The following is a 56,586-nucleotide window of genomic DNA, read 5'->3' as shown; positions in this document are numbered from 1 at the left end:
GCTGATTGCCCAGAGCCGGCCCGCCGCTTCGTCATCCCGTGCCGTCGCCGAGGGGGTGAGTTCGGCGCGCTGGTGGAAATAGCGTCCGCTCGATCGCCCCGGCTCTTGCGCGCTTGCCAGCCAGACCAGCGTGTCGGCGGCCTGCTCTGGCGTCAGCGCGCGATCGGCGATCGATTCCATATAGGCGCGCATCGGCGCGTCGCAGTGGGTCGCGAAATTGCTCGCCACGACCCCGGGATGCATGGCGTGGGCGACGATGCCGCTGCCGCGCGTGCGGCGCGCCAGTTCGCGCGTGAAGAGGATGTTGGCCAGCTTTGCATGGCAATAGGCGGCGCCGCCGACAAAGCCCTCCGCGAAGGTCAGGTCATCCCAATGGATGCCGTCGCAATGTTCATGCCCGGTGGAGGATGTCGCGACCACCCGCACCGTGCCTGGCGCCGACCGTGCCGCCGCCGCCTCCAGTTGCGGCATCAGCTTGCGCGTCAGCAGGAAGGGCGCGAGATGATTGGACGCGAAGGTCGCCTCATGCCCTTCGGGCGTGATGACGCGTTCGGCATGGACGCCCCCGGCATTGTTGAGCAGCGCGTCGATGTGCGGTGTCAGCGCCGCGACGTCCGCCGCCGCCCGCGCCGTTTCCGCCAGCAGCGCCATGTCGGCCTGAACCATGGTGAAATCGGCGTCGGGCAGGGCGGACAATTCCGCTGCCGCCGCAGCGCAGCGCTCCGGATCGCGGCCGACGCCGATCACCCGCCATCCCTGTTGCAGCAGCGCGCGCGCCGCTGCCTTGCCGATGCCCGCGCTTGCGCCCGAGACCACGGCTACTTTCTTTGTCCCGCTCATGCGCGCACGACCTCCAAGTTGCGGGGACCACGCCCCAATGCCAGAAACAGGCTTGCGCCGACGATGGTGATGCAGGCGCTCAGCGCCAGGAACGGGGCGTAACTGTCCCACAGGCTGAGCGTCAGGCTGAGCGTCAGCGATCCCAATGCCGCGCCGCCTGCGATCGACGCGCCGACAAAGCCCATGATCAGGCTGAACACGCCCAGGCCGAAGCGGCGCGATACGAGATAGGCGGCGATGTCGCCCTCGGCGCCCTGCGCCATTCCCATCATCGCGACAGACAGAGCCAGGACGAAGGGGGCATCGATCGACGACGCCAGCAGCGCCATGCCGATCGCCGGCATCGACAAAGCCAGCGCGGCGACATGATGCGGCGGCATCCGGTCGAGCGACAGGCCGCAGGCGAACCGGCCGATCAGCACGCCGACCGCGTAGATGGAGATCAGCCACGTCGCGGTCTGCGAAGGCGCGCCGCTGTCCATCAGCACCAGCTTCATCTGCGCGGACGCGAGGCCCTGCGGGAAATTGACCAATATCATCGCCGCGATCAGCAGCCAGAAGGCCGGGTTGCGGACGATGGCGCCATAGCCGGGCCGGGCTCGGGGCGAGCCTTCGATTTCGTGGACGCCGACATGCGCCGGCGTCATCATTACCGCGATCAGCCCGAATATCAGGGTCACGCAACCCAGCAGCATATAGCCAGCGCGCCAGCCCTCGCTTTCGATGAATCCGCCCAGCATCGGCGCAATCAGCGCGCCTACCAGCGGCGGGCCGGTCATGACGATGGAAAAGGCCAGGCCGCGGGCCCGCTCGAACCGTTCCGCGACGACGCGCGTATAGACCGGCGAGGTGGTCAGTGTCCCGAGGATGATCTGCACCACGGCAATGGCGAAGAAGGAACGGATGTCGCCTGGCTGCATGGCGAAGCCGATATAGGCGACCGGCCCCGCCAGCACGCCGACCGCGGACACGGCGCGGACGCCGAAGCGGTCGGTCAAACGGCCGGTGATCGGCTGCATCACCAGCATCAGCATCCCGAAACTGCCCAGCAGCGCGAATTGCGATCTTTCCCAGCCGAACTCGCCGATCAACTGGGGCGCGAACAGGCTCATCGTATAGGCGGACAGGCCTATGCCAAAGCCAAGTCCCATCGTCGCGGCGAGCAGCGGACGCCAATGCGTCCGCAACTCGCCCCAATAGGCCGATCCCATCCTCGTCTCCTGTCTGTCATCTTCTTGTGACGCCATTGAGGAACAGGCGGACCGCCGCCCGGACCCATTCATCGATCTCTGCCGGACTCATTGCCTGGGGCGATGCGATCAGCCGCACCGGCCCGCCCAGGACCATGGTCATGAAAAGACTGGCTGCCATGTCCGGCCGCTCCACGCAAATCGCCCCGGCGCTATCGTGGCGGCGCAGAAGGTCGGCCAGAAAATCCGCCAGCGGACGCGCACCCTGGTCGTATGACAGCATCAGTATTTCCGGGAACCGGTAGGATTCGGTGGTGATGATCCGCCGCAATCGCACGCCATCGACGGTCGAAAGATCGGCGATGCGCAGTCGGGCCACCGCGATCAACGTGGCTTCCAGATCCGCGCTCTCGACCGCGTGCAGTTCGGCCGTCGTCGTCGCCGTGCGTTCGATCGCGCGCGTGACCGCGGCCAGGAAGAGAGCCGATTTCTCGGCGTAGCGGGCATAGATGGTCCGCTTGGTCATGCCGACGGCAGCGGCGATGCCTTCCATCGTCGTCAGTTCGAACCCACGATCGAGAAACATGTCGAGCGCCGTGTCCAGCAGTTCGGCCTGGCGCGCCTGCGCCTGTTCGCGGGTGGGGCGTCCGGCGCGTCCGGCGCGCTGCGATGAGAGAGTGTCCATGACCAGCATCATTATGGCCCTTGCCGGATTTTGCGAATCATGCATAATGAAACGTATCAGGTGCTATTAATGCACCAGGATCGCAAAGGCAAGGAGCAGGATATGGGTGTGCAGGCCGACCGCCTGACCGGACTCGTCAGTTCGGACTACAGGTTCAACATTCCGTATGAGGAACTGCGCGCGGCGCAGATCGCGGCGCTCGACGAGCGATTCCAGGAAAAGAAGGATGCCATCAGGCTGCTGGGTCACCGCGCGCGAGAGGCAGGCATCGACGCGGTGCGTTCGCTCGACGACGCGGTGAAGCTGCTCTTCCCGCACACCGCCTATAAAAGCTATCCCGAAGCCTGGCTGATGCAGGAGCGCTGGGACAAACTGACCCAGTGGCTGAACACTGTCTCCGCCCATCCGGTGACGGGCGTCGACCTCGACGGTGTGAACGATGTCGACGAGTGGATCGACCGGCTCCAGGCGGCCGGTCATTTCGTCTCCTGCTCCAGCGGCACGACCGGCAAGTCGGCGATGCTGATCGCGTCGCGGGCGGACATGGACTGGTCGAAGATCGATACGATCAATGTCTTCGCCTGGGGATCGGGGGTGCAGCCGAACCGCGACCGCCGCATCATGGGGCTGGCTCCGGTCGCCAAGGTGCCCAAGAACGAGGTCATCGGGGACGCGCAGCGCGAAGCATTCGGCGATCCCGACAAGGACATGTTCCAATATCCCGTACCGCCGATCACGGTCGGATCGCTGACTCGGATGGTCGTCCTGCGCAAGGCGATCGTGGATGGAACGGCGCGGCCCGGCGACATTGCCGAACTGGAGGACACGTCGCGCGTGCGGCAGGCGGCGATGGACCGCGCCGTCCATCTCGCGGCCGATGCGATGATCGAGCATCGCGCCGACAAGCTCTACATCGCGGGCATGTGGAATGCGCTCTACCATGTCGCCAAAGAGGTGCGCGAGCGCGGCTACAGCGCCAAGGACTTCAATCCGGACAACTGCATCTACATCGGCGGAGGCCTCAAGCGCGCGCAACTGCCCGATGATTATCAGCAATTCGTCCATGACACCTTCAACATTCCCGCAGGACGGCACTTCCAGAATTACTCGATGCAGGAATTGAACAGCGGGATGCCCAAATGCCGGGAGGGCGGACGCTATCATGTGCCGCCATGGATCGTGCCGATGATCCTCGACAGGGATGGCGACGCGCTGGTCGCGCGCGATGGGCAGGGCGAGGTCGAAGGACGCGCCGCCTTCTTCGACCTGTCGCTCGACGGACGCTGGGGCGGGGTCATCACCGGCGACAGGATTTCCCTTGATTACCGGCCCTGTGCCTGCGGCAATGCCGGGCCATCCATCCGCGACACCATCGCCCGCTTCGCGGACCTTGAAGGCGACGACAAGATCGGCTGTGCGGGCACGGTCGATGCATATGTGCGAGGTGTGGCATGACTGTAGTCGAAAAAAATGCGGCCATCGCGCAAGCGCCGGTCGAACCCATCCAGGTCCGGCATTTCGTGCGGGGCAGGCTGGTGGAGGGCGACGCGGTTCGCCACCGCTCGCGCGATCTGGGCGTCGATTTCGTGACCCCGGAAATCGACCTCAATGCGCTGGTAGCGCAGCGCTCCGAACTGCCACCGCTCTATGATGTGCCGACGACAGAGATCGTCGACTTCCTGGTCGAGGCGGGACGGCGGATGGATTTCGAGACCAATCCCTATCTGCGCGAGGCGCTCGAACATACGGTCAAGGTGAATCCTTTGCCGCGCCGGGTGGTGGAAAATCTCTTCCGCCGCGCCAGGCATTTCCTGACCCGCGACGGGCTGATGAGCAGCATCGAGACGAGCTTCCTAAACCCGGCCGCGCTCGACGGCTGGGTGGCGCGCATCGACGCCCATGGCAATCGCGGCGCGCTGCGGGCATTCCCGACCCGGATGGTGCATATGCTGGCGGGCAATTCGCCGACGGGATGCATTTCCTCGATCGCGCAGGGTGCGCTGGTGAAGGCGGTCAATCTCTTCAAGATGCCGTCGAGCGATCCCTTTACCTGCGTCGCGATGCTGCGCACCATGGCCGATGTCGACCCGAACCATCCGGTGGTCAAATCCATGTCGGCGGTCTATTGGCGCGGTGGCGATACGCGGATCGAAGGCGCGCTCTATCGCCCGCAATATTTCGACAAGATCGTCGCCTGGGGCGGGGGTGACGCGATCCGCAATGTCATCCAGTATATCGGCCCTGGCCTGCAGATGGTATCCTTCGATCCCAAGACGTCGATCTCGATGATCGGCGCCGAAGCCTTTGTCTCGCCCGACGTCATCGAACAGGTGGCGCAGGCGGCCGCGATCGACGTCGCGACGATGAATCAGGAAGCCTGCCTTGCCAGCCGCTTCCTCTTCGTCGAGGGCGAACGCGCTGGGATCGAAACCTTTTGCGCACGCCTGCAGGAACAGCTCGGCATCGATCGGGAGACAGCCTCGGCGATCGGGCAGCCGCCCCCGCGCGAGGTGCGCGAGGAGATCGAGATGCGTCAGATGATGGGCGACGACTGCAAGGTCTGGGGCAAGCCGGACGGGCGCGGCCTGGTCATCCTGACCGACGAACCGGTCGATTTCCATCCCAGCAACAAGACCGCCAACGTGGTCCACGTCGCTTCGCTCGACGATGCCATCGCTCATGTGAATGTCGCGACCCAGACGATCGGCGTCTACCCGCCCGAACGCAAGGCGGCGCTGCGCGACCGCCTCGCCAGCGCGGGCGCACAGCGGGTGGTGCGGCTCGGCGGCGCGGCCAAGCATGTCGCGGGCGGGACCCATGACGGCATGTTCCCGATGCAGCATCTGGTACGCTGGATGAGCGAGGAGGACGCCTGAGCGATATCTGCCCGTCATCCTTGCGCGACGTCCCGCCTCCGGGCGATCATCGCTCCACAAGAAGGGTGATGGAGTGGACAGGATGGGCAGTCTTGCAGGCAAGGTAGCGCTCGTGACAGGCGCATCATCGGGCATCGGTGAGGCGGCGGCGAGCGCCCTTGCGGGGGCCGGCGCTGCCGTCGCCCTGTCCGCGCGACGCGTCGATCGCCTTGGCCGGCTGGTCGACCGCATCCGTGCGGCCGGCGGGGAGGCGATCGCCCTGCCCGGCAATGTCGCGGTCGAGGTGGAGGCGATGCGCGCCGTCACCGACACGGTCGATCGCTTCGGTCGCATCGACATCCTCGTCAATTCCGCCGGCGTCATCCAGTCGGGCGGGGTCGAAAGCCTGTCGCTCGACGAATGGCGCCGGGTCATCGACATCAACCTGCTCGGCACGCTCTACACCTGCAAGGCCGCGATCGGGTCGATGAAGGCGCAGGGGGGTGGCGACATCATCAACATCTCGTCGACCGCGGGGCGGCGCGCGGCTGGACTGTTCGGGCCCTATTCCACCAGCAAGTTCGGGCTGACCGGTCTTACCGAAAGCCTGCGGCAGGAAGTCGGCGGGGCGGGCATCCGCGTCGCCATCGTCGAACCGGGCGCGACGGCCACGGAGGTCGCCGGCGGAATCAGCGATCCCACCATGCGTGCGGCGATGACCGATCATGTCGGCAAGGACAGCGCGATGCAGCCGGAGGACATCGCGCAAGCGATCCTTTTCATCACCGCATTGCCTGCGCGCGCGAACGTGTCGCAAATCCTCATACGCCCGACCGCCGACACGGCGGCGATGTAGGCGAGCCCCCCAGGTGAGGATCATCCATGGCCGATTGTGACCCGCGCGCGCCTGCCAGCGCCGACCAGTTGCCGGGAATGGCCTATCGCTCCTGGTTCCTGTTCGTGATGGTGCTGGTGTCGGCATCGGTGCAGGGCGAACGCTATCTGATGGTGGTGATGGTCGAACCGATCCGCCGCGAACTGGGTCTCTCCGACGCGGCGATCGGCATGGCCAAGGACATGATCATCGCCATCGTCTACATCCTGGCGATCATTCCGCTGGCGCGCCTGGCAGACCGATGGTCGAAGCGCAAGATCGTGGCCATCGCCGCCACCGTCTGGAGCGCGGCCGTGATCGTTTGTGGGGCAGCCAAAAGTTTCTGGATTTTGCTGATCGGACGCGCCGGAATCGGCCTTGGTGAAGGCGGCTTCACGCCGCCGTCCCAGGCCTGGGTCGCCGATCTGTTCCCGATCCGGCAGCGCGCCACCGCGCTTTCCGTCTTCCTGCTGGGCGCCTCGCTCGGCACGTTCATCGGCCCTGCCGTGGGCGGCTGGGCGGTGCAGGAATATGGCTGGCGCAATACGCTGATCTTCGCCAGCATTCCGGGGTTCCTCCTCGCGCCGATCGTCTGGTTCACGCTGCGCGACACCCGGCCAGGCCTGGCCGACGGCGCGCCGGCCCGAATGGAGCCGCCCGCCTCCTTCCTCCAGACCGCGCGCGAACTCATGGCGATCCGAACCCTGCCGCCGCTGATCCTCGCTGCCTCGCTCAACGCCCTGCTGACCATGGGCTTCATCAGCTGGGCGCCCGCCTTTGTCGAACGCACACACGGGATGCCGGCCAGCCAGGCGGGTTTGCAGATGGGCGGCGCGCTCTTCTTCGGATCGGCCATCGGTCACAGCATCGGCGGTCCGCTGGCCGATTTTCTCGGCCGTCGCGACCTGCGCTGGTATGTCTGGATGCTGATGATCAGCGGCGCGCTGGCCACCGGCATCGGCTGGATGATCCTTACCGGCCCCAGCGAAGTGGTATTCCCGCTATACGGTCTCAACATGCTGATCGGCGGCCTGTCGGCGGCGCCCCTGATGGCAGTGGTGGCGGGTCTGGTCCCGTCACGCTCACGCGCTACGGCCATCGCGCTGTTGATGGTGTCGATCCAGGTTCTGGGTCTGGGGGGCGGGCCTGTGCTGGTCGGCTGGCTCAGCGACCTGCTGCGCCCCTCCTATGGCGAAGAGTCGCTGGGCATGGCGATGCGCTGGGCGCTGCTCGTCGGCGTTCCCAGCACGTTTCTGGCCTGGATCGCCAGCCGCCACTGCCGCGAAGACTTCAAGGTGGCGGGCGGCTGGGACGGTCCCGCGCCCAAATTGGCGATGCACTGATACCGCGAGCGGAATGCCCAAGGAGATTTCATGATGACGCAGATCACCCCCCGCATCCTTCCCTTGCCGCGCCCGGAATGGACCGATGATGCACGCGAGGTCTTTGCCTATTGGGGCGAGCCCAATGCCTGGGAAGAAGGGTCCAAGACCAACGTCCTGATGGTCATGGCCAACCATCCCGATCTGGGGAAGGTCTATAATATCTGGGGCCGGCATCTGCTGATGTCCAATACGCTGTCCACGCGCCATCTGGAACTGCTGATCCTGCGTGTCGCCTGGCGTGTGAAGTCCGCCTATGAATGGCACAACCATGTCGGCTATGCGCTCAACGCCGGTCTGACGCTGGAGGACATCGCCGCGATCCGCGACTATCCCGAGGGCGGCAACTGGAACGAGGCGGACGATGCCATCCTGCGGTCGGTGGACGAACTGATGCGCGATGGCACCGTGTCCGATCCGACCTGGGCGGTGCTGGATCGCCATTTCGACACGCGGCAGAAAATGGATCTGGTCTTTTCCATCGGCCATTATGTCATGACCAGCTGGGCGCTGTCCGCCTTTGGCGTCGGCATAGAGGGTGGCGCGGACCCGATCGGCTTCGATCTGCGCACCGCGTCGGGCAAGCTGCCGGGCAAGACCTACAAGCCGGGCGAAACCGAGGATTGGACTGACAGCCGCGGCTACTGAAGCGGACAATCGTGGCGACGATATCGGGTTCGCGGCCGCCGCCGCGCATTGCCCGGCGGCCCTCGCCACGGGCATGAAGAAGGCCGACGACATTCATTTCTGAGAGGGACCAACCGTGGCGACCGAGATATTGCTGCCCAAGATCGGCTTTTCGATGACCGAGGCCCAGATTGCCGAATGGCTGGTGGAGGACGGTGCGCAGGTGGCCGAGGGCCAGCCGCTCTTCCTGCTGGAAGCCGACAAGTCCGCCAATGAGGTGGAGGCGCCCGCCAGTGGCACGCTGCGCATCATCGCCGCGCCGGGCGAGACCTACGAAGTCGGAACCGTCCTGGGCACCATCGAATAGCGATGCCGCTGCGCGTCGGCATCGTCAGCGCCGCTTGGGGCGCCTTTGCCCATCTGCCGGCCTGGCGCGCCATAGCCGGGGTCGAGGTGACGGCCATCTGCACTTCGCGGGAGGAGACGGCGCGCGCCGCTGCCGACCGTCTGGGCCTGCCTCGCGCCTTCTGGAATGCCGAGCAGATGTGCGCGGATCCGGACATCGACATCGTCGATCTGGGCACGCGGCCCAGCGTCCGCCTGCCGATGGTGCTGGCCGCGCTCGCCCATGGCAAGCATGTCTACAACGCCAGTCCCCATGCGCCCGACTGGACTGGGGCGAAGGCAATCGACGCGGCCTGGCGCGGCAGCGGCGCGGTGGGAGTCGTCGACGCCTTCGCCCAATGGCTGCCCGCCCATCGACAGATGAAGGCGATGCTGGACGCGGGCCATGTCGGTACCCCGCTTGGCGGTACCTGCCATTTCAACCTGTCGCTGTTCAATACGCCGAACCGCCAGTTTCCCTATAACTGGTTCGCGCAGGCGGGTCAGGGCGTGTCGGCGGTGCGCAACAATGGCAGCCACGCGCTCTACATGCTGCGGCACCTGTTCGGCCCGATCGCCGAACTGGTCGCAGACGATCGCCGCATCCTGGAACAATGGCGCTTCCCCGACGGGGACAGCATCACGCCGCAAACCAATGATCTCGCCAACGTCATCCTGCGGTTCGAAAGCGGGCTGGTGCTCCAGATGCAGATCAGCTGGAGCATGGCGCTGCACGATGGCTGGGTGATCGACGTCTTCGGGGAGAAGGGGCGGTTGATCGCCTCCTCCCCGACCTTCCCGACCGCACGCGACTGCCTGTTGCGCGCGGGGCAGATTGGCGGCGCGCTGGAAGATGTGGCCATTCCCGACTCTTTCCGGACGGCGCCGGACATCATGCTCGACTGGCAGAGCGAACCCCAGCCCAGCTTCCCGATGGCGCTGTCGATGCGCGCCATGGTCGAGGCTATTCGTAGCCGCGGCCAGGGCGCGCCCGACTTCGCGGAGGCGCTGGAAATAGAACGGCTCCAGGAAGCGATCCGGCTGTCGAGCGGCGAGCGCCGCTGGGTAAAACTCGCTGATGTCTTATGAGGCGGCCTAGCGCCCGGTAAAGCGCGGCCGCCTCTTCTCCTTCAGCGCTGTTATCCCCTCGCGATGGTCGGCACTGCGCACGCTCAGCGATTCATAGGCGATACCGGCCTCCATCACCGCGCAGGCGATCCGCTTCAGTTCCATGTTGGTCAATATCTTGGTCCAGCGGATCGCCTGCGGCGCGCCCGCCAGCAACTTTGCGCAAAAGCTGTCCACTTCGCTGTCCAGGTCGGCCGGTGCGACGCAATGGTTGATGAGGCCGATCTCCGCCGCCCGGCGCGCATCCAGCAGCTCGCCCGTCAGCAGATATTCCTTCGCGCGGGCCAGGCCGACGCGCTGCGCCCAGATAATGGCGCCGCCATCACCCGCGACCAGCCCTATGCCGACATGGGGGTCGCCGATCCGGGCGCCGTCAGCGGCGAAGATGACATCGCACAGCAGCGCGATCGAGGCGCCAAGGCCGACCGCATGGCCGTTCATCCGGCACACCACGGGCTTTTCGATGTCGAGCAGCGCGGCAATGATCCGCTTGGCCTGCCGCGCTTCATGATCGAACAGGTGGGGATGGGCCGCATTATGCTCCATATGGGCAATGTCGCCCCCGGCGGAGAAGGCGCGCCCGGCGCCGGTCAGCAGGATCACGTCGGAATCGGGGTCGGTCCCCGCAAACCCCAGGGCTTCGGGCAGTTCGTCGTGCAGCACGCGGTCCACGGCATTGAGCGCATCCGGCCGATTGAGCGTCACCACCAGCAGCCGCTCACGCCGTTCGAGCAGGATGGTCTCGAAATGGGGCAATGTCGTGGTCATGACGGCTTCTCTCCTCGGCGCTTCCCTTATCATGTCGCGCCGTTCCGCCAACGTCGCCGGGGCGATAAGCGCGGCCCCTTCCCGTCGCGCGGGATGCCATCGCGCGCCATCGCGCTATAGCTCGGGCAACAAAGGATGGAGAGCGCAGCATGGCCGGCTTTGACGAGATGTTCGACTGGGTGGTCGTGGGCAGCGGCGCCGGGGCGATGAGTTCGGCACTGGTCATGCGCGATGCGGGCAAATCCGTCGTCATCCTCGAAAAGACGCCTTGGGCGGGCGGAACCACCGCCAAGTCCGGCGGCGTCATGTGGATACCGGGCAACCGGTTCATGCTGGCGGACGGCGAACAGGATGACGCGGATGCGGCGATGGCCTATCTCGACGCATTGCAGGAACTGGACGGCAATCCCGCGCCAGGCGCCGCGCGTGAAAAGCGGCTTGCCTATGTCACGCAGGCGCCGCGCGCGATCGACTTTCTGGTCGGCAAGGGTGTGGAACTGCAACGCGGCGCGACCTTCTGGCCGGATTATTATGATGAGCTGCCCGGCGGCTGCAAGACATCCCGCACGGTCGTGGCCAAGCCGTTCGACCGGAAGGAACTGGGGCCATGGCAGGACAAGCTGCGACAGGGCTTCGCTGAGTTCAATGTGACGCTGGTCGAGGGCATGGAGGCGCAGGGCCATCGGCGAACCAACAAGGCGTCGGGCAGGTTGCTCGCGCGGATCGTGCTGCGTACCATCCGCGATCGGCTGCTCGGCCGGAAATATACGACCGCGGGCGCCGCTTTGCAGGGGCGGATGCTCAAGGCGGTGCTCGCGGCCGGCATCGACCTGCGACTGGAAACGCCGGTCAGCGAACTCATCATCGAAGGCGACGCCGCGACCGGCGTCGTCACCATGAAGGACGGCCATCCCTGGCGGATAGGCGCGCGGCTCGGCATCTTGGTCAATGCGGGCGGCTTCGCTCGCAATCAGGAAATGCGCGACCGCTATATTCCCGGTTCCAACGCGGCATGGTCGCAGACGGCCGAGGGCGACACCGGCGAGATGCTGGTGGAACTGGAGCGGATCGGTGGTCAGCTCGCCCAGATGGACCAGATGGTCGGCTATCAGATGACCCCCATGCCCGGCTGGGACAAGGGCTATGTCGCTCCGGGCGCCCAGTCGATGACCGGCAAGCCCCATGCCATTCTCGTGGATCGGACCGGGCTCCGCTACATGAACGAAGGCGGCAGTTACGAACTCTATTGCGAAACCATGCTTCGGCGGAATGCCGTCGCGCCCGCCATTCCCAGCTGGGCCATTTTCGACCGGCAATATGTCGAATCATATGCAGTCGCCGGCCGGTTCATCGACAGGAAGATTCCTGACGGCTGGATCGAGACCGGCTATCTGCACATGGCCGATACGATCGCGGAACTGGCCGGGCGGATTCAGGTCGATCCGGCCATACTGGCGGCGACGGTGGCGCGCTGGAACGGCTTTGTCGCTGCGGGTGTGGATCAGGATTTTCACCGGGGCGAACGCGCCTATGACAATTGCGGCTTCGTCGGCGATCCCTTTTCCGCGCGCAGTGCTATCGGTTCGATCGAGAAGGGCCCCTTCTACGCGGTTCCGGTGGTGCCGGGCGATGTCAGCACCTATGGCGGGGTGATCACGGACGATCAGGCGCGCGTTGTCGATGCCGCAGGACAGGCGATCGAGCGGCTGTACGCCACCGGCGTCACGACCGCATCAGTGATGGGCAATGTCTACCCCGGCGCGGGGTCAAGCATCGGTCCTTCCATGACCTTCGGCTATATCGCCGCCCGCCACGCGGCGGGCCTGGGCAATCAGCCCTGATCGTCGAACCGGGCTGGGCGGGACAGGCGGAATGGCAGGCCGGGCGAGGCGATCCGGGATTCGCTGCCATCATCATGGATCAGTGTGACCCGGCCGACGCCCGGCGATGCGACGACCGCTACCACCGTCTCGACCCAGTCATGGAGTGACGCGCGCAGGACAATCATCGGATCGCTGTCCGTCGTCGCGGTCCCTTCCGCCTCCAGTTCCGATTCCAGTTGCAGCACGCGCTCGGCCGCTGCCCGCACATTGTCCTTCTCGTCATTCATGATGCTGTCCTTTTGCACCAGCATGGCCCGGCTGGCCTCCGATGCAAGCGCATGGCGCGCATATCGGCGGGGCGAAATCCGCCGCGGCCGGCAGGCTTGCACGATGCGTCATCGGCGCTTCCCGTTCCCCTGCCGGCACATATCGCCCCGGCGAGTTGACCCCGAACCTGCCAGGGCCAATGCAATGCACATCCCACTGGCCATCTGAGGACATCATGGCAGAGCAGAGCAATGTTGCGGCACCAAGCCCGGAAGTGCTGGTCGACATCTACCGGCGCATGATCCGCATCGAACGGAATGATGATGCCATCCGCAAGACGATCCGCCTGGGGCGGCTCGTCATGCCCTATTATTCGGCGCGGGGGCAGGAAGTGATCCCGTCGACACTCTCGTCGCTGCTGACCGATGACGACAAGATTTGCACCATCTATCGCGGCATCCACGACATGGTGGCGAAGGACATGCCGCTGCGCCCGCTCTGGGCGGAGATCGCCGGGCGCGTCGATGGCACCTGCAAGGGCAAGGGCGGGCCAATGCACCTCACCCACCCCGAAACCGGTGTGATGGTGACGACCGGCATCGTCGGATCGTCCATGCCGATCGCCAACGGCCTTGCCTGGGCGGCGAAACTCGATGGGTCTAAGCGTGTCACCATCGCCTATTTCGGCGACGGCGCGTCCAATATCGGCGCCTTCCACGAATCGCTGAACCTCGCGTCGCTCTGGAAACTGCCGGTGATCTTCGTCTGCGCCAATAACGGTTTCGCCGAACATACGCGCTACGAGAATGGCACGTCGGTCGATTTCATCTCTAAGCGGGCGATCGGATACGGGATGCCGGGCCACACGGTCGACGGCAACGATCCGCTTGCCATGTACGCCGCCGCGCATGAGGCCATCACCCGCGCGCGGGAGGGCGAGGGGCCGACCCTGCTGGAATGCAAGACCTTCCGCTTCCTCGGCCATGTGCTGGGCGACGACGACAAATATATGACCAAGGAGGAAAAGGCGGCGGCCATCGAGAAGGATCCGTTGCCAGCCTTCAAGGCCTGGCTGATCGCGCAGGGCCATGCCACCGAGGCGACGCTGGCCGCCATGCAGGCGGAGATCGAGGCGGAGGTCGAGGATGCCCAGGAATTCGGCCTCGCCAGTGCCCTGCCGTCCGTCGACGAGCTGCGCCGCGATGTCTTTGCTGAGGAGATTCCGGCATGACCGGCAAGAAGATGAATGCGCTCCAGGCGGTGAACGCCGCGCTGGCCCAGGCCATGGCCGAGGATGACAAGGTGCTGGTGCTGGGCGAGGATGTGGCCGACCGCGAAGGTGGCGGCGTCACCGGCGCAACGGCCGGCCTGTCCACCCGGTTCGGCGATGATCGGGTCAAGTCCACCCCGATTTCCGAGCAGGCGATCATTGGCGCTGCGATCGGTGCGGCGCTCAGCGGCTATAAGCCGGTGGCGGAAATCATGCTGATGAACTTCACTACCGTCGCCATGGACATGATCTTCAACCATGCCGCCAAGCTTCGCTTCATGTCGGGCGGGCAGAGCACGGTGCCGATCACCATCCGCACCCTGACGGGTGCTGGCTGGCAAACCGCGGGACAACATGCCGATCATCTGGAAGGCTGGTTCGCGCATACCGCCGGGATCAAGGTCGTCGCGCCATCCAACCCGGCGGATTACAAGGGGCTGCTGTTGTCCTGCATCCAGGATCCCGATCCCTGCATCTTCATCGAATCGGCCGGTTCGCTGTTCATCCCCGGCGAAGTGGCGGATGATCAGGGGCCGATCCCTCTCGGCAAGGCACGGGTCGTACAGGAAGGAACCGACGTAACGATCGTCTCCTGGTCGTCGCAGATCATAAGATGCCAGCAGGCGCTGGCGCCGCTCGCCGAAGCGGGCATATCGGTTGAACTGGTCGATCTGCGCACCGTGTCGCCCTGGGACAGGGAAACGGTGCTGGCGTCCGCCGCCAAAACTGGCCGTGTGCTCGTCGCGCATGAAGCGGTGCGCAGCTTCGGTCCCGGCGCGGAAATCGCATCGACCGTGGCGGAAGAATTGTTCGGCCAGCTTAAAGCGCCGGTCCGCCGGCTGGGAGCGCCCTATTCCCCCGTTCCCTTCGCCAAGGTGCTGGAGGACGCCTACATCGTCTCGCCGGATCAGGTCGTCGAGGCCGTGAAGGGGCTGATGGACTGATCCCGCCCGCCATGGCCGGGGCGGGTCTTCCCTGGCCTTTTACCGGCCATCGCGCGGGGGCGACCATGATCGCCCCGGTCCGATTTTTCGATGGGACGCGCGCATCCGGCCCTACTTATGGTTGCCTGTTATGAAATGGGCCGACCTATCCATTGACGCCGCGCCGGTGACCGGCGCGCTGTGGCGCTTCCGCAGCACCATCCCGTCATGAACCGGCGGGCGAACAGGGTTCAGTCCAGAAGTCTGCGGAGCGTTGCGGAGGATGCGTCGCCGCAGCGCTCCAGTTCGTCGAGCGTGGCGAGCGCCATGGCGCGATAGGCGGGTGCGAGCGAGGGGCAGTCGCTGGCCAGCGCAGCAAGATGCGTGGCGATCGTTTCGCCGTCGCCGCGCAAAAGGGGACCGGACAGCGCGTCGAAGCCGTGCGCCAGGCTGTTTTCCATCGCTGCCCGCAGGAGCGGGCCGAGCAAGGCGAGGGGATCGCCCGCGCCCGCCGCCTGCAGCGCGCGGCAGGCGCCGGCGATCAAAGTCACCAGATGATTGGCCGCGTGACACAGCGCTGCGTGATACAGCGCGCGATGTTCCTCGCGAACATCGACGGCTACCCCTCCCAGTAGCGAAACCAGTCGGTGGGCCTCGTCTCGCGCATGGTCGCTGGAACCTGTAACCGCGAAGTGGGCGCCGGCCATGCGCTGCACTTCGGTCGACGCATCTCCAGTAAACGTCATGGCGGGGTGGATCGCCGCGGTGTCGACGCCTCTGGCCAGTAGCGGCTCCATCAAGCCGACGCCACTGCGGCCGCTGACATGGAAGAGGAGGGGCGACGGGCTGACCATCGGGCCAGGGGACAGGGTTGCGACGATGTCACCGATGGCATCGTCGGATACCGCGACGCCGATCAGGTCGCAGCCCTGCAGCATTTCTTGCGTGTCCGTTGCTGCCGTCGCGCGCCCGATTTCCCGCGCCATCGCCGAAAGCGCCGCGCGATTCCGTCCCCAAAGAAGAATGGGGGCGGCCGAATGCCGTTGCAGCGCCAGCGCCAGTGCGCGGGCTACCCGGCCGGTGCCGATGATGCCGATCTGGCGGTAGGGAAAATGGCTCATGCGGCCGCTCCTGTAGTGGCATCACCCGTCGCGAAGCGGATGGTGATGCGCGTGCCCGGTCCCTCATCGGCAATTGCGACGCTGGCGCCCATGCGCGAAGCTGCCGACTGTACGATGGCAAGGCCAAGGCCGGTACCGTCCGCCCCGTTCGGGCCGACGGCGCGGAAAAATCGCTCGAATATCCTGTCACGATATTCCGGCGCTATTCCCGGTCCATCGTCGCTGACCGTCAGCAGCACTTGCTTGGCCGCGCGCGCCAGAATGACCGTGACTGCCCCACCCCGCCGATTGTAGCGGATGCCATTGTCGACCAGGTTCGCGACGATCTCGAACACCAGCGTCCGGTGCGCCCGGACCAGATAGGCGTCGCCCTCGTCCGCATCGAGGTTGAGTTCAACCTGAGCCTGGATCGCCTGGTTGATGAGGCGGCTGATGACGGCACGGCTTACTTCCTTGAGGTCGACCTCTTCGAGGGGCGGGGAGACCCCGCCTTCCTCGGCGCGGGCGAGCGCCAGCAGTTGCGTTACCAGCCGCTCCAGCCGCTGCACGGCGTCCGCGATCTCGTCGAGCGCGGCGGACGATCCGCGCCGTGCCAGTTCGACCTGGACCTTCAGCACCGACAGCGGGGTCCGCATCTGGTGGGATGCGTCGGCAGTAAAGCGGCGCATGCCACCCGTCGCCTTGTCCAGTTGCGCCAGCAGATGGTCGAATGCGGTCGCGAGCGGGCGCAGTTCATTGGGCAATGGGCCGGCCTCGAGCGGCGAGAAATCCGGCCGCGCGCTGGAATCTCGCGCCTCCACCGACTGGCGTAGGCGGGCGAGCGGGCGCAGGCTCCACCCCAGGGCCGGGCGCAGCAGCAGCACTGCGACGCCGACCAGCGCCACTTCGCCCAGCAGCAGCGCCAGGGTCAGCCGCCCGTTCAGCGCCTTTCGATTGTCGAGCGTCTCCGCGACCTGGACGATCACCGGCTCGGCGATTCGGGGCAGCATCCGTTTCACTTCCGCGATCCGGATCCCCTGGTCGCGATAGCGCGCAAAGCGGAAGCGCGGCTGATCCACGCTCATCGTCGCCGGATCGGGGGCGGGCAGATCGGCATAGCCGGTCAGCAATGCCCGTCCTACCGCGATACGATAATAGACATTGTCGCGCTCGCTATTCTCCAACATGCCGAAGGCTGCGGGCGGCAGATCCAATGTCACTTCGCCGCGCTCCACCTGCACCGTTTCGGCGATCGCGCCCAGCGCGCCGCCCAGCACCCGGTCATTGGTTCGGCGCACCACGTCGGAAATCAGCGTCGCGCCGCCGAAGCCGATGATGGCGGCCGCGCCGAGCAACGGCACCAGCATCGCCGCGAGCAGCCTGGTGCGCAGCGCAATGGCCGTGTCCGGCGTGCTACCCGGCATCGAGCATATAGCCCACGCCCCGCACCGTGCGGATGCCCGGCCCATCGGGGGCGAGTTTGCCGCGCAATCGCGTCACATGCACTTCGATCGCGTTGCCGCCGACCGGCTCGTCGAAGCCGAACACTTCCCCGATCAGCAGTTCGCGCGGAACCACCTGACCGGCGCGGGTCGCCAGCGATTCCAGCACTGCCAGTTCGCGCCGGCGCAGGTCGAGCGGCCGTCCTGCCACCTCGGCAGTTCCGGTGGAGCGGTTGATGGTCAATGTGCCGACGCTCAGTTCGGGGATCGGATCGCCGCCGCGCCGGCGCCCCAGGGCGCGCACCCGCGCCTCCAGCTCCTCCGGGTCGAAGGGCTTGCGCAGATAATCGTCCGCGCCAAGGTCAAGCCCGCGCACCCGATCGTCCAGCGCGTCGCGCGCGGTCAGCATGAGGACAGGAACCTTCTCGCCCCGCCGCCGCATTTCGGCGAGTACGGCAAAGCCGTCCATGTCGGGCAGGCCGACGTCCAGGATGACCAGCGCATAGGGTTCGCTGCCGACCACGGCCATTGCGTCCTCCCCGTTTGCGACATGGTCCACGGCATGACCCCCCGCACGCAGCAGGGTGGAAATGCTGCGCGCCAGCGCGGCGTCATCCTCGATCATCAAAATCCGAATAGGGCACCTGGTGCTGAAAGGTTGATGACAGCTTGGCTTTGTAACTGATCCTCACATTCTTATCCGGCGACAGAAACGGAAAAGCGAGGAGCAGGGTTTATGCGACGGGTTATTCAGATAGTGGCGGCCTTGGCAAGTCTGGCTGCGCCAGCATCGACGGTGGTGGCGCAGCGGCCGGCCGGCTACCCGCGCTCCTATGACCAATTGATCGCCGATGCGCAGGCGGAGCGGCAGGTCATCGTCTACGCCAATGCCGACACGTCGGAAATGGCGCCCGTCATCCTCGCCTTCCAGCGCCGCTATCCCGGCGTGACCGTCCGTTATGCCGATCTGGGCTCCAACGAAATGTATCGCCGCTTCGTCGCGGAAGCGCGGGCGCGCAAGCCTTCGGCCGACCTCGTCTGGTCCTCGGCCATGGACCAGCAGGTGAAGCTCATCAACGACGGGTTCGCCCAGGCCTATGCCAGCCCCGAAAAGCCCGCCTTGCCGCCCTCTGCCGTGTGGAAGAATATGGGCTTCGGCGTCACGGCCGAACCGATCGCCTATGTCTACAACAAAAAGGCGATCGCCAATCCGCCGCGCAGCCATGCGGCGCTGGAGGCGCTGCTGCGCAAGGACCGCAGGGCACTGACGGGCAAGGTCGCGACGTTCGACCCGGCGCGGTCGAACACCGGCTATCTCTATCTGACGCAGGATTATGCGATCACCGGCGACACAAGGTCGCTGGTGCAGGCGATAGCGGCAACCCGTCCCGTGCTGTCGATCACCACCGAACCCATGTTGCGGGGCGTTGCCGAAGGCAGGTTGTCGATCGCCTATAATGTCATCGGTTCCTATGCGGTCGAGCGCGCCCGCCGCGACCCGCGCATCGGCGTGATCTTCCCGCAGGACTATACCATCGTCATGTCGCGCATCGCCTTCATCGCGCGCGAGGCGCGGCATCCCGCCGCCGCCCGGCTTTTCCTCGATTTCCTGCTATCGCGCCAGGGCCAGTCCCTGCTTGCCCAGCACAGCCTCTGGCCGGTCCGCACCGACATTCGCGGCCGCCGCCTTCCCGCTGCCCAGGCCCGTCCGGTGCGCGTCGGCCCGCAACTTCTCGCCAATCTCGATCGCCTGAAACAGCAGCGCTTCCTGCGCGACTGGAAGGCGATCCTTGCTTCCGGAGCCAAGTAGAATGAGTTTTCGATCGTTGCGCGGTGGTTGCGCCGCGCTGGCGCTGATCGTCGCGACGCCTGCGCTTGCCCAACCGCCCAGCGCCGAGGAACTGGCCGCACTGGTCAAGGCGCAGGCCGCCGAAATCGCTGCGTTGAGGGCGCGGCTCGATAAGCTGGAAGGGCAGGAGCTCGCGCAGAATGCTGCGCCTGCTCCCGCGCAGCAATCCTGGCAGCAGCCTGTGCCTCAGGTCGCGCAGCAGCAGGTAAGCCCGCCGCTGGTCATCACCCCCTTCGCGCCGCAGATCGTGCCGCCCGGTCCCGCCGACCTCGACGTGACGCAGGCGCGGGCTGTCGCGGCCAATCCGGCAGGCGTGACCACCGAATGGGGCGCGGGCCTGCCCGTCTTCCGTTCGGCCGACGGCGTCTTCACCTACAAGCCGCGCGGCCGCATCCTGGTCGATGTCAGCTCGACCTTCGGGTCCGACTATGCCGGGCGGAACACGACAACGACAGGGATGCGCGCGCTGCGCCTCGGCCTTGAAGGCAGCGTCGGCCCGCATTTCTTCTACCAGTTCGAAAGCGACTTCTCCGAAAATGAAGTCGACATCGTGACCGCCTTCCTTGGCTGGCGCAATCGCCTGAGCAGCAAGGTCGACTATGACATCCGCGCCGGCCACCTGTTCAACGACCGCGCCTTCGAAGGCAGCACCGGCTCGGATTCAACGCCCTTCCTGGAACGCGGCGTCGTGTCCACCGCGATCATCCCGCAGCGCGGCTTCTACGGCATCGGTATCATGGGTCGCATGTTCGGGCCCAACTGGCACGCCTCGCTCAGCCTGACCGGCGACCGGATTGATGGCGAGCAGGCGACCAACGACAGCCGCACGGCTGCCTTCCGCGCGCACTGGAACCCGATCAGGACCGACAGGTCGCTGCTCCATGTCGGCGCATGGGGTTTCGACGAAGCCCTGTCGTCCGCCGCGACCGCGCTTACCCGCAGCACCGTCATCGGCGGCCGCTTCAACGGCGCGGTGCGCGTGTCGACGGGCGAACTGCTCGGCGGCCGATCGACCACCGGCTATGGCGTGGAACTGGGCGGTTATACCGGCGGTCTCTGGGTCATGGGCGAAGCTGGCCGGCGGATCGCCCGGCTCGACGGCGGCCGCCCGAATTTCGAGAGCAAGGCGTGGAGCCTGTCGACCGGTTTCTTCCTGACCGGCGAATTGCCGCCCTATAATCCGCGCCTGGGCAGTTTCGGCCAGCCCAATGTGCTCGATCCGGTGCTCAGCGGCGGATCGGGCGCGATCGAGCTGACGGCGCGCTACGAGAATCTGGACTATACCGACCTTGTCCTTGGTGGTGATGGCTGGGCCGCGACGCTGGGCGTGAACTGGTATCTCAACAGCTTCACCCGCATCCAGCTCAACGGCATCCACTGGCACACCGACAATCGCGCGGGAACCTTCACCGGCAGCGACGACGGTCAAACCGTCAGCGCGCGCGTCGGCGTGACCTTCTGATCCTCCCCCCTCAAGCCTCTCCTAGGACGCAGCCATGAATCTTGCCCTGCTCGGCTTCCTGATGGTCGCCACCTTCATGACGCTGATCATGACCAAGCGGATGACGCCGCTGGTCGCGCTGATCGTCATCCCCTCGCTGTTCGGCGTCATCGCCGGACAGGCCGCCGGCCTTGGCGACATGATGATCGACGGCATCAAGAATCTCGCGCCGACCGGCGTCATGCTGCTCTTTGCGATCCTCTTCTTCTCGACCATGACCGATACTGGGCTGTTCGACCCGCTGGTCGGGCGGCTGGTGAAACTCGTTCATGGCGATCCGCTGCTGATCCTGCTGGGGTCGGTGGTTCTGTGCGCGATCGTCAGCCTCGACGGCGATGGCTCCACCACCTACATCATCACCATCGCCGCGCTGTTGCCGCTCTACAAGCGGTTCGACATGAAGCGCATCTACCTCGTCTGCCTGTTGATGGTGACGAGCGGGATCATGAACCTGACGCCCTGGGGCGGGCCGACCGCCCGCGCCGCGAGCGCGCTGAAGCTCGACCCGGCAACCCTGTTCCTGCCGCTCGTACCGGGCATGATCGCGGGCCTCGCTTTCCTGCTCGGCCTCGCCTTCTGGTTCGGCATCAAGGAGCGCCGCCGCCTGGGTCATGTCCATCTGCCGCAGGGCGAGCCGGTCGACATCGCCGACCTTGGTGTGTCGCAATATCCCGAAGCCCGCCGTCCGCACCTGCGCGGGTTCAACGCGGCTTTGGTCATCGCTCTGCTGGGCGTTCTGGTCTGGGGTATATTGCCGCTGTCCGTGCTGATGATGATTGCCTTCGCCATCGCCATGATCGTCAACTATCCCGGCGTCGCCCAGCAGAAGGAACGGATCGCGGCCCATGCCGGTAATGTGCTCTCGGTCGTGTCGTTGATCTTCGCCGCCGGCATCTTCACCGGCATATTGGGCGGTACCGGCATGGTGGAGGCCATGAGCAAGCAAGTCGTGGGCGTCATCCCGCCCGCGCTTGGCCCCTATATGGCGCCGATCACGGCGCTGCTTTCCATGCCCTTCACCTTCTTCATTTCCAACGATGCCTTCTATTTCGGGATGCTGCCGATCCTGGCCGAAGCGGGCGCCCATTATGGCGTCGATCCCATGGCGATCGCCCGCGCCTCGCTGATGGGGCAGCCCGTCCATCTGCTCAGCCCGCTGGTGCCCTCGACCTATCTTCTGGTCAGCCTCGCAGGGATCGACCTTGCCGACCACCAGCGCTTCACCTTGGTGCCCGCTGCCGGCGTCTGCTTCGTCATGACCCTGGTCGGGATGATCGCGCTCGCCTTTCCGTTTGTCGCATGATGGTCTGCGTTTCCGGCGCGCAGGCCTTCAGCGTGCCGGCCTCTCGGCCATGCGCCCCGGCACCAGCAGGTTGAGGACCACCGCGATCAGGGCGGCCGGCAGCACGCCCGACGCCAGGATGATGCGCGCGGCTTCCGGCAGATGCGCGAGCGCACCCGGTTCCAGCTCCAGCCCAATCCCCAGCGACAGGGCGATGCCGAAGATCAGCATGTTGCGCTGCGTCCATTCAACTGCGGAAAGCATCGACAGCGCCGCCGATGCGACCATGCCGAACATCAGGATCACCCCGCCACCCAGCACCTCGATCGGTATGGTCGTAATGGCCGCGCCGATCTTCGGCAGGAGACCGCAGAGGATCAGGAACAGCGCGCCGATCGTCACGACATGGCGGCTGACCACGCCAGTGATGGCGATCAGCCCGACATTCTGGCTGAACGATGTGTTGGGCATGGCCCCGAACAGGGCGGCCAGCGCCGTGCCCACGCCGTCTGCCGCCGTCGCGCCGATCAGTTCGCGGTTGCTTGCCGCACGACCGGCATTGCCCTCGCAAATGGCCGAAACGTCGGCAATGGATTCGATGGCGGAAATGAAGCCCATCAGGCAGAAGCCGAAAATGGCCGTGATCGAGATGGCGAAGCCGAAATGCAGCGGGTCCGGCAGCATGACGGGGCTGGCCGCAGCGATGGGAGCGAGCGATACGCGACCCATGATCGCGGCCACCACATAGCCTGCAAGCAACCCCAGCAGCACCGAGGCGGTGGACATCAGCCCGCGTCCGAAAAAGTTGAGCCCGAGCGTGGTGACGATGACGAGGCCGGCGAGCAGCCAGCTTGTTCCCGCCCCATAAGCGGCTGTACCCTGTGCTGCGACGCCGCCTGCGGCATATTGAATGCCCACGCGCATCAGCGACAGGGCGATCATCAGCACGACGAGGCCCGTGACCAGGGGCGGCAGGGCGAAACGGATTCGCCCGACGAACATGCTGAGAATGGTATGGAACAGGCCACCGAACAGGGCGGCTGCGGTCAGTTCGGCCATCGCCGCAACACCGCGCCCGGCGCAGATCGGGATGATGACCGGCAGGAAGGCGAAACTTGTACCCTGCACCAGTGGCAGTCGCGCGCCCACCGGGCCGATGCCGACCGTCTGCAACAGGGTGGCGACTCCCGCGAACAGCATCGCCATCTGGATCATGTACAGGAGGGCGCTCTGGTCGGCGGAGCCATAGCCGAAGCCGGCGGCGCCGGCGATGATGATGGCGGGCGTGATGTTGCTGACGAACATCGCCAGCACATGCTGGATGCCCAGCGGAATGGCGATGGCAAGGCCAGGGAAATGGTCGGGATCGCGCGCCTGCGCCGCCGTCATGCCGATCGGTCGCGGCGCGCGCGCCTCGGCTGCGGCCAGGGGCGCGACCGTCACTGCGGCGGCGCCTTCTCGTAACGGTCCCAGTGGCCCAGCAGCTCGTCCACGACCTTCGACCCGACCAGGTACAGGCTTTCGAGCGATGCGCGCATCCCCGAATAGCCTTCATTCTCGCGCATCAGATTGTCGGCGGCGGGCACGTCGTCGGGCGGCATGGAATAGTTGCTGCCTGAACGCAGCACCAGGACGCGATCCTTGTCGGCCCGCCCGGCCCGGTCGAGATAGCTGATCGCCTGGAGCGTCCCGGTCTCCTCCATGGCGGAGGTGACGAACTCGCCCTTCCCGCCGGTGGAATAGCGGGTGAAGTCGTTGGCCCAGCGATTGAGCAGCTTGCCATGCCAGAAGGTCATGGCGGAAAGCTGGTCGCCGATCAGGACGAAGGGCGGCTTTTGCGCATTGGGATAGCCCATGTAGCGCGCGCGCTCGTGCTGGATGCCGGGATCATCGGGGATGGCCACATCCTTCGTCAGGGCGAAGGCCCAGTCGACCAGTCCCGGATTGATCGCGAACACCCGGCCGTCTGTGATAGGCGGGCTGGTGTCGGCCGGTCCCTTCTTGTCGAGAGGGAAAAAGCCCGACGTCCAGTCTTTGGGAATTTCGCGCGCGTCGATCTCATGCGCCAGGTCGCCATCGACGCTGTAGCGCGCCCAGGCCGCCGAACCGATCGAGGCGTCCTCGGGATCGATGCCGGCGATCCCTGCTACAAGCCAATAGGCCTTGCCGAGGTCGAAGCGCGGGTCGAGGCCCAGCGCCATGGTCGCGGCGCTTGACCTTGCGGTGCCCACACCCGTCACCATCGCCAGTATCTGGCTGTCGGGATTATAGAAAAGATCGTGATAGCCCTGTGGAAAGGGGATGCGCGTGTCGAGCCGTCGCCTTTCCTTCCAAAGCTGGAATTCGCCCGGCGCATCCCCTTGATCGGCGCCGATCTCGAACATCGTGACGATCACCATGCGGACGGGGATGCGCGCCGCGCATGGCATGGCGGGGGCGCAGGCGAGGCTGGCTTCCACCTGCGAAGTCGCGGCGGCGGCGGGGGCGGGTCCGGCCCACGCCAGGCTCGCACTCAGGCTGGCGATGGGCAGGACGCAGCGGAAGAACGAATGCATCGGGATTCCTTGAAATGGGGATGGCGGGAGCGCCCAGAACCGGGCGCTCCCGCAGGCGGGCATCAGAATTTATACACGGCTGACGCCTGGAAGCTGCGCGGCCGTTCCGGCAGGACGATGGTGCTGCCGAACAATTCGGTGAAGTTGGCGCGGAAATATTTCTCGTTGGTCGCGTTCTTCACCACCAGACGGAACAGGAACGGCCCTGTCTCGAACGATGCGCCCAGGTCCACCGTGGTATAGGCTGGCAGCTTCACCGCCTGGCTTTGGCCCGAATAGACCGAATCGACATGCACGACGCTGCCTGACAGGGCGAGGCCGAAGTCGAACGCATAGGTGGCGGTCGCCGAGATCATGTTTTCCGGGATGCCAGCGCGCTTGGAGTCGCTCTTGCTGTTGATTGGCACCAGGCCGATCGGCTGGCCGCCAAGATAGAGAGTCGGGTCGGACACATTCACCAGATCCTCGATGCCGAAGAAGCTGAAGAGCGTGCCGTCCTGCAGCGCGGTCAGATTGTAGACATTGGTGTGGGTATAGGCGCCGGTGATGAGCAGGTGGCGATCGACGGACCAGCGGAATTCGGCTTCCAGCCCCTTGGTCTCTACCGACTGGTTCACCGTGATCGACTGGATATTATAGTCGGTGCGCTTCTGCTTGTAGACCGAGACGGCGGCGTAGAGGGTGTTGTCGAGCCAACTGCCCTTGATGCCGCCTTCATAGAGTTTGGACGCCGACAGGAACGTGCCGGCCGCCACGTCGCCGGGATAGATTTCCGCGCCCTGACCCGCGATCACCGTCGACTGCTTGGCGATGGTGCCATAGGGGATGAGGCCGAACGGCAGTTTGTACGAGGCGCTGCCCGACCATGACCATGCGCCCTTGCTTCCGCTGGCATTGTTCGCCGACAGGCTGGGATCGGGGGCCTCCATTTTCGACGTGATGTTGGTCGCCTTGACGTCCAGATAATCGTAGCGCGCGCCCAGGGTCAGATCGAGGCCGAAGGCAAAGTCGAGATCGACCAGTCCCGCCAGCGCCAGGTCGCTATAATGGCCAACGACATAGTTGGTGTAATCGCAATCGCATTCGGTCGACAGCAGGCGATCCGATGTCGCATCATAGCCCACCGTCAGGTCGACACGGTGGAAATATTCGTAATTGAAGTCGTCGCCATGCGCGAACTTGGTATAGCGTATCGAGGGCGAAAGCTGGAAGGCGAACTTGCCCGCGTCGCTTTCGATCGTCTTCGACGCGACGATCTTGTCCTCGATCACCCAGCTGTCATGGAATTGCGAGAAGCCATAGGCGTTTTCGTTCAGATTTTCATAACTGTCGTAGAACCACTGGTTCTTCAGTTCAAAGCCGCTGTCGGCCGTGTAGATGGCGTCGAAATAGAAGGTCGAACCGCGGTTGATCAGCTTGTCGTCCTCCCCGGTCAGCACGTTCCTGCGGCTCAGCTTCGTCGTGCCGGTGTTGGTCAGCGCCAGGCTGGGGTAGGCGGCGGTAAAGCAGGCGTCGGTAAAGCCGCTCGCGAAGGGGCTGAAACTGCTATTGGGACAGGTGAAGTTGCCGAAGATCGAAAGGCCGCCGGGCACTGATGCGTTGATTTCCTGCTGCGAAATCTGCCCGTCACCGCTGGTATCGAGCGGCTGCGCCTGGCCAGTGATGTAGGTGCCGTCATCGACCAGGGCCTGGGTCAGGCGATTCCAGCCGCCGTTCTGCTGACCCTTGAAATTCTGATACTGGCCGCCGAATTCGATGCGGACATGATCGGACAGGTCGGTGTCGAACGAGCCTTGCAGGATCGTCTGCTTGGTCGACATGTTGCGATAATAGCTGCCATCATCCTCATATTGGCCGAACAGGCTGTAGCCGAATTCCTGTTCGCCGATCTTGAGCGGGCCGGAGATGTTGCCCTTGACGATGTTCATGTCCCAACTGCCGCGCGTATAGCTGAGTTCGCCCGTCGCCTTGTCCCGCAGCTTGCCGTCGGCGACGCGCGCCGACTTCGGCACGAAATTCATGTAGCCGCCGGTCTTGGACGGGCCGAAGATCGGGGAGGCCGGGCCTCGCACGATGTCGATACGGTCCGAAGCGCCGATGGGCGTGGGATAGTTACCCGGATTGTCCAGGCGCCGCATACCGCGGAAATAGACTTCGCCTGGCGTGCCGCGAATGTCGAGCGCACCGCCAACGCCGAAGAAGCTGTTGGTGAAGGTGCCGGGCGCTTGCGCCACCAGATCGTAGATGTCGGTGATGCCGAAGCGTTCGATCTGCTCCTGGCTGATGGTCGAGGCGGAACGCGGTGTTTCCAGGATCGTCTTGTTGAAGCCGAAGACGGTGCCGACATCTTCTACCGGCAGGGCGTTGAGCGCGCCGGTAACGACAATCTCTTCAGGTGCGTCGGCCGGTTCGGGTGCGGGCGCCTGGGCCCAGGCTGCCGGGCTCAGCGCGGTGCAGGACAGCAGCGCCAGCGCTGCCGCCGATCCGTGCCAATGCCCCTGTCGCGCCGCAGATTTGCGTGTTTTCCGATGAAACGGCAGATAATTCCCCATATTCAACCCCCTTTGTCAAAGGTGGCGAAGCGTGATGGTCATGGCTTCGCCAGCCGGTTTTCCCTGCTGCTTGCCTCTCCCATGACATATTGAAATGCTGCGATGCGCGATGTTCATATTATATGCGGATCGTTACAAAGGCGATGTCTTATCGATTTCGTTTTACGTTCCCGAACTTTCGGTAGTTCTTCAATTACCTACAAGGTCTCTCAAGGTTGGAACGGTAATATCTTCAAATTTCCTGAATTCATCTTCGAGTTCGATCTGAAGCGCAGCCTTGGGGCTGGATTTTGCGAAGACCCGGCATTTCGGGTCTGACAGGGCGAGGGCGCAGGGCGCGACCATGGTGCCCGGATGCCCAGGCTCCCAAAGACCCGGTCCTTCGATGAACGCATATTGCAGGCTCGCGCGCGCCATCTGCTTCAGGTCGGCGTAGCGCATCCCCTGTTCGCGCGCCGCGCGCATGAATTCATGGGTCATGTCGGTGCGCAAAATGCCCTGGTCGTCGCTCGACAGCGCGGTGGGGACACCCACCCGGCGATAGAGGCGCAGCGGATGGGCGTCGCCCTTGACCCCCAATATGACCGCGTTGCTGGACAGGTTGACTTCCACCGCTACGCCCTGACGGGACATGCGCTGCATCGTGGCCAGCGCGTCATCCTCGAAGGCAATGGCCGTGCCGTGGCCGATCCGCTCCGCTCCGGCGTCCAGCGCCTTGCGGATATGGTCGCGCAGTGCAGCCGGAGGAACGAGGCCGAGGGCGAGTTCGCCGGCGTGCAAGCTGCGGTGAACGCGCGGATGACGTTCGGCGAGAAAACGGATCATCGCCATGTGCAGGTCATAATCGCGCAATGCGATCACCCAGTCCTCGGGCTGGACGATGTTGACACCGACATAACGCGGATCGCGGTCCGCCAGCGCAAAGGCAAGGATAAGCGAGGCGAAAGCCTGCGCGGGTGGCAAGTCGCGCCAGCCCCACGCAAGATAGCGGACGGCGACGCCGCAGCCGGGGTCGGGCGCCGTGCCGTCACATGCGAGCGTCTTGCGTGCGGCGGCCTCGTTGCGGTCCAGTTCCGCCATCGCGCGGTCTATGATCGGTCGCGCGTCCTTCATCACGCGCTCATGGAACGCGGCAAGGCCATCGACGCCGAGCGGCGTGTCAGCCATGCCGAGCGTCGCCGAGATCAGCGCTGCGGGATTATGGATCAGTTCGAGATAGGCGACGCGGTCGCCCGCCGCGACCTGCCGGGCGACGGTCATGCTGCCCGCCTCGGCCTCCGCGCCGGTCGTGCCGAAACGTTCGAAGCTGGAAAAGAACTGTGTGTGGCCCGATGCGTCATTGGCGCCCACGCCTTGCTGTACGCCACGTGTCGACAGGGCATCGACCAACCGCGTGAAGGCGAAGGGCGCCCGTTCGCCCAGCCGCTTCACCTTCCGGTCCGCGGGGCAGGGCGGGGGCACGACGTGTGTTCCCGTCTCATCCACGCACATATCGCCTTCCGCCGCCCAGCGCAGATAATCCTCGGCATAGGGGGTGCCGCCCAGATGATTGTGCAGGTCGCCGCCCTTGGGCATCGCCTTCAGGAAAAGGCGCAGTGCGGGCGGGCTTTCCAACAGCCGGTCGAAGATGGCGGCGGTGGCCGTCTCTCCGGGGGATGACTGTGCCGCCGCTGGCGACAGCGCGGCGAGCGAGGTGAAGAGAGCCAATCCGCGCTTCATCGCGGATCGGACCCCGGCACCTGATCCTTGTAGCTGTTCCAATGCGCCAGCAATTCCTGCACCACCGGCGCGCCGACCCGGTAATTGGCTTCATAGGCCGCGACCTGTCCCGCCCCTTCATTGGCGACGCTGTCCACCGCGCTTTGGCCAGGCGGCGGCATGGACGGGTTGCTGCCGGTGCGCAGAACCAGCACGCGCGCCGGATCGACCAGTCCCTGCTTCGCAGCGATGGCCATGGCGCCCGCCAGCGACTGGCTTTCCATGTTCGTCATGGCGAAGCGGCCCTTGCCCCCGGTCCACAGCTTCACCCAGTCGCGCGCCCATTGGGTGCGGCCGGGACCATGCCAATAGCGCAGCGCGCCCAGTGTTTCCCCCATCAGCACGAAGGGCGGCTTTTGCGCGTTGGGATAGCCTTTCCACGCGGCGCGGGCCTTTTGCAGCTCGGGGCTGTCGGGGATGACCACGTCCCTGGTCCGGTCATAGGCCCATTGCGCCAGGCTCTGGTTCAGCTTGACCGCCATGGCGAGCTTGCCTGTATCGGTGAAGCCAGCGAAGCTTTCGGTATTGGCGGGCAACTTGTTGGGGGCGTCGGCGCCGATCGCGAACAGGCCATAGGGCCAGTCCTTCGCCACCTCCCGATCGTCGAATTCGCGCAGCGTGTCGCCCTGCACAACCCAGCGCGACCAGGCGGCGCTGCCGACCGACGCGACTTGTGGATCGACGCCGGATATGCCGGTGAACAGCCAATAGGTCTTGCTGAAATCGAAACGCGGGTCGAGCAGCAGGCTCATCAACTGTTCGGCGACGCCGCCCAGCATCGTGTCGGGGCTGCCCCAGCACATGCCATACAGTCCCGCGCCGTTGCGACGCAGCGGATGGAGCGCGCCCTTGATCGGGATGACTTCGTCCAGCTTCTCGCGTTCTGCCCACAGTTGGAACTCGCCAGGGACGTCTCCTTTGTCCTCGCCCGGCTCGAAATTGGCGATGACGATCACCTTGACAGGGATGGGTTTGATCGTCGGAACGACCGGAACGGGCGGCTCGTCGGCGAAAGCCGCCGGTATCGGCACCAGCATTGCCGCAGTCGCGATGATGGCGTGAAGCGCCGATGCTGCAAATCCCCCGGCCATGACCGCGCGCCCCTTATTTTTACTCAGCGGATCGATTAGGGACTTGACCTGATGCAATCAAACGCAATGAATTCCACGCTGCGTTGCAAAAAATAGAGTGGGTCCATGCCGGCATTTTCGCGTTTTCTGCGCTACTTCATGGCCGTCGGCCGGCTGGGATCGATCCGCCGGGCGGCGGATGAACTCAACATCTCGGCCTCGGCGATCGACCGACAGATATTGAATGTCGAGGCCGATCTGGGGATGCCGCTGTTCGAGCGTCTTCCGACCGGTCTGCGCCTGACTGCGGCGGGTGAGATCATGATGGCGGCCGGTGCGCGCTGGCAGAAGAATCTGACCGACGTCCGTGCGCAGATAGAGGATCTGCGCGGCTTGAAGCGCGGCCATGTCGACATCGCGATCATCGATGCGCTGGCCAAGGGCTATGTTCCCGGCGCCATCCGTGCCATCCAGAGCCGCTATCCCGGCATCACCATCGGCGTGCGGGTGCTGGAGAATGACCGGGTCCGCGAATCCATCGCCAATGGCGAAGCGGATTTCGGCATCCTGTTCGAGCCGCAATCCTATCGCGACTTGACGGTCCGCTCCTTTGTCGAGGTCATGCTGGGCTTCATCACGCCGGCGGGCCATCCCTTCGGCGACCAGCGCGAGGCGCGCTTTTCGGCCTGCGCCGGGTCGCCGCTGATCGTGCCGGCGGACCCCTTGGCCGTATGCCAGCAGATCGCCGTGCTGGAGGGGACCAGCGGCCTTCAGATCGATCGGACCGCCACGTCCGACAATATCCAGATGATTACCTCGCTGGTGCTTCAGGGCGTTGGCATCGGCATCCTCACCTCCCTCGACGTGATCACGGAAGTGCAGCGCGGTCTCCTGTCCTTCACTCGCATTTCCGATCCGATCCTGCGGCCCATGACCCTGGCGCTCTGCACGGCCGCCACGCGCACACCTTCCTATGCGGCGGGCATCGTGCTGGGCGAGATCGAGGCCGGCTTCGCACAGCTCAGCTATCCCGCCTCGATCGAGCCGGTCGACCTCTGATCCGCATTGCTGGCGATTGCCCCCTTGGCGCGGGCCGGATAATCGGCATGTTCCTTGTCGTTCCCAGCCAACTGGATTCGCGCTTCATGAGCAGCACCGCAGAACCTGAACTTTTCTATATCGGCTATGACGCCTTCCTTGCCGACGTGCAGGCGGTTGCCCGCCAGGTGGGGGAGGGCGACTGGACGCCCGATTTCATCATCGGCATCGGTCGCGGCGGTCTTGTTCCCGCCGTCTACATCTCGCACCAGCTCAAACTGCCGATGCTCTCGATCGACCATAGTTCGAAAGTGCCGGGCTTTGCCGACGAACTGCTGGGCAAGGTCGCTGCCAAGAGCGCGGCGGGGGTGAAGCTGCTGTTCGTCGACGACATCAACGATAGCGGCGGCACGATTGCCTATATTCGCCGCCTTCTCGCCGACAATCGGTGCGACGACAGCAATCTGCGCTTCGCCGTGCTGATGACCAACAGTCGGTCGCGCCAGACGGTGGATTATTGGGCCAGCCGGATCGATCGCGACAGCGACAAGCGCTGGTTCGTCTTTCCCTGGGAATCGGTCGGCGCCAGCGACGACATCGTGGAGGAGGCACTGTCCGTGCCTGAGCGCCTGTCCTGAGCGCGCCCGACACGCGGAGAGACGGGCGGATGCGGATCTGCGTCTTCCTCGGTTCCTCGCCGGGGCGGCTGCCTATCTATCGCGAGGCGGCCGAAGCCTTCGGCACCCTGCTGGCGAAGCGCGGCATTGGCCTGGTCTATGGCGGCGGCACGGTCGGGCTGATGGGCGTGGTCGCCGATGCGGCCTGCGCGGCGGGCGGCGAGGTGATAGGGGTCATTCCCGAAGCGCTGCGCGCGCGCGAGCATGACCATCAGGGGATCAGCGAACTGCATGTCGTCCAGACCATGCATCAGCGCAAGGCACTGATGGCCAAGCTCGCGGACGGCTTCGTGACGCTGCCCGGCGGCATCGGCACGTTCGAGGAAATGTTCGAGGCCTGGTGCTGGTCCCAGCTTGGCTATCATGAAAAGCCGGTCGGGATGCTGGACGTCAACGGCTTCTACAGCGGCATGTCGGGCTTCATCGACCATGTCGTGGCGGAGGGCTTCCTGAAACCCGAACATCGCGCGATGCTTCTGATCGAGCGCGATCCCGAAGTGATGCTCGACCGCATCGCCCAATATCTGCCGCCCCGCACCGAACATTGGCTGGGCGACGATGATGTGTGAGGCTGGTCAGGGCGTCGCCAGATAGGCGTCCAGTCGGGCCAGATGCGCCGCCACCGCCTCCTCCGGCAGGAAGGAGCCGGTGAAGCTGTTGCGCGCAAGGCGGCCCAGCGCTTCCCGGTCCAGCCCGCGCGCGCGTGCCACGGCGCGATAATTGTCCGCGATATAGCCACCGAAATAGGCCGGGTCGTCCGAATTGACCGTGGCTTTGAGGCCCAGTGCCAGCATCTGGTCGATCGGGTGATCTTCGATCGCGTCGATCACGCAGAGCTTGAGGTTGGAGAGGGGGCAGACGGTCAGGGTCATGCCCTCGCGCGCCAGGCGCTCGACAAGAGCCGCATCCTCCAGCGCGCGATTGCCATGGTCGATCCGGTCGACCTTCAGCAGGTCGAGTGCTTGACAAACATAGGCGGGCGGCCCTTCTTCCCCGGCATGGGCAACGAGGCGCAGCCCCTTGTCGGCGGCGGCAGCGAACACGCGGGCAAATTTCTCGGGCGGATGGCCCATTTCCGATGAATCAAGGCCGACCGCCGCGATCCGGTCGAGCCACGGCTCCGCCTCCGCAAGCGTCGCGAACGCCTCTTCCTCGCTCAGGTGGCGCAAGAAGCTGAGGATGAGCAGGTTGGTCATGCCATGCCGTGCTTGCGCCTCGGCACAGGCGGAAAGCAGCCCCTCAACCACCTCGGCGAAGGCGATACCGCGCGCCGTGTGGGTCTGCGGATCGAACATGATCTCGGCATGGACCACGCCGTCGGCCGCCGCGCGATCGAAATAGGCGGCGGCAAGGTCATGGAAATCCTGCCGCGTCCGCAGCACGTCCGCCCCGGCATAGTAGATGTCGAGGAAATCCTGGAGATTGCCGAAGGCATAGGCGGCGCGCACCGCCTCCACATCCGCATAGGGGATCGCGACGCCATTGCGCCGGGCGAGGGCGAACATCAGTTCCGGCTCCAGGCTCCCCTCGATGTGCAGATGGAGTTCGGCCTTGGGCAGGCCGGCGATGAAGGCGTCGAGATCGGTCATGGCATCGACTCTAGGCGGGCCGGTCATCGCCCGCAAATGCAATCCGGGCGACGGCGCGTTGCCGCAATGCGCGCATCAAAGGATCGACCGGACCCAATCCGGCAGATCGCCCAGCCGGTCGAGCAGGCGGAAGCGCGGATGATCCTCGGGCACCCGGCCCATTTCATGCGCCCAGGCGCCTTCCTGCGGAATATAAGCGGCCCATGCGCCCGCCTCCAGCGCGGGATTTATATCCGATCGCAGCGAATCGCCCGCCATCACCGCTTCCTCCGCCGCGACGCCATATTGGGCAAAGATGCGGGTGAAGGTGTCCGGCTTCTTGTCGCTGACGATCTCGATTCCGCTGAACAGGTCGCCCAGGCCCGACGCTGCCAGCTTGCTTTCCTGGTGCAGCAGGTCACCCTTCGTCACCAGCACGACCTTGCCCAGATGCGACAGCGCCTCCAGCGTTTCCAGCACATCGTCGAACAGCTCGACCGGATGGGCGAGCAGGGTACGCCCGGCAGCGAGAATGTCGGCGACCAGCGACTTGGAAAGATTGTCTCCCGCCAGTTCGACCGCCGTCTCGATCATCGACAGCGTAAAGCCCTTGGCGCCATAGCCATAGAGTTTGAGATTGCGCGTCTCGCAGGTGATGAGCCGGTCGCGGGTGACGGAATCCTCAGCGAAGGGTTTCAACATCGCCACCAGCGCTTCTTCGGTCGCGTTGAAATGACGCATATTGTGCCAGAGCGTGTCGTCGGCATCGAGGCAGATGAGCTTGATCGTCATGTCCGTTCCATCATGCGCGGGCGACGCGCGCCCCCAGAACATAGGTGGCCGCGACCGCCCGGTCGTCGCCCAATATCTGCAATGCGAAAAGCCGTTCGGCAAGGTCCGCGCCCGCCGTGCGCCGCGCCAGCAGCGGCGTGGCGCCCGGGTCCAGCACCACAAAGTCCGCCTCCTGCCCCCGCAGCAGCCCGCCGACCTTGTCGCCGATATGCAGCAAAGCCGCGCTGCCCGCCGTCGCGAGATAGAGTGCGCGGAAGGGATCGAGCCGATGTCCGCGCATCAGCCCCGCCTGATAGGCGACCCCGGCGGTGTGGAGCATCGAAAAACTGGTGCCCGCCCCGACATCGGTGCCAAGGCCGAGCTTCAACCCATGCCGCGCCGCTTGGCTGAAGTCGAAAAAACCCGATCCCAGGAACAGGTTGGACGTCGGGCAGACCGCGATCCCCGCGTCACTCTCCCGCATCCGCGCGCAGGCGCGATCGGACAGATGGACGCCATGGGCAAACACCGACCGCGCGCCGACCAGCCCGAAGCGATCATAGGCATCGAGATAGTCTATGGCGTCTGTAAAACGCGCAGCCACCTCCGCACATTCGCGCACATTCTCAGCGAGATGGGTGTGCAGCAATGCGTCTGGATGCGCGTCGAGCAATGCGCCCGCGACATGCAATTGGGCGTCGGACGAAGTGAGTGCAAAGCGGGGTGTCACGGCGTAACCCAGCCGCCCCGTGCCGCACCAACGGCGGATCAACGCCTCGCTCTCGCCGCGTGCCGTTTCCACCGTGTCGGCCAGCCCCTCCGGCCCCAGATCCATCAGCACCTTGCCCGAAATGACCCGCATGTTGCGCTTGCACGCCGCATCGAACAGCGCATCGACCGAATGGGCATGGACTGTCGGAAAGACCAGCGCGCTGGTCGTGCCGTTGCGCAGCAGTTCGTCCAGGAACAGCCCGGCGACCTGGTCGGCATGAGCACGATCGGCGAACGCCTTTTCCGCCGGGAAGATATGCCGGTCGAGCCAGTCGAGCAGTTGCTCGCCATGGGAAGCGATCCGGTCCATCTGCGGATAATGGACATGGGCGTCGATGAAGCCCGGCACGATCAGCCCCGGCAGCGTCTCGACCGCTATGCCCGGATGAAGCGGCGCGAGATCGGCATAGGCGCCGCGCGCGACGATGATCCCGTCCTCCACGACCAGCAGCCCGTCCGGCTCATGCCGCACCGGATCGGGATGCGTCGCCGGATCAAGCGGCACCGACACTATTTCGCCGCGAAAGGCTCGAACGGTCATGGCCGCTCCAGTTGCAGCAATTGGGCCAGCGCCGCGATGGCGATGACGTCCGGCTCCTTGCCGGTGACGCCGGTGACGCCGATCGGGCAGGTCAGCCGCGCGCGCGCTGTATAGGCCACGCCGTCGCGCTCCAGCCGATTGTGGAAGCGCGCCCGCTTGGTCTGCGATCCGATCAACCCGACAAAGGCGATCGGCTCCCGCTCCAGCGCCGCGCGGGTCAACTGATAGTCGAGCGCATGGTCATGGGTCAGGATCAGCATCGCCGCATCCTCCGGCGCCTCGGCGACGCACTGCGCGATCGCGTCTTCCGGCACGATTGCGACGCCGTCGATCGTCTCGAACAGCGGCCGCGTATCGAACCAGGCGAGCCGGAAGGGCAAAGCCTGCGCATGGCGGGCGATCGCCTGGCCGACATGGCCCGCGCCGAACAGATAGAGCGATCGGCGACGCTGCCCGATCATCTCGACGAAGGTCGCGCCCTCGCGCGGCCGGTCGCCCCGCGCCGACAGCGGCGTGGGGATAGCCTGCGCGCTGACATGGCGCGCGATCCGGCCGGATGTGAGCATGGAGACCAGCACCCGCTCCTCCGCCGCATCGGCCAGCCAGCCCAGCGCCGCGGCATCGACATGCTCGATCAGCAGCCGCACCCGCCCGCCGCAACATTGGCCCAGCAATGGTCCCAGCGGATAGTCCTGGACCCGCCAACTGCCCGGCGGCAGCGCCATGATGGCACGGGCCTGCTCGATCGCGCGATGCTCCAGCTGCCCGCCGCCGATCGTCCCGAACAGCCGGTCGGCAGTCACCAGCATCCGCGTCCCGGCGCCGCGTGGTGCCGACCCCTCGCTCGCCAGCACGCTCACCAGCGCCGCCGGTTCCTGCGTGGCTACCTCCCGCAGCCATGCCAGCCAGTCGCTCATGCGGCGCGATGGCCTGCGATGGCGCGCAATATGCGTTCGGGGGTCGCCGGCGCGTCGAGCGGGGGCAAGGCGCGCCGCTCCGGCGCGGTGGCGGCGATCGCCTGCGTCAGCGCGGAAAAGACCGAGATGGCCAGCATGAAGGGCGGCTCTCCCACCGCCTTGGAGCGGTTGATCGTCGGCTGGACATTCACGCCGTTCCACAGCTGGATCGACAGATGGCGCGGCCGGTCCGACGCGGTCGGGATCTTGTAGGTGGCGGGGGAATGGGTCAGAAGCCGGCCCTTGTCATCCCACACCAGTTCCTCGGTGGTGAGCCAGCCCTGTCCCTGGAGGAAGCCGCCCTCAATCTGGCCGATGTCGATCACCGGGTTCAGCGACTTGCCGACATCGTGCAATATGTCGACTGCCAGCACCCGATGCTCGCCGGTCAGTGTGTCGACGGCGACTTCCGCCACCGCCGCGCCATAGGCGAAATAGTAGAAGGGTCGACCTTTATGCGCGGCCCGGTCATAGGCGATGTCGGGCGTCGCATAATAGCCGGTCGAGGACAGCGAGACGCGCCCCATATGTGCCTTGCGGCACAGGTCGCCGAAGCCCAGCCGTTCGGTGCCGATCTGCACCTCGCCATGTGCAAAACGCACCGCTTCGGGGTCACAGCCAAAGCTCCGCGCGGTAAAGTCGGTCAGCCGCTCGCGGATCGTCATCGCGGCATTATAGGCCGCCATGCCGTTGAGGTCGGCGCCCGAGGAGGCCGCAGTGGCAGACGTATTGGGAACCTTGTCCGTTCGCGTCGCGGTGATACGCACTTGGCCCACCGGCACAGCGAACACGTCTGCCACCACCTGCGCTACCTTGACATAGAGGCCCTGACCCATCTCCGTGCCGCCATGATTGATCTGGATGCTGCCGTCGGCATAGACATGGACCAGCGCGCCGGCCTGGTTCAGGTGGGTGGTGGTGAAGCTGATCCCGAACTTGACCGGGGTCAGTGCGATGCCCTTCTTGAGCACCGGATTGCTGGCGTTGAAGGTGGCGATCGCTTCCCGCCGCGCATCGTAATGGGCATCGGCGCGCAGCCGCACGATCAGCCGCGGCGCGATATTGTCGACCACCTGCATGTCATAGGGCGTGACGTCGCGGCCGGGGCCGTAGAGATTGGCGATCCGCACATTGAGCGGATCGATCCCCAGAAGCGCGGCGACGTCGTCCATGATCCGCTCGATCGCCAGCATCCCCTGCGGCCCGCCGAACCCGCGAAAGGCGGTGGCGGAGACGGTGTGGGTCTTGAGCCGCTCCGAGACGATCTCGACCGCAGGCAGATGATAGCAATTATCGACATGGAACATCGCCCGGTCGTTGATCGCGGGCGACAGGTCCACCGTCGCGCCGCAGCGAGAGGCGAGGCGCAGCTTGAGCGCCAGCACACGGCCTTCCGCATCGAAGCCCGCTTCATAATCGACCCGGAAGTCATGGCGCTTTCCGGTCATCACCATGTCGTCGTCGCGGTCGCAGCGGAACTTGGCGGGGCGTCCGGTCTTGTGCGCCACGAGGGCAGCAGCGGCGGCAAAGAGAGCGGCCTGCGTCTCCTTGCCGCCGAACGCGCCGCCCATGCGCCGCACTTCGACCGTCACATCGGCGGAGGCGCGATGAAGCATATGCGCGACCAGATGCTGCACTTCGCTGGGATGCTGGGTGGAGGACAGGACATGCATCTGCCCATCCTCGCCCGGCGTCGCGATGGCGACCTGCCCCTCCAGATAGAAATGATCCTGCCCGCCCATGTCGAAGCCGCCAGTCAGGCGATGCGGGGCGTCGGCCAGTGCGGCGGCGGCGTCGCCTCGCGCCATGCGCTGGGTCGGTTCGATGAGCGACGCGGCGGCGCGGGCATCGGCGATGGTCAGATGCGCGGGCAGCCGTTCATAATCGACTCGTCCCAGCCGCGCTGCTTGCCGCGCGGCGCGCTGGCTGGTCGCGGCAACCAGAAAGATGGGCTGGCCGACATACAGCACCTCGCCATCCGCCAGCAGCCGGTCGTCGCCTGCGACCGGGCTGACATCATTGGCCCCCGGAATGTCGGCGGCGGTATAGACTGCGACCACACCCGGTGCGGCGCGCACGGCGGACAGGTCCATGGCGGTGATGCGCGCATGGGCCTCTTGGCTCTGGCCGAAAGCCAGGTGCAGCATCGCTGCCGGTTCGGGCAGGTCGTCGGCATAGCGGGCGAGGCCGCTCACATGCAGCGCCGCACTGTCATGCGGGTTGGAGGGCTTTGCCAGCGCCAGCCGGACGGCATCGTGCTCAGCCATGTTCCGCCTCCAGCGCCAGCAGAGACACCGGTGCCCCAGCCTCCCGATGCCAGAGCCGCCAGAACAGGCTCGCCGCCGCCTCGATCCGGTAGGCGGCGCTGCCGCGCACATCGCTGAGCGGTCTATAATCCGCGCTCAGAGCCGCAGCAGCGGTTGCGATCGTTGCTTGCGTCAAAGGCTGGCCGGCCAGCGCCGTCTCGCAGGCCAGGGCGCGGCGCGGCGTCGCGGCCATGCCGCCAAAAGCGACCCGTGCTTCCACGATATGAGCGCCGTCCATCCGCAACCGGATCGCGCCGCACACCGCCGAAATATCGCTGTCGAACCGGCGCGACAATTTGCCGATCAGGATGATGTCGCGGGGGTCGGGATGCGGCACATATATGCTCTCGACAAACTCGAACGGTCGCCGGTCCTGCTGCCCATAGGCCAGAAAATAATCCTCCAGCGCGATCGTCCGCCGCCCCATCGCGCTGCGCAGCGTAAGACTTGCGCCCAGCGCGATCAGCGCTGGCGGCCCGTCGCCGATCGGCGACCCGTTGGCGATATTGCCGCCGATCGTGCCGGCATTGCGCACCTGCAAGCCGCCGATCCGCCGCACCAGCTCGCCCATGTCCGGGTGGAGCCGCGCGAAGGCGGCATGGGCATCGGCATAGCGCACGCCCGCGCCGATGGTCACGCCATCCTGCCCTTCCTCGATTCCCTGCAATTCCCTGATGTCGCCGATGAAGATCAGCGTCTCCGGCGTTTGCAGCCCCTTCGTCACCCACAGGCCGACATCGGTCGCCCCAGCGACCAGCCGTGCGTCGGGATGCGCCGCAAGCAGGTCGGCCAGCGCCTCGACGGTGCGGGGGATGAACCAGCGCCGATCGGCAAGGCTGCCGGACATCGTCTCATCCGAAACGATCGCCTTGAGCGTCGCGACCGTCGCGCGATCGTCTCGCGGTAGCGCAGTCACCGTCTCCGCCGCTTCCAATATCGGGCCATAGCCGGTGCAGCGGCACAGATTGCCCGCCAGCACATCGGCGACCGGCAGGTCATGGCCGCGCGCGCCGATGCAGCGGCCATGCAGCGACATGACGAAGCCAGGGGTGCAGAAGCCGCATTGCGAACTGCCGTTTGCCGCCATGCAAGCCTGCAAGGGATTGAGCGCGGTGTCGCACCCCAGGCCCTCGATCGTCAGCAGCGCCTTGCCTTGCAGCATCGGCAGGAAGAGGATGCAGCTATTGACCGCCCGCCAGGCGATCGCGTCGCCGTCCAGTTCGCCCACCAGCACGGTGCAGGCGCCGCAATCGCCTTCGGCGCAGCCCTCCTTCGTGCCCGTCCGGCCCATGCGATAGCGCAGATGGTCGATCAGGGTGGCGGTGGGATCGACGTCGGCGACTTCGACGATCGCACCGTCCAGCAGGAAACGCACGCCGTTCATCTCAGCTGCCCCGGTAGGTCGAATAGCCATAGGGCGATACCAGCAGCGGGACATGATAATGGTCGTCATCCGCGACACCGAAGTCGACAGTTACGACGTCCAGGAACGGCGGTTCGGCCAGGTCCGTTCCGCGTGCCCGATAATAGGCGGCGACCGCAAAGGTCAGGCGGTAGCGACCCGGCTCGATCGGGGGCAGGCCGGTGCAGCGCCCATCAGCGTTGGTCGTGCCGGCGAAGAGCAGCGCGCCCTGTGCCGTTAGCAGTTGCAGCGCCACCCCTTGCGCCGGGCAGCCATGGGCAGTGTCAAGAATATGGGTGGAAAGGCTGGTCATTCCGCCGCCTCCTGACGCGGCCATTGGCCGACAAATTCCGCTTCGTCATAGGCGATCAGGTCGGCGACCAGCGCCTCGCCGTCATCCAGGAACAGCTGGTCGGTGACGCCGCGCACCAGCCGGGGCAGGGCAGTCTGCAAGCCTGAAAGCGCCGAGGCGGACAAGCCCAGGCTGATGAGCGCCGAATAGTTGAAAGCGAACAGGCCATGCAAAGCCGCTCCCCCCCCGTTGTCGCGCGGCAGCAGTTCGAAGCCCGCGCCGAGATAGGGATGGGCGTCGATCAGTGCATTGACCTCGCCGGCGGGCGGGGTGAAACGATCGGCCCAGCGCGCGATCCGGTCCGCCACCAGCCGCAATTCGGGACGCAGGCCGGGATCGCTGATCAGTCCGGTCGACAGGACCACGAAATCGAACAGGGTTTCACCCTGCGGCGTCAACACGCAGACCTGTCCATTTCGCTGTTCAACTTTCAGCCATGGTGCGCCCATATGCAGCGCGAAGCCGGGCCAGGCCGCCGCGCGCTCGAACGTGTCGTTGGTGGGCGGCTGGTTGTGCCCCAGGAAGCTTGCCATCACCCGATATTTGGTCGCGTCGTCCAGAGCGGGATAGCGTCCGGTAAAGCCGACCCGCTCCATGAAGCGGATCGGGTTGATGCGCGGCAGAGTCTTGCGCCGGATGAAGACATGCGCCTCCGCCACGCCGAGGCTCAGCGCCGCGTGGGCATTGTCGAACGCTGACGCGCCGCCCCCCAATATGCCGATCCGCCTGCCCTTGAGCGCGGCATAATCGATCGGCTCGCTGGTGTGGGCGTAGAGGTGGCGGGGCAGGGCGTCGCGGATCATCGCGGGCGTGTGCCATTCGCCGCCGCCTTGGATGCCGGTGGCCAATATGACCTTGCGCGCCAGCAGCGGCGACTGTCCATCCAGATGCAGCCGGTGAAGGCCAGCCCCCAGCGGCTCGACCAGGGTCAGCCGCGTCTCGTTGCGCACCGGCAGCGCCAGCACCCGCCGATACCAGCGCAGATACGCCATCCAGTCGCCGCGCGCGATCTTGTCGATCGCATCCCAGCCCGCCGCGCCATGCTGCGCCTCCCACCAGGCGCGATAGGTGAGCGCCGGAATGCCAAAGTCGATGGGGTTGAGCGTCTTGGGCGTGCGCAGCGTGATCATCCGCGCATAGCTGTCCCACGGTCCTTCCAGCCCTTCGGGGCTTTCGTCGATAACCAGGATGTTGGACACGCGCTCGCGCAGCAGGCCGAAAGCTGCGGCCAACCCGCTCTGCCCGCCGCCGACGATCACGACATCATGGACATGGTCTTGTGAGTGCGTGCGCGGGCGCGTCCAGTCCGGTCCGCCAAAGCCGATCAGCGACAGCTGGCGGGCGAGGTCGGCTTCCAGGGCGGGCAGGCCGATCATGCTCCCGCCTCCATATCCTTAAGCCGTAGGCGGACGATCTCGCCGATCTGGGCGATGGCGGTGGCGATCTCCTCGTCCCGCTCGTGGCGCAGACGCTCTTCCATGGCCGCTAATATACCTGCCTTGTCGGTCAGCCGCACGCAGATGATGAAGGGGAATCCGAAGCGTTCGCGATAGGCGGCGTTCAGCGCATGGAAGCGCGCAAATTCCTCTGGCGTCAGGCGGTCGAGGCCGGCGCTTGCCTGTTCCGCCGCCGATGCGTCGGTCAATGTCCGGTCGATCGCCGCCTTGCCCGCCAGTTCAGGATGCGCGCGGATCAGGGCAAGCTGTTCTTCGCCGCTGGCGCTGTGGACGACCGCCATCAAATCCGCCCATCGGTCGCCAGAGGAGGGGCGCGCGTCGGCCCGCGCCTCGATCCAGGGACTATGTTCGAACAATGGCTGTTTGGGGCCGGTCAATGGGTGTTCCCCTCCAGGCTGACGTGCGCGGACACCACCTTCCAGCCATCGGCGAACTTGACCCAGCTCTGTGTCTGTCGGCCGCGTCGGTCGCTATTCTCGCGGAAGAACTCGGCGTCCGCCGTGGCAAAGCTGTCGCCGTAAACCGTGATCGCCACCTTCCCCAGCTTGCGCTGCGGCGATCCGCCACGGCCCTTGCGGAATTCGCGTATCTCTTCGATGCCGTAAAGCACTTCGCCCACGCCATAGCGGTTGGTGGTCGGTGCATCATGGAACAGGGCGTCCATCGCGGGGATGTCGTCTTCCATCAGCGCGCGCTCATATTCCATGAAAGCGGCGGTCATTTCGGCAAGCAGGTCGGGATCGTCGATGGTCATGCGGGGTGAACCTCCATCCAGTGGCGGGCGATGTCGATGCGGCGCGCTACCCAGGCGTCACCGCTGTCGATCACATGATCGAGGAAGCGGGCCAGCGCGCGGGCGCGGGCTGGGCGGCCGGCGATGCGGCCATGCAGGCCGACCGACATCATCCGCCCGCCTTCCTCACGGAGCTGGTCGAACGTGTCGCGCAGATAGCGGAAGAACTGCTCGCCCTCGGTAAAGCCGTTATAGGCGACCATCTTCATGTCGTTGGCGTCGAGCGTATAGGGGACGATCAGCTGGCCTTCGCTATAATAAGGCAAGTCGTCGGCGTAGCTGTCCGCATCATAGACGAAGCCGCCTTCTTCCCGCACCAGCCGGGCTGTGTTGGGCGATGTGCGGCCCTGATACCAGCCCAAGGGCCGGCCGCCGGTCAGGCAGGTGTGCAGCGCGATGGCCTGCGCGATATGCGCCCGCTCCACGTCTTCGGGTACCGTTTGATAGTCGATCCATTTGAGGCCGTGACTGGCGATTTCCCAATCGGCCGCCAGCATTGCTTCGACGGCCGCCGGGTTCATGGCCATCGCATTGGCCACGCCGAAGACCGTGACGGGCAGGCCGTGCTCGGTAAACATCCGATGAAGCCGCCAGAAGCCGGCGCGGCTGCCATATTCATAAAGGCTCTCCATCGCCATCGCCCGGTCGGGATGGCTCTGCGCGCCGACCATTTCGGACAGGAAGGCTTCGGACCCCTTGTCGCCGTTAAGGACGCTGTTTTCCGCACCCTCCTCATAGTTGACGACGAACTGCACGGCGACCCGCGCCCCGCCAGGCCAGCGTGGATCGGGCGGGGTGGCGCCATAGCCGATCAGGTCGCGGGGCGGGGTCATGCGTCCCATGCCTCCATCGCCGCCGTCACCGCTTCGCCTGCGGGCAGGGCGAACCCCTCGCGCCGCAGGCACGCCTCCAGCGCGCCCAGCGTAATCAGCACCTTGTGCCGCATCGCATTATAACCCATCGCGCCGATCCGCCAGATACGCCCCTGGAGCGGGCCGAAGGCGGTGCCGATCTCGATCTCGAACGCCTCCCGCATCATCGTGCGAACCCGCTCGCCATCGATGCCCTGCGGGATGAACACGCCCGTCACATTGGTCATGCGATGGGCATCGTCGCCGAAGACGGTGAGGCCCATGGCGCGCAGCCCGGTCGTCATCGCGCGGCCGGCAGCGGCATGGCGGGCGTAGCGCGCCTCCAGCCCTTCCCCCAGCATGATCCGCGCACATTCCCGCGCGGCATAGAGCATCGAGGTCGCTTCGGTATGATGGTTGAGGCGCTTGTCGCTCCAGTAATCCATGATCATGGCGAGGTCGAAATAGTTGGAGCCGATGCGCGGCCCCGCGCCATCGATGATGTCGTCCCGCCTTATGCCCGCCTCGACATGCTTGCGCCCCTGGATCAGCGCCGCAGCCTTGTTGGAAATGGTGATCGGCGCGGACCCGGAAGGCCCGCCCAGGCACTTCTGCAAGCCGCCGGTGACGATGTCGGCGCCCCAGCGGTCGGCCGCCAATTCCATTCCGCCGATCGTCGCGGTCGCATCGACATAGAGCAGAGCGCCCGCCGCATGGCACAGATCGCCCAGCCCATCGAGCGGCTGGGCCATGGTGGTGGAGGTATCGCCATGGATGGTCGCGACGACCCTGGGCTGCACCCGTCCGACCGCTGCGGCAATGGCGTCGAGGGGCACGGTTTCGCCCCAGGGCGCATCCACCCTCTCGATTGCCGCGCCGATGCGGCCGAGAATCTCCTGGAGCAACAGGCCGAACCGGCCGAAATTGACCACCAGCACGGTGTCGCCCGGCGCGACGATGCTGACCAGCGCTGCTTCGATCCCGGCGCGCGCGGTGCCATCGACCAGCATCGTCCACTGGTTCTGCGTGCCGAAGATCGGGCGATAGAGCGCCATGACCTGGTTCATATAGCCGGTCATTTCCGGGTCGAACTGGCCCAGCAGGTCGGCCGACATGGCGCGCAGCACGCGGGGATGGGCGTTGACCGGCCCCGGCCCCATCAGCAGCCGCTGGGGCGGGTCGATCTCGCCGAAGAGGCCGGAAGTCAGAGGTGCATCAAGCGGCGACAAAAGTCTCTCCCAGTTTTCCGATGAAGCCCAGCATAACCTGCAACGCGGCTTGCGCATCAGCGGGATCGACATGTTCGGCCGGATTGTGGCTGATCCCGTCCTTGCAGCGGATGAACAGCATCGCGGTCGGGCAGAGCGCCGCCATCACCATCGCATCATGCCCGGCGCCCGATACCAGGCGGAAGGCTGGCTGTCCGGTGCCGGCGATGGCTGCGTCCATCAGGTCCATGAGTTGCGGATCACAGGGACTGGCGGGCAGGTCGTGGACCAGCGTCGCTGCGAAATCCAGTCCGCGCCGGTCCGCGATGCTGGTTATGGCATCGAGGATATTCTCTGCCGTGCGATCACGCCGGGACTGGTCCCCCGACCGGATATCGAGCGTAAAGCGGACCTCGCCAGGAATGACATTGGCCGCACCCGGCAGCGCGTCGATCCGTCCCACCGTGGCGACAAGGTCCGAACTGTCCTCGCGCGCGAGCGCCTCCACTGCAAGCATTGCCTCCGCCGCCCCGGCCAGCGCGTCTCGGCGCAACGGCATCGACGTGGTGCCGGCATGGCCGGCCGTGCCCATGAGCGTCACCTGATAGCGCAATTGCGCCGCGATGCCGGTGACGGTGCCGAGCGCCAGCCCCTGCGCCTCCAGCACCGGACCCTGTTCGATATGCGCTTCCAGATAGGCCAGCGTGGAACCGGGCGTGCGGGCGGCGGAGAGATAGGTGCCGACATCGACGCCTGCATCCGCAAGCGCGACGCCATCGCCGTCCGTCAGATCCAGCGCCGCCGCTTCCAGCGTCCCGGCCACCGCCCGGCTGGTCAGCATGGCGGCGGGAAAGCGCGACCCTTCCTCGTCGCCGAAAGCGATGACCTCGATCGGAAAGGGCATCCGCTTTCCGGCGCGATGCAATGCGTCAACTGACTCAACACCCAGCATGATCCCCAATGGCCCGTCATATCGCCCGGCATTGCGCACGCTGTCGAGATGGCTGCCAATCAGCAGCGCGGAGGCCGAAGGATCGGTCCCCTCATATCGGCCGACGAGATTGGCGGCGGGGTCCAAATACACGGCCATCCCGGCCTCTTCCATCCATCCGCCCAGCGCCGCCTGCGCCGCTGCGTAGGCCGGGGTCAGATAGCCGCGATACAGGCCGCCCGCCATGTCGCTATAGGGGGGCACGCCCAGCGCGTCGCAGCGCGCCACTGCTCTCGCGCCGCCGCTCACCATGTCGCCACAGCGCCGTCGCTGCGCGGATCGGTCGCGCCCTCCAGCAGCCCGTCGCCATGGCGGACGATTGCCCCGGCATGGCCCATGGTCGCGGTCAGCGGGCCGACCCGCTCGACATCATGACCGGCGGCAGCGAGGTTCGCGTAAAGGCTGTCGTCGAACCCCTCCTCCAGCTTGAACGTGGTCGACTGGTCGCCCCATGTCCGGCCCAGCAACCAGCGCGGCGCGCTGACAGCCTCCTGCAAGTCGACGCCATAGCGGGCGTAGCGCGTGAACAAAGCGGCCTGCGTCTGCGGCTGGCCCTCGCCGCCCATCGTTCCATAGGCCATGACCCGCCCGTCATCGAAACAGGCGAGCGCCGGGTTCAGCGTGTGGAAGGGCTTGCGGCCGGGCTTGAGCGCGTTCCAGCCGCTCCCCGCCAGCCGGAAGCTGGCTCCGCGATTCTGCCACGTGATGCCGGTCCGCGGTAGCACCAGCCCCGATCCGAACTCGAAATAGGTGGACTGGATGCAGGACACGACGCGCCCCTCGCCATCGGCGGCCCCGAACCAGCAGGTATCGCCCCATTGCGGCGGTTGTGGCCATGGAAGGGCGCGGGCCGGATCGATCCGCGCCGCCAGCGCATCCAGCGCGGCGGGATCGTCCAGCAATCCCTGCCAGTCATAATCGTGGAAGGCCGGGTCGCCGACATGCGCGTCACGGATCAGGAAGGCCTGCTTGGTCGCCTCCACCAGCCCATGGACATGGTCGAAGCCATCCACGGCGTCGGCGTGCAGCCTGTCGAACAGGGCGAGGATCAGCAGCGAGGCAAAACCCTGCGTCGGCGGCGCGCTGTTATGGAGGGTCGCGCCCCTGATCCCGACATGCAGTGGGTCGGGCCGCGTTGCCCGATGCGCGGTGAGATCGGCGGTGGAAACGGGACTACCCAGCGCCGCCAGATCGGCGGCGATGTCGGCCGCCAGCGCGCCATTGTAGAAGCTCGCCAATCCCTCGTCCGAGAGTCTTTCAAGCGTATCGGCCAGCGCCGACTGGCGCAGCAGGTCTCCCTGGTGCAACGGTCGGCCTTCCGGCTCGAAGATCGCGGCATAGGCACCGGGTTGCCCGCGCAACTCGACGCCCTTGGCCGCTGCGATCCCCGCGCCGCCCGCCGTGACCGTCACGCCCGCTCGCGCATGGGCAATCGCATCGCGCAGCAGGCGCGCCAGCGGCAGCGTGCCGCCCTCCAGCGCCGCCGCCCAGCCGGAAATCGTCCCCGCCACCGTATTTGCCGCCAGTGGCCCGCGCGTTGGCACCGCGTGCAACCCTGCATAGAGCGACAGGTCGGCCTTCCCCGCCGCGCCGCCGCAACCATGGATCGCATGGACCTTTCCGTCCGGCTCGCGAATGACCCAGAAGCCATCGCCGCCGATCCCGGTCATGTGCGGGTAGACCACCGCCAGGCAAGCGGCGACCGCGACGCACGCCTCCGCCGCGTTGCCGCCATCGCGCAGCACGCTCAGCCCCGCCGCGCTCGCCAGATGATGCGGCGCAGTCACCATGCCGTTGCGGCCCGATATGGTCGCCAGCGCCATCAGTCAGGCAACGCCGCGACGAAGGCGCGCACGACATGCGCGCTGTTGACCGAGGCCAATGCCATGAAGGCGACCATCTGGTTCTCGCCCGCGTCGCCGCCGGCAAGATCGGAGAGGCTGCGAAAAACGATCGCCGGTACGCCATTGGCATAGGCGACCTGGGCCACCGCCGCGCTTTCCATGTCCAGAACCCGCGCCTTCCATGCGCTGCCCAGATAATCGCGGAACTCGGCATTGTCGGCGAAGACGCCCGCCGAAACCCCGGTGCCGCCGACGACGATCTTGGGATCATGCGGCAGGCAGGCGGGGCGCGCGCCCTCATTCTGGACGCAGCGCTCCAGCTTGACATCGCTCGCCACTTTCTGCGCCAGTTCGAGCATCGCGGGATCGACGCTGAAGCTGTAATGGCGCTTCACCGGCTCGGTCGCATTGCCGATGCGCACGCCGCGCGGGAACATCATGCCCCAGTTGGCGGGTGCGTTGGCATCGACCGTCTCCGGGGCCTTCCATCCCTCGCCGGTCTGGCGGGCGAAGGACACCTCCAGATATTGCGCCCAGTCCTGCGGCACGATGACGTCGCCGATCGACAGGCCGGGATCGACCCCGCCGGCAATGCCGGAAAAGACGATGCGCCGCACATTGAAACGGTCCAGCACCAACTGCGTGTTCATCGCGGCGTTAACCATGCTGACGCCGCTTTGCATCAGCAGTACCGGCTTCCCCGCCATCTTGCCGGTCAGGAAGGTCATGCCGTTGATCTGATGCCGCCTGGGCTTTTCGACCGACTTCACCAGCGCGTCCCATTCGGGGAGGAAGGCGGTCATGACCACGGTGCGCGGCGTGCTGTCCGCCTTGCGCGCGAGCGCCGGGGAGGAGAGGACGAGCGCCAGCAGGGCGAGGGCGAAGAGGCGCATCAGGCTGCTCCCATCCAGACGAAGCGTATGACGAACAGCCCTGCGAGCAGGAACAGGAACCAGTCCTTGCGCGTCGCCGTGCCGCGCAGCGCCTTCAAGGCGGCATGGGCGGTGATGCCGAAGGCCAGGCCATTGGCGATCGAGAAGGTCAGCGGGATCAGCGCGACGGTCAGGAAAGCGGGAATGGCCGACATCGGGTCTTCCCATTCCACCTCCGTCAGCGGCAACAGCATCAGGCCACCGACGATGATGAGCGCGGGCGCGGTCGCCGCGAGCGGCACCAGCTGGGCATAGGGGGCGACGAACATGGTGGCGAGGAAGAGGATGCCGGTGACGACGGCGGTGAGGCCCGTGCGCCCGCCTGCCTGCACACCCGCCGCGCTCTCGACATAGGAAGTGACGGTGCTGGTCCCCGCCATCGACCCGACGATGGTGGCGATCGCGTCCGTCGTCAGGATACGGTTGAGGCCGGGTATGCGCCCGGCCGCATCCATCAGCCCCGCGCGCTTCGTCACCGCGACCAGCGTGCCGATATTGTCGAACAGGTCGACGAACAGGAAGACGAAGAGGATTTCGAGCAGGCCCAGGCCATGGCTGCCGGTCAACCCGAACACGCCGGGCAGGTCCAGCTGAAAGGCGGTGCCGGTCAGCGCTTCCAGGCTATAGGGTTCGGGGCTGATCGTCACCATGCCGGTCAGCCAGCCGACGATCGTGGTGGCGACGATGCCGATCAGCATCGCGCCGCGCACATTCCACACGCTCAATGTGCCGATCAGCAGCAATCCCAGCAGCGCCAGCGCCGCGCCGGGGGCTTTCAGGTCGCCCAGCGCCACGAAGGTCGCGGGATTGGCGCCTACGATGCCCGCATTCTTCAGGCCGATGAAGCCGATGAACAGGCCGATGCCGCCGGCGACCGCCGCGAACAGATAGGTCGGGATGACCGCGACGATCAACTGCCGCACGCCGGTCAGCGTCAGGATGAGGAAGGCGACGCCGGAGAGGAAGACACAGCCCAGCGCGACTGGCCAGGGCACCCCCATCTGCCCCACGACGGTGAAGGCGAAATAGGCGTTCAACCCCATGCCCGGGGCCAGCGCCAGCGGGACATTGGCGGTCAGGCCCATCAGGATCGAGGCGAAGGCGGCAGCGAAGCAGGTGGCCGCCGCGACCGACGCCACCGGCATTCCCGCCGCGCCCAAAATCGCCGGATTGACCAGCACGATATAGGCCATGGTGAGAAAGGTGGTGATCCCGGCCAGCACCTCCGTGCGTGCGGAGGTGCCCCGCTCGCTGAGCGCGAAATAGCGGTCCAATGTTCCCGCCCGTTCCTGTGGCGCTTGTAGATCCGCGACGTGCGGCTGCGTCATGCAATGTCCCCCGAATATGCGCGCTCCGGCCTTGTAACGCCGGTAATTCCCTGTTGCTCCAGCATGGCGGCCAGCCGGAACAATGCCGGCTCGCCGCCTGGTTTGCCGATCAGTTGCAGTCCCAATGGCAGCCGTCCGGGACGATAGAGCGGAATGCTGAGCGAAGGGAAGCCGATGAAGCTGATCGGCTGCGTATGGATGCCAAGGTCGGCGCGCGCCGGCGTCATCGCGCCGTCGATCAGGATGCGGGGATCGTCGACCGGGGGGGCGGTGCAGGGTGTGGCGGGCGCGATCAGCACGTCATGGGGGGCGATCAGGTCGAGTAGCGTCGCGCGGAGGCGGGCTCGGAATGCCTGTGCCTCTTCGTACAAGCCTTCCGGCAGCAGCGCGCCGGCTATCAGCCGGTCGCGCACCTGTGGATCGAACGCCATGGCGTCCCGCGCCAGCGCCGCGCGATGCAGCCGTCCGCCTTCGCAGGCGGTGATGAGGAAGGCGGCGGAGCGGGCGCGGGCGATGTCGGGCAGCACGACGACCGGGGCGTCGGGTGCGATCGCCGTCATCGCGGCGACCTGATCGGGATCGACATTCTCCGCAAAGCGACCGCCCAGCCGGGCGATACGCAGCGGCGTGTCCCCGCAGACGGCGGCGGATCGGCCGCTCAGCACCTCCCAGATAAGGATCATGTCGGCTAGCGATCGGGTGAAGGGGCCGATATCGTCGAAACTGTCGGCGAACGGAAAGACGCCGGCCATCGGCAGGTCGCCATGCGTGGGCTTGAAGCCATAGAGGCCGGTCAGGCTGGCCGGTACGCGGATCGACCCATTGGTGTCGGACCCGAGCGAGAAGGGAAGAAGGCCGGCCGCGACTGCGGCGGCTGACCCGCCCGATGATCCGCCAGCGAGGCGGCGCACATCATGCGGGTTGCGCGTCGTGCCGTGGCGCGCGTTGATCGTCGCGAAGCCATAGGCGAACTCGTCCATGTTGAGCGTCGCCACGAGCACCGCGCCGGCGGCGTGCAGCCGCCTGACGGCTTCGGCGTCGCCAGTGGCCGGCGGTGCATCGGCATAGAGGCGGGACCCGGCGGTGGTCGGCAGGCCGGCGATGTCGAACAGATCCTTGACGCCATAGGGGACGCCAGCCAGCGGTCCTGGATCGCGTCCTGCGGCGATGACGGCGTCAACCCGCGCCGCATCCTGCCGGGCACGGTCCGGCAATGTTCGGGTCACGGCGCATAGTGGAGCTTCCCGCTCCGCCAGTGCCGACAGGCATTGTTCCAGTACCTGCGCGGCCGACACGCGACCGCTGCGCACGGCCTGGGCAATCGCGACGGCTTCCATCATGGCTTCACCTCTTCGCGAAGCCCAAGGAGAGTGTCCGCGTGACGATCCAGCAATGCCATGTTGGCGACCACGCCGGGCATGGATTCGGCATTGATCGGCAGGCCGATGGCCGCTGAAGCGCGCTGGATGTCCGCTTCGCTGCGGGGTACCCTTGATGCCGCTGCCGGGCGCGCAGCAGCAGCGTCTCCCTGTCGTCGGAAACGTGCGGCGAGCGCGGCGCACAGGAAAAGCTGCAATTGATGGAAGATCATCAGCGGCAGGATCAGCAAGCCGACCTGCGCGGCCGGAAACAAGGCGCCAGCCATGGGCACGCCCGATACCAGGCTCTTCTTCGACCCGCAGAAGAACAGCACGATCGCGTCTTCGCGCGGGAGGCGCAAGAGGCGCGTCGCGCCCATGTTGACGCCCATCACGACGGCCAGGAGGAGCGCGCTCAGTGCAAGCAGCAGCAACAGGTCCCAAGCGCCGACCTTTGTCCAGATGCCGCCGGTCACGGCGGCGCTGAAGGCGGAATAGACGACCAGCAGAATGGCGCCCCGATCGACCGGCAGCAGCAGGGTCCTGCGCTGGTCGATCCAGCCGCCGATCAGCGGACGCAGCAGATGGCCCGCGGCAAAGGGGGCCAGCAATTGCAAGGCGATGCTCTGGACCGAATGGAGGGCCGACACGTCGCCGCTGCGGCCCACATGCAGGATGGCGGTTGCCAGCAGCGGCGTGAGGACGATGCCGACCAGATTGGAAAGCGACGCGCTGCAAACCGCTGCGGCCACATTCCCGCCCGCCATTGCCGTGAAGGCGATCGATGATTGAACGGTCGATGGCAGGAGGGTCAGGTAGAGGACGCCCGACAGCAGCACCGGGTCTGTCCACTCGTCCATCAGCGTGGCGAGCGCGATTCCGGCTACAGGAAACAGCATGTAGGTGGAGCAAAGAACCAGCAGGTGCAGCCGCCAGTTGCCTGCCCCCTGGATGATGGCGGCGCGCGACAATTTGGCGCCGTGGAGGAAAAACAGAAGCGCGACGGCCAGGTCCGCAAGAATGTCGAGCCATGCCGCAGCCTGGCCCGTCACTGGAAAGAGCGACGCGCCTCCGACCATGAAGATCAGCCAAAGCAGGAAAGGGTCTATCCGCAAGGACGTTAGGGTCGGCCGCGCCATGGCGGCCTTATGCCTGCCTTGTCCCTACCGATCCAATAGAATGACTTCAATGGATCGTTGCAAAAAATAGAACGGCTTGCGGCGAGGTGGCGCAATTTTCGATCGTTGGCCTGGGCGGTGGCGCTCCTGCCGGAGGCGCGCCACCGCGCGGGCATCAGTCCCCGTTGCCCGGCTCGGGCGCGTCGCTGCTGGCCGCTTTGAGCGCCGACTTCGAGGATTTTGTCCTGGACGCGGGCTTTGCCCTTGCGGTGGCGTTCTTGGGCGTGGCTTTGGGCTTCGTGGTTCCGGGCGTCTCCGCTTTCTGGTCCGTCCCCGCTTTGCCAAACGGGATGGAAAGCCGCTTGCGGCCGAGCTTACTCGAAGCCGGCGGCTTTGTTGCGGCGACGGAGGCGGCGTTCGTTGCCGTTTCGGGCGCCGTTTGCGCCTTTTTCCGATTGGCGGCCGACACTTTGTCGACGCCGGTCGCCGCCGCTGAAGACGCCTCCGTTACGACAGAGGAGGTTGTTGCCGTGGCGGCAGATGGCTTGGCTTTGGCTTCTCGCTTCTTGGGAGGAGCGGGCCTGGCGTTTGCCGTTATTGATCCGGGTGCGGTCTTGGAAGGTGTCGCTGTCGGGGCGCGCTTGGACGTGGCAGGTTGCTTCTTCACCCCGGCAGGCGCCGCTTCCTTTGCGGCTGGAATCTCGACCGTCTCTGAGGTGTCGCTGACCTGATCGACTGACGCGGGCGCGGCCTTCCTGCCCAGGCCCAGTCGCGTGGCCACCGCGCGCCGTGCTTCCGAGTAACTCTTCGATACAAGCGGATAGGTTTTGGGCAGATTATAGCGCTCGCGATACTCGGCAGGCGTCAGCCCATGGGTTGCTAGGTGACGCTTCAACGTCTTGTATGGCTTGCCGTCGATCAAGCTGAGGATGAAGTCAGCGGAAGCAAGGCTCTTGCGCACTGAAACGGCGGGCACATGTTCGGGCAGTGCCCCATCGGCTGTGGGCTTGTCAGTGTCTTCCGTCAACGCAGCGCGCGTCGACTTGATGAGATCAGCAAGGCTTTCGCTGGGAACAGAATTGTTGGAGACGAAAGCACTGAGCAACTGGACGGTAAGCGACGTGATATCGGACGGTTTTTCTTCTGCCATGGAGCGCACCCTTGCCGGAGGAGGATAGCCTTTTGCGCGCCACAGCATCAAATGTAAATCGCCCATTTGTTGATTGTGATACACCGTTCGGTCCTCGCTTCCATCGCAATGTTCGTGGAATGCAAAGGTCTATTACTCGTGACGTCTGTTCTGGCTCAAGTCGTGGCATGCCGATGGTTTCCGTAATGACTATCTGTCGTCCCGTCAGTGCTCGCGCGTGTCTCGTTGGCGGTCTCGGCAAGCGGTGCCCCATCCACTTTCACAGATGCCGCGCCGCATCTGGAGTGCAGTAGAGAAGCCCGCTATGAGACGGGCGGCAGAAAGCAGATCGAAGGAAAAGAGCAAGTGGCCAAAGCCGCGCTTACGAAGAATGAGGTCGGACGAAATTCGCGGGCGTTGGAGGCAGAGGAAACCCGTTTCAACATATTGGAGGTTGCGACGGCGGAATTTGCCGACAAGGGACTGAGCGGTGCGCGGATCGACGAGATCGCGGAACGGACCAATTCCTCCAAGCGGATGATCTATTATTATTTCGGCGGCAAGGAAGGGTTGTATCGCGCGGTTCTGGAGCGGGCCTACACGGCCGTGCGCGAGATGGATGCCGACGATCGGCGCGATCATCTGGATCCCGACGCGGCGTTGCGCGATGTCGTTGGTGCGACCTTCGATTATCATAACCAGCATCCAGAATTCGTCCGGCTGGTAATGAACGAGAACATTCTGCGGGGTGCCCATGTCGGCGAGATCCCGGGTATCAAAGAACGTAATCGCAAGGTCATCGATCATCTGCGCGGCATTATGGCGCGGGGTGTGGCCGGCGGTCAGTTTCGCGAAGGCATCGACCCTGTCGAACTGCACATGACGATCAGTGCCCTCTGCTTCTACAATGTTTCGAACCGCTATACCTTTTCCTATGGCTTCGAGCGCGACATGAGTTCGCCCAAGGCGCTGGCGCGCCGCCGCATGAGCGTGATCGACGTGATCGAAAGCTGGTGTCGACGCTGATTGGACTTGCCTGCCAGATCGCCGACGGCTAATTATGTACGGAATAGTTCGCGTAATAAAATGCGGACCAACGGGAGAGAGAGATGCGAGAGCGAAAAGCCCCGGCCTTTGTCCGGGTGATGGCCATGGCCCTCTTGGCAGTGACGGGCGTGGCGCGGGCGCAAAGCCCGGCGACCTCGCCCGAACCGGCGCTGGGTGATCCGATGCCTGAACGCGTCGTGAACTTTGCCAATGGGGTCAAGGTCAGCACGGACATCAGTTTCTCGACGATCCCCGGCTATCGCCCGATCACGCTCGATCTTTATCGCCCGAAAGGCGATGGCCCATGGCCGCTCGTCATCTATGTCCATGGTGGCGGCTGGATGGCGGGGCATACGCGACAATCGGGTGCATTCAGCGACTTTACCGCCGTTCTCGCCGATCTGTCGGCCCGGGGTTATGTGGTGGCGTCGCTAGAATATCGGCTGTCGGGAGAAGCGCCCTTTCCGGCCGCGATTGACGATGTGCGCTCCGGCATCCGTTTCCTTAAGGCCAATGCGAGCAGTTATGGCATCGATGCGAAGCATGTCGCGATCTGGGGCGGTTCTGCGGGTGGGCAGTTGGCGGCGCTCGCGGCGCTCGATTGCGGTCACGCCCCAGGCGGCGAGGACAAGAGCAATATAGGGGAAAACGACTGCGTGCAGGGCGCGGTCGGCTGGTATGGCGTGTATGACTTCGCGACCATGCCGCAGTCCGCCATTCCCCGCGCCGAAAATACCTATCTCGACTGCATTAAGGGCGCCTGTCCGCCTGAGCGGATTGCGGCGGCCAGCCCGGCTTCGCATGTGGATGCCAAGGATCCACCAATGCTGCTGATCCACGGCACGGAGGACAAGACCGTGCCGGCGACCCAGTCGCAGGAATTGGCGGCGAAGCTGAAGTCGGCGCATATCCCTGTCACGCTCGAGATCATTTCCGGCGTGGGGCATAGCTGGATCGGCGCGGATGCAGCGGCGACCCGCGCGGCCAGCCTGCGGGCGCTGGACCTGACATTCCGCTTCTTCGATGCGCAGTTGAAGGCCGGGCGCTGATGCGTTGCATCGCGCTTGCCATTGGCCTGCTGGCGATCGCGTCAGCGGCTTCTGCGCAGATTATCGAGCGTCCGGCGGGCGATCCCGTGCGGACCGAAGCGGGACTGGTGGCTGGGAAGATTCTGCCGTCGGGTGTCCGCGCCTGGCTCGGCGTGCCCTTCGCCGCGCCGCCGGTGCGCGATCTGCGCTGGCGCGATCCCCAGGCTCATGCGCGCTGGGAAGGCATCTGGAATGCCGATCGTCCGGCGCCCGAGTGCATCCAGTCGCTGCGCGGGCGGACCATCAATCATTATTTCGGGGAAGAGGCGACCAGCGAAGATTGCCTCTATCTCAACATCTGGTCCCCTCCTGGGCCACCTCTGGCGGGCCGCCGCTATCCCGTAATCGTCTGGATCTATGGCGGCGGCTTCAATGTCGGTTCGGCGTCCATGGCGAATTATGCGGGCGAACCGCTCGCCGCCAAGGGCGCGGTTTATGTCGCGATAGCCTATCGCGTCGGGCCGCTGGGTTTTCTGGCCCATCCCGGCCTGACGGCCGAAGGGCAGGGCAGTTCGGGCAATTACGGGCTGAAGGACCAGATCGCGGCCCTGCAGTGGGTGAAGCGCAATATTGGCGGTTTCGGTGGCGATCCGGCCAATGTGACGATAGCGGGGCAGTCGGCGGGATCGATGTCCGTCTCGCTGTTGCAGGCGAGCCCGGCGGCCAAGGGTCTGTTCCACCGCGTCGTGGGTATGAGCGGCAGCGCATTGGGCGACCTGATGGCGCCCGTGCCGCTGGCCGAGGCGGAGCGCGAGGGACTGGATCTGCAAAAGGCGCTGGGCGCACAGTCGATCGAAGAGATGCGCGATGTCCCGGCGGACCGTCTGATTGCACTGGCCGCGCCGCTGCGCCGCCGCCCCATCGTGCTGGACGAACATGTCGTGCCCCTGCCCCCCGAACAGGCATTTGCCCAAGGGCGGCAGGCCGATGTGCCC

The 56,586-nt window shown here is 65.6% G+C and carries 51 protein-coding genes (2 of these 51 running past the window's edge); 19 read left to right on the top strand and 32 right to left on the bottom strand.

Translation table 11 applies throughout. From position 1 onward, the window contains the following. The 3 genes in view from A7Q26_RS00490 to A7Q26_RS00480 are tightly spaced (at most 16 nt apart) and all read right to left on the bottom strand, a layout consistent with a single transcriptional unit that may run on beyond the window. A protein-coding gene (locus A7Q26_RS00490) for an SDR family NAD(P)-dependent oxidoreductase (RefSeq protein WP_066854944.1) crosses the window boundary here: on the bottom strand, positions 1-840 show its 5' portion. It extends 24 nt beyond the left edge of the window; the window shows 840 of its 864 coding nt (coding positions 1-840); its start codon is at positions 838-840; the stop codon falls past the left edge of the window. Further along, positions 837-2,051: an MFS transporter gene (locus tag A7Q26_RS00485; RefSeq protein ID WP_066854941.1), complete on the bottom strand. Its 1,215-nt coding sequence runs from the start codon at positions 2,049-2,051 to the stop codon at positions 837-839. The genes A7Q26_RS00490 and A7Q26_RS00485 overlap by 4 nt, the downstream gene beginning before the upstream one ends. Before the next feature lie 16 nt (positions 2,052-2,067). Continuing rightward, positions 2,068-2,715, bottom strand: a complete 648-nt coding sequence (locus tag A7Q26_RS00480; RefSeq protein ID WP_232313616.1) for a TetR/AcrR family transcriptional regulator — start codon at positions 2,713-2,715, stop codon at positions 2,068-2,070. Positions 2,716-2,754: 39 nt separating this feature from the next. Between A7Q26_RS00480 and A7Q26_RS00475 the strand changes: the two genes are divergently transcribed. The 7 genes from A7Q26_RS00475 to A7Q26_RS00445 all read left to right on the top strand — a co-directional run bounded on the left by A7Q26_RS00475 (position 2,755) and on the right by A7Q26_RS00445 (position 9,926). Further along, positions 2,755-4,170 (top strand): hypothetical protein, encoded by a 1,416-nt coding sequence (locus tag A7Q26_RS00475; RefSeq protein ID WP_232313615.1) that lies wholly within the window; start codon positions 2,755-2,757, stop codon positions 4,168-4,170. Then, on the top strand, positions 4,167-5,591 hold the full coding sequence (locus A7Q26_RS00470) for an acyl-CoA reductase (RefSeq protein ID WP_066854936.1): 1,425 nt from the start codon (positions 4,167-4,169) through the stop codon (positions 5,589-5,591). The genes A7Q26_RS00475 and A7Q26_RS00470 overlap by 4 nt, the downstream gene beginning before the upstream one ends. An 82-nt stretch (positions 5,592-5,673) precedes the next feature. Continuing rightward, positions 5,674-6,426, top strand: coding sequence for an SDR family oxidoreductase (locus tag A7Q26_RS00465; protein WP_066854933.1), 753 nt, complete (start codon positions 5,674-5,676; stop codon positions 6,424-6,426). Between the two features lie 26 nt (positions 6,427-6,452). Beyond that, the gene (locus A7Q26_RS00460; protein WP_066854930.1) at positions 6,453-7,787 is read left to right on the top strand and encodes an MFS transporter; all 1,335 of its coding nucleotides are present in this window, start codon (positions 6,453-6,455) and stop codon (positions 7,785-7,787) included. A 30-nt stretch (positions 7,788-7,817) separates the two neighbouring features. Next, entirely contained in the window at positions 7,818-8,474 is a 657-nt protein-coding gene (locus A7Q26_RS00455) for a carboxymuconolactone decarboxylase family protein (protein WP_232313614.1), read from the top strand. Between the two features lie 115 nt (positions 8,475-8,589). Then, a complete protein-coding gene (locus A7Q26_RS00450; RefSeq protein ID WP_066854927.1) occupies positions 8,590-8,820 on the top strand; it encodes a biotin/lipoyl-containing protein in 231 nt (76 codons plus the stop codon). A 2-nt stretch (positions 8,821-8,822) separates the two neighbouring features. Beyond that, positions 8,823-9,926, top strand: coding sequence for a Gfo/Idh/MocA family protein (locus tag A7Q26_RS00445; RefSeq protein WP_066854924.1), 1,104 nt, complete (start codon positions 8,823-8,825; stop codon positions 9,924-9,926). A 6-nt stretch (positions 9,927-9,932) separates the two neighbouring features. Here A7Q26_RS00445 and A7Q26_RS00440 read toward each other — a convergent pair whose 3' ends face one another. After that, entirely contained in the window at positions 9,933-10,733 is an 801-nt protein-coding gene (locus tag A7Q26_RS00440) for an enoyl-CoA hydratase/isomerase family protein (protein WP_066854922.1), read from the bottom strand. Between the two features lie 149 nt (positions 10,734-10,882). Between A7Q26_RS00440 and A7Q26_RS00435 the strand changes: the two genes are divergently transcribed. Beyond that, the gene (locus A7Q26_RS00435; protein WP_066854919.1) at positions 10,883-12,574 is read left to right on the top strand and encodes an FAD-binding protein; all 1,692 of its coding nucleotides are present in this window, start codon (positions 10,883-10,885) and stop codon (positions 12,572-12,574) included. On the opposite strand, the gene A7Q26_RS00430 is transcribed toward A7Q26_RS00435, so the two are convergent. Continuing rightward, positions 12,565-12,843, bottom strand: coding sequence for a hypothetical protein (locus tag A7Q26_RS00430; protein ID WP_066855343.1), 279 nt, complete (start codon positions 12,841-12,843; stop codon positions 12,565-12,567). The genes A7Q26_RS00435 and A7Q26_RS00430 overlap by 10 nt on opposite strands. 215 nt (positions 12,844-13,058) lie before the next feature. Between A7Q26_RS00430 and A7Q26_RS00425 the strand changes: the two genes are divergently transcribed. Together A7Q26_RS00425 and A7Q26_RS00420 are read left to right on the top strand one after the other, a co-directional pair. Next, entirely contained in the window at positions 13,059-14,054 is a 996-nt protein-coding gene (locus A7Q26_RS00425; protein ID WP_066854916.1) for a thiamine pyrophosphate-dependent dehydrogenase E1 component subunit alpha, read from the top strand. Continuing rightward, positions 14,051-15,037 carry an alpha-ketoacid dehydrogenase subunit beta gene (locus A7Q26_RS00420; protein WP_066854913.1) on the top strand — a complete coding sequence of 329 codons (987 nt, stop codon included), beginning with the start codon at positions 14,051-14,053 and terminating at the stop codon, positions 15,035-15,037. The genes A7Q26_RS00425 and A7Q26_RS00420 overlap by 4 nt, the downstream gene beginning before the upstream one ends. Positions 15,038-15,267: 230 nt before the next feature. Here the strand turns inward: A7Q26_RS00420 and A7Q26_RS00415 are convergent, their stop codons facing one another. The 3 genes from A7Q26_RS00415 to A7Q26_RS00405 are packed head-to-tail and all read right to left on the bottom strand — an operon-like array spanning position 15,268 to position 18,183. Beyond that, entirely contained in the window at positions 15,268-16,137 is an 870-nt protein-coding gene (locus tag A7Q26_RS00415) for a Rossmann-like and DUF2520 domain-containing protein (protein ID WP_066854910.1), read from the bottom strand. Next, a complete protein-coding gene (locus A7Q26_RS00410; RefSeq protein WP_066854907.1) occupies positions 16,134-17,540 on the bottom strand; it encodes a sensor histidine kinase in 1,407 nt (468 codons plus the stop codon). The genes A7Q26_RS00415 and A7Q26_RS00410 overlap by 4 nt, the downstream gene beginning before the upstream one ends. Next, on the bottom strand, positions 17,530-18,183 hold the full coding sequence (locus A7Q26_RS00405; RefSeq protein WP_066854904.1) for a response regulator: 654 nt from the start codon (positions 18,181-18,183) through the stop codon (positions 17,530-17,532). Before A7Q26_RS00405 ends, A7Q26_RS00410 begins: the two co-directional genes overlap by 11 nt. 111 nt (positions 18,184-18,294) lie before the next feature. Here A7Q26_RS00405 and A7Q26_RS00400 point away from each other — a divergent pair, with 111 nt between their 5' ends. From A7Q26_RS00400 to A7Q26_RS00390, 3 genes are read left to right on the top strand one after another with little or no spacing between them, the layout of a single operon-like run. Further along, a complete protein-coding gene (locus A7Q26_RS00400) occupies positions 18,295-19,368 on the top strand; it encodes an ABC transporter substrate-binding protein (RefSeq protein WP_066854895.1) in 1,074 nt (357 codons plus the stop codon). A 1-nt stretch (position 19,369) separates the two neighbouring features. Next, positions 19,370-20,869: an OprO/OprP family phosphate-selective porin gene (locus A7Q26_RS00395; RefSeq protein ID WP_066854893.1), complete on the top strand. Its 1,500-nt coding sequence runs from the start codon at positions 19,370-19,372 to the stop codon at positions 20,867-20,869. Between the two features lie 34 nt (positions 20,870-20,903). Next, positions 20,904-22,211: a CitMHS family transporter gene (locus A7Q26_RS00390; RefSeq protein ID WP_066854885.1), complete on the top strand. Its 1,308-nt coding sequence runs from the start codon at positions 20,904-20,906 to the stop codon at positions 22,209-22,211. A 27-nt stretch (positions 22,212-22,238) separates the two neighbouring features. Here A7Q26_RS00390 and A7Q26_RS00385 read toward each other — a convergent pair whose 3' ends face one another. The 5 genes from A7Q26_RS00385 to A7Q26_RS00365 all read right to left on the bottom strand — a co-directional run bounded on the left by A7Q26_RS00385 (position 22,239) and on the right by A7Q26_RS00365 (position 30,146). Then, positions 22,239-23,633, bottom strand: coding sequence for a uracil-xanthine permease family protein (locus A7Q26_RS00385; RefSeq protein WP_232313613.1), 1,395 nt, complete (start codon positions 23,631-23,633; stop codon positions 22,239-22,241). Next, entirely contained in the window at positions 23,630-24,745 is a 1,116-nt protein-coding gene (locus A7Q26_RS00380; RefSeq protein WP_084438923.1) for a purine nucleoside permease, read from the bottom strand. The genes A7Q26_RS00385 and A7Q26_RS00380 overlap by 4 nt, the downstream gene beginning before the upstream one ends. Positions 24,746-24,807: 62 nt before the next feature. Further along, positions 24,808-27,297, bottom strand: a complete 2,490-nt coding sequence (locus tag A7Q26_RS00375) for a TonB-dependent siderophore receptor (protein ID WP_084438922.1) — start codon at positions 27,295-27,297, stop codon at positions 24,808-24,810. Positions 27,298-27,486: 189 nt separating this feature from the next. Beyond that, a complete protein-coding gene (locus tag A7Q26_RS00370; protein ID WP_232313612.1) occupies positions 27,487-29,004 on the bottom strand; it encodes an adenosine deaminase in 1,518 nt (505 codons plus the stop codon). 8 nt (positions 29,005-29,012) lie between these two features. Next, on the bottom strand, positions 29,013-30,146 hold the full coding sequence (locus A7Q26_RS00365) for a purine-nucleoside phosphorylase (protein ID WP_084438921.1): 1,134 nt from the start codon (positions 30,144-30,146) through the stop codon (positions 29,013-29,015). Between the two features lie 105 nt (positions 30,147-30,251). On the opposite strand from A7Q26_RS00365, the gene A7Q26_RS00360 reads away from it, so the two are divergent. From A7Q26_RS00360 to A7Q26_RS00350, 3 genes are all read left to right on the top strand, one after another. Further along, on the top strand, positions 30,252-31,184 hold the full coding sequence (locus A7Q26_RS00360; RefSeq protein ID WP_066854879.1) for a LysR family transcriptional regulator: 933 nt from the start codon (positions 30,252-30,254) through the stop codon (positions 31,182-31,184). An 86-nt stretch (positions 31,185-31,270) separates the two neighbouring features. Continuing rightward, positions 31,271-31,801 carry a phosphoribosyltransferase gene (locus A7Q26_RS00355; protein WP_066855329.1) on the top strand — a complete coding sequence of 177 codons (531 nt, stop codon included), beginning with the start codon at positions 31,271-31,273 and terminating at the stop codon, positions 31,799-31,801. 29 nt (positions 31,802-31,830) lie between these two features. Continuing rightward, positions 31,831-32,409, top strand: a complete 579-nt coding sequence (locus A7Q26_RS00350) for a TIGR00730 family Rossman fold protein (protein ID WP_066854876.1) — start codon at positions 31,831-31,833, stop codon at positions 32,407-32,409. 6 nt (positions 32,410-32,415) lie between these two features. On the opposite strand, the gene A7Q26_RS00345 is transcribed toward A7Q26_RS00350, so the two are convergent. The 19 genes from A7Q26_RS00345 to A7Q26_RS24385 all read right to left on the bottom strand — a co-directional run bounded on the left by A7Q26_RS00345 (position 32,416) and on the right by A7Q26_RS24385 (position 53,621). Beyond that, complete coding sequence (locus A7Q26_RS00345) at positions 32,416-33,429, bottom strand: adenosine deaminase (RefSeq protein WP_066854873.1); 1,014 nt, start codon at positions 33,427-33,429, stop codon at positions 32,416-32,418. 75 nt (positions 33,430-33,504) lie between these two features. Beyond that, positions 33,505-34,200 carry an HAD family hydrolase gene (locus tag A7Q26_RS00340; protein ID WP_066855326.1) on the bottom strand — a complete coding sequence of 232 codons (696 nt, stop codon included), beginning with the start codon at positions 34,198-34,200 and terminating at the stop codon, positions 33,505-33,507. 10 nt (positions 34,201-34,210) lie between these two features. After that, positions 34,211-35,491 (bottom strand): guanine deaminase, encoded by a 1,281-nt coding sequence (gene guaD / locus A7Q26_RS00335; RefSeq protein ID WP_066854871.1) that lies wholly within the window; start codon positions 35,489-35,491, stop codon positions 34,211-34,213. Continuing rightward, positions 35,488-36,408 (bottom strand): xanthine dehydrogenase accessory protein XdhC, encoded by a 921-nt coding sequence (gene xdhC, locus A7Q26_RS00330; RefSeq protein ID WP_066854868.1) that lies wholly within the window; start codon positions 36,406-36,408, stop codon positions 35,488-35,490. The genes guaD and xdhC overlap by 4 nt, the downstream gene beginning before the upstream one ends. Continuing rightward, complete coding sequence (xdhB, locus tag A7Q26_RS00325) at positions 36,405-38,714, bottom strand: xanthine dehydrogenase molybdopterin binding subunit (RefSeq protein WP_066854865.1); 2,310 nt, start codon at positions 38,712-38,714, stop codon at positions 36,405-36,407. The genes xdhC and xdhB overlap by 4 nt, the downstream gene beginning before the upstream one ends. Next, positions 38,707-40,137, bottom strand: a complete 1,431-nt coding sequence (gene xdhA, locus A7Q26_RS00320) for a xanthine dehydrogenase small subunit (protein WP_066854862.1) — start codon at positions 40,135-40,137, stop codon at positions 38,707-38,709. Before xdhA ends, xdhB begins: the two co-directional genes overlap by 8 nt. Position 40,138: 1 nt before the next feature. Beyond that, the gene (gene uraH, locus A7Q26_RS00315) at positions 40,139-40,468 is read right to left on the bottom strand and encodes a hydroxyisourate hydrolase (protein ID WP_066854859.1); all 330 of its coding nucleotides are present in this window, start codon (positions 40,466-40,468) and stop codon (positions 40,139-40,141) included. Next, positions 40,465-41,883, bottom strand: a complete 1,419-nt coding sequence (locus A7Q26_RS00310; RefSeq protein ID WP_066854856.1) for an FAD/NAD(P)-binding protein — start codon at positions 41,881-41,883, stop codon at positions 40,465-40,467. Before A7Q26_RS00310 ends, uraH begins: the two co-directional genes overlap by 4 nt. Further along, positions 41,880-42,341: a 2-oxo-4-hydroxy-4-carboxy-5-ureidoimidazoline decarboxylase gene (uraD, locus tag A7Q26_RS00305; RefSeq protein WP_084438920.1), complete on the bottom strand. Its 462-nt coding sequence runs from the start codon at positions 42,339-42,341 to the stop codon at positions 41,880-41,882. Before uraD ends, A7Q26_RS00310 begins: the two co-directional genes overlap by 4 nt. Next, the gene (hpxZ, locus tag A7Q26_RS00300) at positions 42,338-42,718 is read right to left on the bottom strand and encodes an oxalurate catabolism protein HpxZ (protein WP_066854852.1); all 381 of its coding nucleotides are present in this window, start codon (positions 42,716-42,718) and stop codon (positions 42,338-42,340) included. The genes uraD and hpxZ overlap by 4 nt, the downstream gene beginning before the upstream one ends. Continuing rightward, a complete protein-coding gene (puuE, locus tag A7Q26_RS00295; RefSeq protein ID WP_066855323.1) occupies positions 42,715-43,590 on the bottom strand; it encodes an allantoinase PuuE in 876 nt (291 codons plus the stop codon). The genes hpxZ and puuE overlap by 4 nt, the downstream gene beginning before the upstream one ends. Continuing rightward, positions 43,587-44,768 (bottom strand): pyridoxal-phosphate-dependent aminotransferase family protein, encoded by a 1,182-nt coding sequence (locus A7Q26_RS00290; RefSeq protein ID WP_443018145.1) that lies wholly within the window; start codon positions 44,766-44,768, stop codon positions 43,587-43,589. The genes puuE and A7Q26_RS00290 overlap by 4 nt, the downstream gene beginning before the upstream one ends. 55 nt (positions 44,769-44,823) lie before the next feature. Further along, on the bottom strand, positions 44,824-46,059 hold the full coding sequence (locus A7Q26_RS00285) for an allantoate amidohydrolase (RefSeq protein WP_066854845.1): 1,236 nt from the start codon (positions 46,057-46,059) through the stop codon (positions 44,824-44,826). Next, on the bottom strand, positions 46,053-47,630 hold the full coding sequence (locus tag A7Q26_RS00280; RefSeq protein WP_066854842.1) for a gamma-glutamyltransferase family protein: 1,578 nt from the start codon (positions 47,628-47,630) through the stop codon (positions 46,053-46,055). The genes A7Q26_RS00285 and A7Q26_RS00280 overlap by 7 nt, the downstream gene beginning before the upstream one ends. Continuing rightward, positions 47,630-48,547 carry a 5'-methylthioadenosine/S-adenosylhomocysteine nucleosidase gene (locus A7Q26_RS00275; protein WP_084438927.1) on the bottom strand — a complete coding sequence of 306 codons (918 nt, stop codon included), beginning with the start codon at positions 48,545-48,547 and terminating at the stop codon, positions 47,630-47,632. The genes A7Q26_RS00280 and A7Q26_RS00275 overlap by 1 nt, the downstream gene beginning before the upstream one ends. Then, positions 48,544-49,911, bottom strand: a complete 1,368-nt coding sequence (locus A7Q26_RS00270; protein ID WP_066854836.1) for an NCS2 family permease — start codon at positions 49,909-49,911, stop codon at positions 48,544-48,546. The genes A7Q26_RS00275 and A7Q26_RS00270 overlap by 4 nt, the downstream gene beginning before the upstream one ends. Next, on the bottom strand, positions 49,908-51,251 hold the full coding sequence (locus A7Q26_RS00265; RefSeq protein WP_066854833.1) for an AtzE family amidohydrolase: 1,344 nt from the start codon (positions 51,249-51,251) through the stop codon (positions 49,908-49,910). The genes A7Q26_RS00270 and A7Q26_RS00265 overlap by 4 nt, the downstream gene beginning before the upstream one ends. Continuing rightward, on the bottom strand, positions 51,248-52,408 hold the full coding sequence (locus A7Q26_RS00260; protein ID WP_066854830.1) for an AtzG-like protein: 1,161 nt from the start codon (positions 52,406-52,408) through the stop codon (positions 51,248-51,250). The genes A7Q26_RS00265 and A7Q26_RS00260 overlap by 4 nt, the downstream gene beginning before the upstream one ends. Positions 52,409-52,562: 154 nt before the next feature. Further along, positions 52,563-53,621 carry a MucR family transcriptional regulator gene (locus tag A7Q26_RS24385; protein WP_332308751.1) on the bottom strand — a complete coding sequence of 353 codons (1,059 nt, stop codon included), beginning with the start codon at positions 53,619-53,621 and terminating at the stop codon, positions 52,563-52,565. Between the two features lie 261 nt (positions 53,622-53,882). Here A7Q26_RS24385 and A7Q26_RS00250 point away from each other — a divergent pair, with 261 nt between their 5' ends. The 3 genes from A7Q26_RS00250 to A7Q26_RS00240 form a co-directional block, all read left to right on the top strand. Beyond that, positions 53,883-54,542 (top strand): TetR family transcriptional regulator, encoded by a 660-nt coding sequence (locus A7Q26_RS00250; RefSeq protein ID WP_084438918.1) that lies wholly within the window; start codon positions 53,883-53,885, stop codon positions 54,540-54,542. Between the two features lie 83 nt (positions 54,543-54,625). Beyond that, entirely contained in the window at positions 54,626-55,612 is a 987-nt protein-coding gene (locus A7Q26_RS00245; RefSeq protein ID WP_157102412.1) for an alpha/beta hydrolase, read from the top strand. Beyond that, positions 55,612-56,586: the 5' portion of a carboxylesterase/lipase family protein gene (locus A7Q26_RS00240; protein ID WP_084438916.1), read on the top strand. It continues 645 nt past the right edge of the window; 975 of the gene's 1,620 nt are visible here — the first part of the coding sequence; the start codon lies at positions 55,612-55,614; the stop codon falls past the right edge of the window. The genes A7Q26_RS00245 and A7Q26_RS00240 overlap by 1 nt, the downstream gene beginning before the upstream one ends.

The organism is Sphingobium sp. TCM1 (assembly GCF_001650725.1).
GTDB lineage: Bacteria > Pseudomonadota > Alphaproteobacteria > Sphingomonadales > Sphingomonadaceae > Sphingobium.
Note: the sequence above shows the minus strand (reverse complement) of the source record. Positions and strands in the feature narration are given on the sequence as shown.

What these genes read in the sequence shown, in the direction of transcription:
- A7Q26_RS00485 (WP_066854941.1), bottom strand. Translation starts at nt 2,051, where the DNA reads ATGGGATCGGCCTATTGGGGCGAGTTGCGGACGCATTGGCGTCCGCTG.
- A7Q26_RS00480 (WP_232313616.1), bottom strand. Translation starts at nt 2,715, where the DNA reads ATGGACACTCTCTCATCGCAGCGCGCCGGACGCGCCGGACGCCCCACC.
- A7Q26_RS00475 (WP_232313615.1), top strand. Translation starts at nt 2,755, where the DNA reads ATGCATAATGAAACGTATCAGGTGCTATTAATGCACCAGGATCGCAAA.
- A7Q26_RS00470 (WP_066854936.1), top strand. Translation starts at nt 4,167, where the DNA reads ATGACTGTAGTCGAAAAAAATGCGGCCATCGCGCAAGCGCCGGTCGAA.
- A7Q26_RS00465 (WP_066854933.1), top strand. Translation starts at nt 5,674, where the DNA reads ATGGGCAGTCTTGCAGGCAAGGTAGCGCTCGTGACAGGCGCATCATCG.
- A7Q26_RS00460 (WP_066854930.1), top strand. Translation starts at nt 6,453, where the DNA reads ATGGCCGATTGTGACCCGCGCGCGCCTGCCAGCGCCGACCAGTTGCCG.
- A7Q26_RS00455 (WP_232313614.1), top strand. Translation starts at nt 7,818, where the DNA reads ATGATGACGCAGATCACCCCCCGCATCCTTCCCTTGCCGCGCCCGGAA.
- A7Q26_RS00445 (WP_066854924.1), top strand. Translation starts at nt 8,823, where the DNA reads ATGCCGCTGCGCGTCGGCATCGTCAGCGCCGCTTGGGGCGCCTTTGCC.
- A7Q26_RS00440 (WP_066854922.1), bottom strand. Translation starts at nt 10,733, where the DNA reads ATGACCACGACATTGCCCCATTTCGAGACCATCCTGCTCGAACGGCGT.
- A7Q26_RS00435 (WP_066854919.1), top strand. Translation starts at nt 10,883, where the DNA reads ATGGCCGGCTTTGACGAGATGTTCGACTGGGTGGTCGTGGGCAGCGGC.
- A7Q26_RS00430 (WP_066855343.1), bottom strand. Translation starts at nt 12,843, where the DNA reads ATGAATGACGAGAAGGACAATGTGCGGGCAGCGGCCGAGCGCGTGCTG.
- A7Q26_RS00425 (WP_066854916.1), top strand. Translation starts at nt 13,059, where the DNA reads ATGGCAGAGCAGAGCAATGTTGCGGCACCAAGCCCGGAAGTGCTGGTC.
- A7Q26_RS00420 (WP_066854913.1), top strand. Translation starts at nt 14,051, where the DNA reads ATGACCGGCAAGAAGATGAATGCGCTCCAGGCGGTGAACGCCGCGCTG.
- A7Q26_RS00415 (WP_066854910.1), bottom strand. Translation starts at nt 16,137, where the DNA reads ATGAGCCATTTTCCCTACCGCCAGATCGGCATCATCGGCACCGGCCGG.
- A7Q26_RS00410 (WP_066854907.1), bottom strand. Translation starts at nt 17,540, where the DNA reads ATGCCGGGTAGCACGCCGGACACGGCCATTGCGCTGCGCACCAGGCTG.
- A7Q26_RS00405 (WP_066854904.1), bottom strand. Translation starts at nt 18,183, where the DNA reads ATGATCGAGGATGACGCCGCGCTGGCGCGCAGCATTTCCACCCTGCTG.
- A7Q26_RS00400 (WP_066854895.1), top strand. Translation starts at nt 18,295, where the DNA reads ATGCGACGGGTTATTCAGATAGTGGCGGCCTTGGCAAGTCTGGCTGCG.
- A7Q26_RS00395 (WP_066854893.1), top strand. Translation starts at nt 19,370, where the DNA reads ATGAGTTTTCGATCGTTGCGCGGTGGTTGCGCCGCGCTGGCGCTGATC.
- A7Q26_RS00390 (WP_066854885.1), top strand. Translation starts at nt 20,904, where the DNA reads ATGAATCTTGCCCTGCTCGGCTTCCTGATGGTCGCCACCTTCATGACG.
- A7Q26_RS00380 (WP_084438923.1), bottom strand. Translation starts at nt 24,745, where the DNA reads ATGCATTCGTTCTTCCGCTGCGTCCTGCCCATCGCCAGCCTGAGTGCG.
- A7Q26_RS00375 (WP_084438922.1), bottom strand. Translation starts at nt 27,297, where the DNA reads ATGGGGAATTATCTGCCGTTTCATCGGAAAACACGCAAATCTGCGGCG.
- A7Q26_RS00365 (WP_084438921.1), bottom strand. Translation starts at nt 30,146, where the DNA reads ATGGCCGGGGGATTTGCAGCATCGGCGCTTCACGCCATCATCGCGACT.
- A7Q26_RS00360 (WP_066854879.1), top strand. Translation starts at nt 30,252, where the DNA reads ATGCCGGCATTTTCGCGTTTTCTGCGCTACTTCATGGCCGTCGGCCGG.
- A7Q26_RS00355 (WP_066855329.1), top strand. Translation starts at nt 31,271, where the DNA reads ATGAGCAGCACCGCAGAACCTGAACTTTTCTATATCGGCTATGACGCC.
- A7Q26_RS00350 (WP_066854876.1), top strand. Translation starts at nt 31,831, where the DNA reads ATGCGGATCTGCGTCTTCCTCGGTTCCTCGCCGGGGCGGCTGCCTATC.
- A7Q26_RS00345 (WP_066854873.1), bottom strand. Translation starts at nt 33,429, where the DNA reads ATGACCGATCTCGACGCCTTCATCGCCGGCCTGCCCAAGGCCGAACTC.
- A7Q26_RS00340 (WP_066855326.1), bottom strand. Translation starts at nt 34,200, where the DNA reads ATGACGATCAAGCTCATCTGCCTCGATGCCGACGACACGCTCTGGCAC.
- guaD (WP_066854871.1), bottom strand. Translation starts at nt 35,491, where the DNA reads ATGACCGTTCGAGCCTTTCGCGGCGAAATAGTGTCGGTGCCGCTTGAT.
- xdhC (WP_066854868.1), bottom strand. Translation starts at nt 36,408, where the DNA reads ATGAGCGACTGGCTGGCATGGCTGCGGGAGGTAGCCACGCAGGAACCG.
- xdhB (WP_066854865.1), bottom strand. Translation starts at nt 38,714, where the DNA reads ATGGCTGAGCACGATGCCGTCCGGCTGGCGCTGGCAAAGCCCTCCAAC.
- xdhA (WP_066854862.1), bottom strand. Translation starts at nt 40,137, where the DNA reads ATGAACGGCGTGCGTTTCCTGCTGGACGGTGCGATCGTCGAAGTCGCC.
- uraH (WP_066854859.1), bottom strand. Translation starts at nt 40,468, where the DNA reads ATGACCAGCCTTTCCACCCATATTCTTGACACTGCCCATGGCTGCCCG.
- A7Q26_RS00310 (WP_066854856.1), bottom strand. Translation starts at nt 41,883, where the DNA reads ATGATCGGCCTGCCCGCCCTGGAAGCCGACCTCGCCCGCCAGCTGTCG.
- hpxZ (WP_066854852.1), bottom strand. Translation starts at nt 42,718, where the DNA reads ATGACCATCGACGATCCCGACCTGCTTGCCGAAATGACCGCCGCTTTC.
- puuE (WP_066855323.1), bottom strand. Translation starts at nt 43,590, where the DNA reads ATGACCCCGCCCCGCGACCTGATCGGCTATGGCGCCACCCCGCCCGAT.
- A7Q26_RS00290 (WP_443018145.1), bottom strand. Translation starts at nt 44,768, where the DNA reads ATGGGGCCGGGGCCGGTCAACGCCCATCCCCGCGTGCTGCGCGCCATG.
- A7Q26_RS00285 (WP_066854845.1), bottom strand. Translation starts at nt 46,059, where the DNA reads ATGGTGAGCGGCGGCGCGAGAGCAGTGGCGCGCTGCGACGCGCTGGGC.
- A7Q26_RS00280 (WP_066854842.1), bottom strand. Translation starts at nt 47,630, where the DNA reads ATGGCGCTGGCGACCATATCGGGCCGCAACGGCATGGTGACTGCGCCG.
- A7Q26_RS00270 (WP_066854836.1), bottom strand. Translation starts at nt 49,911, where the DNA reads ATGACGCAGCCGCACGTCGCGGATCTACAAGCGCCACAGGAACGGGCG.
- A7Q26_RS00265 (WP_066854833.1), bottom strand. Translation starts at nt 51,251, where the DNA reads ATGATGGAAGCCGTCGCGATTGCCCAGGCCGTGCGCAGCGGTCGCGTG.
- A7Q26_RS00260 (WP_066854830.1), bottom strand. Translation starts at nt 52,408, where the DNA reads ATGGCGCGGCCGACCCTAACGTCCTTGCGGATAGACCCTTTCCTGCTT.
- A7Q26_RS00245 (WP_157102412.1), top strand. Translation starts at nt 54,626, where the DNA reads ATGCGAGAGCGAAAAGCCCCGGCCTTTGTCCGGGTGATGGCCATGGCC.